Annotated in this window: 50 protein-coding genes and 1 tRNA gene (2 of these 51 only partly in view); 16 read left to right on the top strand and 35 right to left on the bottom strand. The window is 38.5% G+C overall.

Translation table 11 applies throughout. The features are described 5' to 3' along the window. From DHD80_RS03835 to uvrC, 7 genes are all read right to left on the bottom strand, one after another. On the bottom strand, positions 1-851 hold the 5' portion of the coding sequence (locus DHD80_RS03835; RefSeq protein ID WP_251739749.1) for a peptidoglycan DD-metalloendopeptidase family protein. 382 nt of this gene lie to the left of the window's left edge; the window shows 851 of its 1,233 coding nt (coding positions 1-851); the start codon lies at positions 849-851; its stop codon lies off the left edge, out of view. Continuing rightward, a complete protein-coding gene (locus DHD80_RS03830; RefSeq protein WP_251739747.1) occupies positions 848-1,819 on the bottom strand; it encodes a tryptophan 2,3-dioxygenase family protein in 972 nt (323 codons plus the stop codon). Before DHD80_RS03830 ends, DHD80_RS03835 begins: the two co-directional genes overlap by 4 nt. A 1-nt stretch (position 1,820) precedes the next feature. Next, positions 1,821-2,600, bottom strand: a complete 780-nt coding sequence (locus tag DHD80_RS03825; protein WP_251739746.1) for a DUF3108 domain-containing protein — start codon at positions 2,598-2,600, stop codon at positions 1,821-1,823. Positions 2,601-2,896: 296 nt separating this feature from the next. Beyond that, positions 2,897-4,039, bottom strand: coding sequence for a 4-hydroxyphenylpyruvate dioxygenase (hppD, locus tag DHD80_RS03820; RefSeq protein WP_251739744.1), 1,143 nt, complete (start codon positions 4,037-4,039; stop codon positions 2,897-2,899). Positions 4,040-4,138: 99 nt separating this feature from the next. Continuing rightward, positions 4,139-5,305 (bottom strand): homogentisate 1,2-dioxygenase, encoded by a 1,167-nt coding sequence (locus DHD80_RS03815; RefSeq protein WP_251739742.1) that lies wholly within the window; start codon positions 5,303-5,305, stop codon positions 4,139-4,141. Between the two features lie 145 nt (positions 5,306-5,450). After that, complete coding sequence (locus DHD80_RS03810) at positions 5,451-7,685, bottom strand: patatin-like phospholipase family protein (RefSeq protein WP_251739740.1); 2,235 nt, start codon at positions 7,683-7,685, stop codon at positions 5,451-5,453. Further along, positions 7,682-9,478 (bottom strand): excinuclease ABC subunit UvrC, encoded by a 1,797-nt coding sequence (gene uvrC / locus DHD80_RS03805; protein WP_251739738.1) that lies wholly within the window; start codon positions 9,476-9,478, stop codon positions 7,682-7,684. Before uvrC ends, DHD80_RS03810 begins: the two co-directional genes overlap by 4 nt. A gap of 156 nt (positions 9,479-9,634) precedes the next feature. Here uvrC and DHD80_RS03800 point away from each other — a divergent pair, with 156 nt between their 5' ends. From DHD80_RS03800 to DHD80_RS03775, 6 genes are read left to right on the top strand one after another with little or no spacing between them, the layout of a single operon-like run. Next, entirely contained in the window at positions 9,635-10,087 is a 453-nt protein-coding gene (locus tag DHD80_RS03800) for a RimK/LysX family protein (protein ID WP_251739736.1), read from the top strand. Next, the gene (gene rimK, locus DHD80_RS03795) at positions 10,056-10,928 is read left to right on the top strand and encodes a 30S ribosomal protein S6--L-glutamate ligase (RefSeq protein ID WP_251739735.1); all 873 of its coding nucleotides are present in this window, start codon (positions 10,056-10,058) and stop codon (positions 10,926-10,928) included. Before DHD80_RS03800 ends, rimK begins: the two co-directional genes overlap by 32 nt. Before the next feature lie 3 nt (positions 10,929-10,931). Continuing rightward, the gene (locus tag DHD80_RS03790) at positions 10,932-11,945 is read left to right on the top strand and encodes a succinylglutamate desuccinylase/aspartoacylase family protein (RefSeq protein WP_251739727.1); all 1,014 of its coding nucleotides are present in this window, start codon (positions 10,932-10,934) and stop codon (positions 11,943-11,945) included. Then, positions 11,914-12,486 (top strand): 5-formyltetrahydrofolate cyclo-ligase, encoded by a 573-nt coding sequence (locus tag DHD80_RS03785; protein ID WP_251739725.1) that lies wholly within the window; start codon positions 11,914-11,916, stop codon positions 12,484-12,486. The genes DHD80_RS03790 and DHD80_RS03785 overlap by 32 nt, the downstream gene beginning before the upstream one ends. A 53-nt stretch (positions 12,487-12,539) precedes the next feature. Next, the gene (locus DHD80_RS03780; RefSeq protein ID WP_251739723.1) at positions 12,540-13,994 is read left to right on the top strand and encodes a PAS domain-containing sensor histidine kinase; all 1,455 of its coding nucleotides are present in this window, start codon (positions 12,540-12,542) and stop codon (positions 13,992-13,994) included. Between the two features lie 10 nt (positions 13,995-14,004). Beyond that, a complete protein-coding gene (locus DHD80_RS03775; RefSeq protein ID WP_251739721.1) occupies positions 14,005-14,421 on the top strand; it encodes a response regulator in 417 nt (138 codons plus the stop codon). On the opposite strand, the gene DHD80_RS03770 is transcribed toward DHD80_RS03775, so the two are convergent. The 7 genes from DHD80_RS03770 to gdhA form a co-directional block, all read right to left on the bottom strand. Next, positions 14,418-15,026 (bottom strand): lipoprotein signal peptidase, encoded by a 609-nt coding sequence (locus DHD80_RS03770; RefSeq protein WP_251739719.1) that lies wholly within the window; start codon positions 15,024-15,026, stop codon positions 14,418-14,420. The two genes, DHD80_RS03775 and DHD80_RS03770, sit on opposite strands and share 4 nt — an antisense overlap. A gap of 39 nt (positions 15,027-15,065) precedes the next feature. Beyond that, complete coding sequence (locus tag DHD80_RS03765) at positions 15,066-15,623, bottom strand: hypothetical protein (RefSeq protein WP_251739718.1); 558 nt, start codon at positions 15,621-15,623, stop codon at positions 15,066-15,068. A 128-nt stretch (positions 15,624-15,751) separates the two neighbouring features. Beyond that, complete coding sequence (locus DHD80_RS03760) at positions 15,752-16,135, bottom strand: TraR/DksA C4-type zinc finger protein (RefSeq protein WP_251739716.1); 384 nt, start codon at positions 16,133-16,135, stop codon at positions 15,752-15,754. A gap of 4 nt (positions 16,136-16,139) precedes the next feature. Beyond that, entirely contained in the window at positions 16,140-19,565 is a 3,426-nt protein-coding gene (gene ileS / locus DHD80_RS03755; RefSeq protein WP_251739714.1) for an isoleucine--tRNA ligase, read from the bottom strand. Between the two features lie 614 nt (positions 19,566-20,179). Beyond that, complete coding sequence (locus DHD80_RS03750) at positions 20,180-22,579, bottom strand: TonB-dependent receptor (protein ID WP_251739713.1); 2,400 nt, start codon at positions 22,577-22,579, stop codon at positions 20,180-20,182. Continuing rightward, positions 22,580-23,299, bottom strand: coding sequence for a DNA repair protein RecO (gene recO / locus DHD80_RS03745; protein ID WP_251739711.1), 720 nt, complete (start codon positions 23,297-23,299; stop codon positions 22,580-22,582). A gap of 75 nt (positions 23,300-23,374) precedes the next feature. Further along, entirely contained in the window at positions 23,375-24,718 is a 1,344-nt protein-coding gene (gdhA, locus tag DHD80_RS03740; protein ID WP_251739709.1) for an NADP-specific glutamate dehydrogenase, read from the bottom strand. A 202-nt stretch (positions 24,719-24,920) separates the two neighbouring features. Between gdhA and DHD80_RS03735 the strand changes: the two genes are divergently transcribed. Then, positions 24,921-25,697, top strand: coding sequence for a DUF6089 family protein (locus DHD80_RS03735; RefSeq protein ID WP_251739707.1), 777 nt, complete (start codon positions 24,921-24,923; stop codon positions 25,695-25,697). On the opposite strand, the gene pncA is transcribed toward DHD80_RS03735, so the two are convergent. The 7 genes from pncA to rseP form a co-directional block, all read right to left on the bottom strand. Next, a complete protein-coding gene (pncA, locus tag DHD80_RS03730; RefSeq protein ID WP_251739705.1) occupies positions 25,694-26,305 on the bottom strand; it encodes a bifunctional nicotinamidase/pyrazinamidase in 612 nt (203 codons plus the stop codon). The genes DHD80_RS03735 and pncA overlap by 4 nt on opposite strands. Continuing rightward, a complete protein-coding gene (locus DHD80_RS03725; RefSeq protein WP_251739703.1) occupies positions 26,302-27,714 on the bottom strand; it encodes a nicotinate phosphoribosyltransferase in 1,413 nt (470 codons plus the stop codon). The genes pncA and DHD80_RS03725 overlap by 4 nt, the downstream gene beginning before the upstream one ends. 300 nt (positions 27,715-28,014) lie before the next feature. Beyond that, entirely contained in the window at positions 28,015-30,258 is a 2,244-nt protein-coding gene (locus DHD80_RS03720; RefSeq protein WP_251739701.1) for an inorganic phosphate transporter, read from the bottom strand. A 57-nt stretch (positions 30,259-30,315) separates the two neighbouring features. Continuing rightward, positions 30,316-31,521 (bottom strand): porin, encoded by a 1,206-nt coding sequence (locus DHD80_RS03715; protein ID WP_251739699.1) that lies wholly within the window; start codon positions 31,519-31,521, stop codon positions 30,316-30,318. Between the two features lie 228 nt (positions 31,522-31,749). Beyond that, positions 31,750-31,956: a GIY-YIG nuclease family protein gene (locus tag DHD80_RS03710; RefSeq protein ID WP_251739697.1), complete on the bottom strand. Its 207-nt coding sequence runs from the start codon at positions 31,954-31,956 to the stop codon at positions 31,750-31,752. A gap of 55 nt (positions 31,957-32,011) precedes the next feature. Continuing rightward, positions 32,012-32,085 (bottom strand) — tRNA-Asn (locus DHD80_RS03705). A 95-nt stretch (positions 32,086-32,180) separates the two neighbouring features. Continuing rightward, positions 32,181-33,497: an RIP metalloprotease RseP gene (gene rseP, locus DHD80_RS03700; protein ID WP_251739696.1), complete on the bottom strand. Its 1,317-nt coding sequence runs from the start codon at positions 33,495-33,497 to the stop codon at positions 32,181-32,183. Positions 33,498-33,643: 146 nt separating this feature from the next. On the opposite strand from rseP, the gene DHD80_RS03695 reads away from it, so the two are divergent. The 4 genes from DHD80_RS03695 to DHD80_RS03680 all read left to right on the top strand — a co-directional run bounded on the left by DHD80_RS03695 (position 33,644) and on the right by DHD80_RS03680 (position 36,908). Continuing rightward, a complete protein-coding gene (locus DHD80_RS03695; protein WP_251739694.1) occupies positions 33,644-34,315 on the top strand; it encodes an SCO family protein in 672 nt (223 codons plus the stop codon). A gap of 78 nt (positions 34,316-34,393) precedes the next feature. Next, entirely contained in the window at positions 34,394-34,624 is a 231-nt protein-coding gene (locus DHD80_RS03690; RefSeq protein ID WP_251739692.1) for a FeoA family protein, read from the top strand. 1 nt (position 34,625) lies between these two features. Beyond that, entirely contained in the window at positions 34,626-36,728 is a 2,103-nt protein-coding gene (gene feoB / locus DHD80_RS03685; protein WP_251739690.1) for a ferrous iron transport protein B, read from the top strand. A 33-nt stretch (positions 36,729-36,761) separates the two neighbouring features. Then, positions 36,762-36,908 (top strand): hypothetical protein, encoded by a 147-nt coding sequence (locus DHD80_RS03680; RefSeq protein WP_251739688.1) that lies wholly within the window; start codon positions 36,762-36,764, stop codon positions 36,906-36,908. On the opposite strand, the gene DHD80_RS03675 is transcribed toward DHD80_RS03680, so the two are convergent. The 3 genes from DHD80_RS03675 to DHD80_RS03665 all read right to left on the bottom strand — a co-directional run bounded on the left by DHD80_RS03675 (position 36,905) and on the right by DHD80_RS03665 (position 39,003). Beyond that, positions 36,905-37,336 carry a hypothetical protein gene (locus DHD80_RS03675; protein ID WP_251739686.1) on the bottom strand — a complete coding sequence of 144 codons (432 nt, stop codon included), beginning with the start codon at positions 37,334-37,336 and terminating at the stop codon, positions 36,905-36,907. The genes DHD80_RS03680 and DHD80_RS03675 overlap by 4 nt on opposite strands. Before the next feature lie 186 nt (positions 37,337-37,522). Continuing rightward, positions 37,523-38,344 carry a ZIP family metal transporter gene (locus DHD80_RS03670; protein ID WP_251739685.1) on the bottom strand — a complete coding sequence of 274 codons (822 nt, stop codon included), beginning with the start codon at positions 38,342-38,344 and terminating at the stop codon, positions 37,523-37,525. Between the two features lie 2 nt (positions 38,345-38,346). Next, complete coding sequence (locus tag DHD80_RS03665) at positions 38,347-39,003, bottom strand: metal-dependent transcriptional regulator (protein WP_251739683.1); 657 nt, start codon at positions 39,001-39,003, stop codon at positions 38,347-38,349. A 100-nt stretch (positions 39,004-39,103) separates the two neighbouring features. On the opposite strand from DHD80_RS03665, the gene DHD80_RS03660 reads away from it, so the two are divergent. Continuing rightward, positions 39,104-41,461, top strand: a complete 2,358-nt coding sequence (locus DHD80_RS03660) for a TonB-dependent receptor (protein WP_251739681.1) — start codon at positions 39,104-39,106, stop codon at positions 41,459-41,461. Between the two features lie 10 nt (positions 41,462-41,471). Further along, the gene (locus tag DHD80_RS03655; protein ID WP_251739679.1) at positions 41,472-41,939 is read left to right on the top strand and encodes a thioredoxin fold domain-containing protein; all 468 of its coding nucleotides are present in this window, start codon (positions 41,472-41,474) and stop codon (positions 41,937-41,939) included. A gap of 80 nt (positions 41,940-42,019) precedes the next feature. On the opposite strand, the gene DHD80_RS03650 is transcribed toward DHD80_RS03655, so the two are convergent. After that, the gene (locus tag DHD80_RS03650) at positions 42,020-42,754 is read right to left on the bottom strand and encodes a TerB family tellurite resistance protein (protein ID WP_251739677.1); all 735 of its coding nucleotides are present in this window, start codon (positions 42,752-42,754) and stop codon (positions 42,020-42,022) included. 179 nt (positions 42,755-42,933) lie between these two features. Between DHD80_RS03650 and DHD80_RS03645 the strand changes: the two genes are divergently transcribed. From DHD80_RS03645 to DHD80_RS03635, 3 genes are all read left to right on the top strand, one after another. Next, positions 42,934-43,344 (top strand): BrxA/BrxB family bacilliredoxin, encoded by a 411-nt coding sequence (locus tag DHD80_RS03645; RefSeq protein ID WP_251739675.1) that lies wholly within the window; start codon positions 42,934-42,936, stop codon positions 43,342-43,344. Between the two features lie 88 nt (positions 43,345-43,432). After that, complete coding sequence (locus tag DHD80_RS03640; RefSeq protein ID WP_251739673.1) at positions 43,433-44,164, top strand: lysophospholipid acyltransferase family protein; 732 nt, start codon at positions 43,433-43,435, stop codon at positions 44,162-44,164. After that, positions 44,165-44,824, top strand: a complete 660-nt coding sequence (locus DHD80_RS03635) for an HD domain-containing protein (RefSeq protein ID WP_251739671.1) — start codon at positions 44,165-44,167, stop codon at positions 44,822-44,824. An 835-nt stretch (positions 44,825-45,659) separates the two neighbouring features. Here the strand turns inward: DHD80_RS03635 and DHD80_RS03630 are convergent. The 10 genes from DHD80_RS03630 to DHD80_RS03585 form a co-directional block, all read right to left on the bottom strand. Then, a complete protein-coding gene (locus DHD80_RS03630; RefSeq protein ID WP_251739669.1) occupies positions 45,660-46,442 on the bottom strand; it encodes a DNA-formamidopyrimidine glycosylase family protein in 783 nt (260 codons plus the stop codon). An 18-nt stretch (positions 46,443-46,460) separates the two neighbouring features. Then, positions 46,461-47,534, bottom strand: a complete 1,074-nt coding sequence (locus tag DHD80_RS03625) for a PA0069 family radical SAM protein (RefSeq protein WP_251739667.1) — start codon at positions 47,532-47,534, stop codon at positions 46,461-46,463. A gap of 472 nt (positions 47,535-48,006) precedes the next feature. After that, a complete protein-coding gene (locus DHD80_RS03620) occupies positions 48,007-48,789 on the bottom strand; it encodes an enoyl-CoA hydratase-related protein (protein WP_251739665.1) in 783 nt (260 codons plus the stop codon). 3 nt (positions 48,790-48,792) lie between these two features. Then, the gene (locus DHD80_RS03615; protein ID WP_251739663.1) at positions 48,793-50,250 is read right to left on the bottom strand and encodes an ATP-binding protein; all 1,458 of its coding nucleotides are present in this window, start codon (positions 50,248-50,250) and stop codon (positions 48,793-48,795) included. A gap of 41 nt (positions 50,251-50,291) precedes the next feature. Then, positions 50,292-50,840, bottom strand: coding sequence for a CopD family protein (locus DHD80_RS03610; RefSeq protein ID WP_251739933.1), 549 nt, complete (start codon positions 50,838-50,840; stop codon positions 50,292-50,294). After that, positions 50,840-53,950: a glycosyl hydrolase gene (locus DHD80_RS03605; RefSeq protein ID WP_251739661.1), complete on the bottom strand. Its 3,111-nt coding sequence runs from the start codon at positions 53,948-53,950 to the stop codon at positions 50,840-50,842. The genes DHD80_RS03610 and DHD80_RS03605 overlap by 1 nt, the downstream gene beginning before the upstream one ends. Before the next feature lie 57 nt (positions 53,951-54,007). Next, positions 54,008-55,345, bottom strand: coding sequence for an MATE family efflux transporter (locus DHD80_RS03600; RefSeq protein WP_251739660.1), 1,338 nt, complete (start codon positions 55,343-55,345; stop codon positions 54,008-54,010). Continuing rightward, positions 55,345-56,376 carry a ferrochelatase gene (gene hemH, locus DHD80_RS03595; RefSeq protein WP_251739658.1) on the bottom strand — a complete coding sequence of 344 codons (1,032 nt, stop codon included), beginning with the start codon at positions 56,374-56,376 and terminating at the stop codon, positions 55,345-55,347. The genes DHD80_RS03600 and hemH overlap by 1 nt, the downstream gene beginning before the upstream one ends. Before the next feature lie 77 nt (positions 56,377-56,453). After that, positions 56,454-57,167: a ThuA domain-containing protein gene (locus tag DHD80_RS03590; protein WP_251739656.1), complete on the bottom strand. Its 714-nt coding sequence runs from the start codon at positions 57,165-57,167 to the stop codon at positions 56,454-56,456. A 1-nt stretch (position 57,168) separates the two neighbouring features. Continuing rightward, positions 57,169-57,671, bottom strand: the 3' portion of a protein-coding gene (locus tag DHD80_RS03585) for an AraC family transcriptional regulator (protein ID WP_251739654.1). The gene runs 388 nt beyond the window's last position; only the last 503 of its 891 coding nucleotides appear in the window; its start codon lies off the right edge, out of view; its stop codon occupies positions 57,169-57,171.

The raw sequence follows: 57,671 nt of genomic DNA, 5'->3' as shown, positions 1-57,671 counted from the left end.
TAATCGGTTCCTAAATGCGCTTTCCAGCGTTTTTGCACGGGATGAAACCTGCGTTGGGTAAACCGGGAGGAAATCCTGGAATAATTTAATGGGGCTTTTAGAAAGAAACTTTGTAATGCCTTGGCCTCTTCGTCATAAAAACTTGGCTTTCCTGAAATTGAATCGCTCAAATAATTAAAGGCGTAAAAAGGTTTTTCTGAATGGTTAAAAACCGCGGCTTCAATTTCTTCAACACCAACAAAAACAGTATCATCTATATATTTTTCCCGATAAACCATTTTAAACTGGTCTCCCTTCTGAAGTTTAAAGAAATCTATACTCCACTGGTAAATATTAGAAAGTTCATATACCAGCAAATGACTCACCCCTTGTGCTTCCATAGCTTCTGAAAGGGATGAGGTGATTACCCCCGAAAGTTCTTTCTGTTTTATAGTGACCGGCCTGCTTCGATTGGTTGCATAAACACTGTCTTTTAAGGAAACAACTGTATAATGAATCCTATCATTTTCGTAAATAAAATATTCCGGAGTTGAAGCGGTATCCTTTGATTTTAAAATAAGGTATTTATTTCCCGCTCTAATCTTAGCAGGGTTAAAAGTATCTTTCACCTTTTCTGAAATCTGGTAAACCGTTCCCGGATCTACGCCGTATTTATCCATAATACCTCCAAAAAAGTCCCCAGATTTTACGGTATCACGAACAACATCAAAGTCATTGAGGACCATCCCATATTCTCTAATAACCGGAGGTGCTTCTACTTTTCCAGTAGATTTAAATGCCTTCTCATCTTTATCTTCATTGCAGGCTACGAAAGCGAGCAGCATCATTAAGATTAAGCTTATTTTCTTCAATTTTTAATGCTGTTTTCTGAATTATACATATGATTGACCCATTGTTTTCCCCAATCGTTCAATTCTTCTGATGTCCACAAATTCGGAAAAAATGATATTTTTTGAAACTGTGGCGGTAAAAATTCTTTCCAGTTAGTCCCCCCGGTAGCTTTTATGGTTTTATTCTCCTTGTTAAGATAACGAAACGCGGCACCTATATGCATTAATAGCCAATTAATATTGATGTTTACATCAAAATCCTTTAAAGCATTTATCAAATTTTTGTCATTTTGCTCGTCCTCACTTAACGATAAATATCGATGATAAATTGTATTTTCCTTCACCTCGTTTGCAATTCTTAAGAACCTTGGCGTATAACGGTTTTCAAAATCTCTTAAGGTTAAAGTTTTTTCACCTGTCTTAAGGTCTATCCCTCCTTTTTTCCAGTAGATATTTTCATAAAGATCTTCGAGACTAGGTTCTCCTGAAAATTGCTCTCGATACTTTGCGCCTACAAGAAATTTCATGGGAGTGGAATAGAATTCGATCATTCTGAACTGGGCAGATTGAAATCCGCTGGCGGGCAATAACGACATCCGGAATTTTAAAAATTGCTCCCTTTCCATTCCTTTGATCATCACATTAAAAGAATCGATGAGAATATTCATATATCGATTGATCCTCTTTATCTTTTCCACAAAAAAAGGAACGCTTAGTGAGGACGATTCAATAATTTGTTTTTGCTCGTGGATGATAAGTTTAAAATAAAGTTCCGTGATCTGGTGATAGGTAATGAATATTTTTTCGTCTGGAAAATGGGTATGGGTTTTTTGCAGGCTCAAAAGAGTATCCAGGCTAATATAATCCCAATAAGACAAATACCTGTCGTAAAGAAGGCCATCAAGGTAAGAACCCATATCCTGACCTGAATTTCTAAATTTTTCTTCTAATTTTAGAATTCGCTCAGCGATTTCGGGTTTAATCTTCATACTATTCAATTCGTATACTACTAAACGGATGTTTTAAACCTTTATAAGCTTCCAGATCGGCTTCTAATGAGCCAACAGCCAGTTGGGCTTCTATTTTTAAAGGAATTTTATTCTTGTCATCACTTACCCAGAAAGTTAAGCTTTCCTTTTCTTTAAAAACACGCCCCGCTAAAACATAAGGTCGAAATTTTAAAGCTTTCACCTTTCCAAATTTTGTTTTGATCGTTTCACGCCCAAGGAAAACCAATTTAAAATCCAGATTTTCGTCATCCAAAAATATATTCAATCTGGTTTCCTGTCCGGGTGTTATATTATCAATTTCAATTTGGTTGCGAATATAATAAAATGCCGACAACATATCATGAACATCTGCAGGTGTTGTAAAGCTATTCCTGGTATTTTTCTCTTTATTCCAAACCATTGCTTTATTGGCACTGCGATCAAAATCTATCTCCAGGTCTTTGGTATAGCCCCCTTCATCAATTTTGCGGATAAATTTTACGGGTTCTCCTGTTTTCTTATCGAAGTAGCTTTGATAATCATCATCAACTTTGAAAAATACGCTTAAAAGCCCCGTTGATTTACCGCGTCCTTTAATATGTAATACGGGTTTATTATTAATAGTGGCGTTATCAACTTCTAAGGTAGCATAGCTGGCATTGAACCAACCATAATGTATTCTAAATTTTAACCACTCTCCTTCTTCAAATGCATTTTGAGCTAATAAATTTGAAGAGAAGGCAAAGAGGCAAATAATAGTAAGCGTAAGTAATCTTTTCATTTCGGGCATTTTGATAAGTACTGGATTTCCTAGGTTTGAAGATATTTACAATTACTATTCCAAATGTATTAAAACAAAAAACCCCACCAAATTAATGGTGGGGAATTTTGTTTTAATAACCAACTAAAACTTAAATTATGAAAAAACTAAATCACTTTTGGTAACCACTCCAAAAATGCGGTGCAAAAGTCTTCTATTTCTACCCTTTACACAACAGGATCAAAAACTTTAACCTTTTAATTGTTTAGTATTCAATGATTTAATTCCATTACTTAAATTATAGCAGGTTTTTTAAATTAATTTAAGGTACCCCGTAAATCCTGTTCTCTTTCGATAGCTTCGAAAAGTGCCTTAAAGTTTCCTTTTCCGAAAGATTGAGCGCCTTTTCTCTGAATTATTTCAAAGAACATAGTTGGCCTGTCCAATACAGGTTTGGTGAAAATCTGCAATAAATAACCTTCATCATCCCTATCTACTAATATTCCAAGTTCCTGTAATGGCGCAAGATCTTCATCTATTTCTCCCACGCGATCCAGAACAGTTTCATAATAAGTTTCAGGAACATATAAAAATTCTACTCCGCGATCCCTCAAAGCGGTCACGGTTTCAACAATATTATTGGTCGCCAAAGCGATATGTTGTACTCCGGCACCATTGTAAAAATCGATATATTCTTCAATTTGAGATTTTTTCTTGCCTTCCGCAGGTTCATTGATTGGAAATTTAATTCGGCCATTCCCATTACTCATTACCTTGCTCATCAATGCGGTATAATCTGTAGAAATATCCTTATCATCAAAAGAAACCAGTTGTGCGAATCCCATTACTTTCGCATAGAAATCCACCCACTTATTCATTTCATTCCAGCCTACGTTCCCTACCATATGATCGATATACCTCAACCCAACATCCTTGGTTTCAACATTGGCATTCCAAACACGATAACCCGGTAAAAACGGCCCTTCATATTCATTTCTTTCCACAAAAAGATGAATCGTTTCCCCATAGGTATGAATGCCTGAGATCACGGCTTTACCATTTTCATCTTCCATTATATAGGGTTCAACATAGGATTTTGCCCCACGCTTTGTGGTTTCCTCATAACTCTTTCTGGCATCATCTACCCAAAGGGCTATAAACTTTACTCCATCCCCATGTTTATCGATATGCGCATTAATATCTCCTTCCGGCTGTAAGGGGGAAGTTAATACCAGCCTGATTTTCCCCTGTTGCAAAACATAAGAAACGCTCTCTTTTCTTCCGGTTTCCAGCCCGCTATAGGCCACGGGTTGAAAACCCCAGGCATGCTGGTAATAATAAGCGGCCTGCTTGGCATTTCCAACATAAAGCTCGACAAAATCAGTGCCCAGCAAAGGCAGAAAATCTTCTGCTTCTTTGAACTTCTTTTCTAATTTAAGTGATGTGTTATCTGTGTTCATGTTGTATGTTGTTAGTAGTCTGTAGTCTGTAGTCTGTAGTAAATTTATTGTTCCATAATTTCATTTTCAAATCAAGACATTCTCAAATTTTCAAATAAATCAATGATTTTCCTCCAGCCATGATTTATGGTAGGTTTCATCAGCAATTTCCATAGCATCTTCGGTAAGCTTTAAAGGTTTAAAGGTATCTACCATTACCGCAAGTTCCTCAGTCTCTACCTGGCCAATGCTCCTTTCCACAGCTCCTGGATGTGGCCCGTGAGGAATCCCGGCGGGATGCAGGGAAATATGCCCTGCTTCAATATCATTCCGGCTCATAAAATCCCCATCTACGTAATACAAAACCTCATCGCTGTCTATATTGCTGTGACTGTAAGGTGCGGGAATACTTTCCGGGTGGTAATCATATTTACGCGGACAAAAACTGCACACCACAAATGCATCGGTCTCAAAAGTCTGGTGCACCGGTGGCGGCTGGTGAATCCTCCCCGTAATGGGCTCGAAATCGTGGATGGAAAAAGCATATGGATAATTATAACCATCATAACCTACCACATCAAAAGGATGCGTGGCATAGACCATATCAAAAATTCTTCCCTGTTTTTTTATTTTGATCAGGAAATCCCCTTTTTCATCATTGGTTTCCAGTTCGTAAGGTTGCCTGAGGTCACGCTCGCAAAATGGAGAGTGTTCCAGCAATTGTCCAAACCAGTTTCGGTACTTTTTCGGTGTGTAAATAGGTCGCCTGGATTCTACAATAAAAAGCCTGTTGTTCTCATCATCAAAATCCATTTTATAAATTGTCCCCCGGGGAATTAACAAGTAATCGCCATATTTAAAATCCAGATTTCCTAAGTGCGTTCTCAATTTTCCTGAACCTTTATGCACAAAGATCAATTCATCTGCATCTGAATTTTTATAAAAATAATCGTTCGTAGATCCTTGCGGAGAAGCCAGAATAATATCGCAATCGCTATTGGTTAGAATAGGCTTTCTGCTTTTTAAATAATCTGGGTTGGGAGTAATTTGAAATCCTTTAAATCTATAAGATTTTAGGTTATTCTCAATAGCAATCTTAGGAGTGACATCATAATCGCCCTTAATTTCCTTCACCTGAGTAGGGCGATGTTCATGATACAAATTAGATGACATTCCCTCGAAACCAATGGTTCCAAAAAGCTGCTCATAATAAAGCCCACCATCCGGTTTTCTAAAAATCGTGTGTCTTTTATGGGGGATCTTACCTAATTTATGATAAAATGGCATGCTATTATAGATTTTAGTACTTCAGAAATTGAAGAATTCTGAATATTTCGATACATATTTCTGATTAATACAAATATCAAGATTTTTTGTGGAAAGATTCTTAAAACAAGGCTAAAACAACGCCATTTTAAAGAAAAATCAGCAATTAAAACCAGAAACCAAGACTAAAATACCAGGTGCTTTCCTTTATTTCGGGAGAATAGGAATACTTCACTTCTAAAGGTCCCATAAAAGTATCCAGTCCATAACCCAGGGCATAGCCGGTATAATCTGGCAAACTTATCCAGTTTCCTGAAGAATATAACCTATTGGAAACATTGGCAATATTGGCACTTCCAATAATATGATTCTTAGGATAAATCTCATAATCCAACTCCAGCAATGCCTTTATATAACTATCTCCGGAAAGGCTTACAAAATCATATCCGTAAAACGGAATAAAGTTATTGATGAAATTATTTCCGTAGCCACCCAAGAAGAAATCCAGGGTGTTAATGTTGTCATTCCCAATTTTAAATCCTGCTTCAGTTGAAATCCTGCTTACCAGATTTCCGAATAAAGGCGTGGCATACCCCAACTGACCTTTGGCAATGGAAAATTCAGAAAAATCAGCATTATTATCTGAAGATAAAAAGTATAAATGAAAATCACCATTAAAGTAAACTCCGCGTTTAGGGAAATAGCTGTTATCGTAAGAATCGAAAGTTAAATACCCAAAAGTACTTAGATAATAATTATCCTCGAAAACATTGGTGGTGGGATCTTCAGGATTGGATATGGTTGAAGAGGAAACCTTTAAATATTTATGTTCTGCACCTACACCAAACAGGAAAACCTGTCGGAAAAGTGTTTGCAAATAGAATTGATTTGTAAAATCTTTATAATCGATATCGATACGATTAACCCCGTCAACATTCGTTTCCAGATCACCGGTTTCTGAAGCAAAATCGAAACGTACATCCTTCTCAAAATTATTATAGCGGGATTTTAAGCCAATGCTCCAGTAATATCCTTTGTCTATATAATAATCAAAATTATAGCGAAACTTATCCCCAACTACAAGGTCCATGGAAAGTACGTCGTTGGTCAACAAAAAACTTTTTTGTGTAAGGTTCACTAAAGCTGCACTTTGATACAATTCATCATAATGAAGTCCCAGCCGTAGATAGGTTTTGTTCTGGCTTTCTTCAATTTGCATCGCCAGGGTATAATTATCGTCATTTTCATTTGGAATGAACTGATAATTGATCCGGTCAAAATTTCCTGTTGCGGAAAGGTTGTTAATACCAATATTAAGATCCTTAAAAGTATACGGCTTGTCGTATTTTAATTTCAGTTTTCCAAGAACATAGGCTCTGGGATAGGTATTATTTCCTTCAAGTTCAAGGCTACTTATATTAAAATCTTCAATTTTTCGGGCATGATATTCCTGCTCATTTTTTAACTGCCGGCTTGCGATTGCCTGCATAGCCTCCAGTTTTAAAACTGCCGCTTCCTCTCCAGATTTGATTATATTTTCTCCATCATTAAAAGAAAGCACCGTAAAATCTTTTATATCGGGCTTTATATAAATATCTGTTAAAGGCCGTTTGGCCTTCATGTCTGATATGGTATTGAAGTTATTGATTTGCGTTAGGATATCCAGTACACTTTTTAAATTGTCCCGCATGATCAAACTATCCTGAACATCCACTCCAATAATAATATCGGCACCTCTCCTTAGCAATTCCTCCACAGGATAATTATTGGCCACACCTCCATCAGTAAGTAAGCGGTCTCCAATTTTCACCGGACTAAAAATGGTAGGAATTGCACCACTGGCGCTCACTGCTTTAGCCAGGGAACCTTTATCCAGGATCACTTCTTCACCGGTTTCAACATCGGCTGCGGTACAAAAAAATGGAATGGGAAGTTTGCTAAAATCATCCACCTTGCTCACATGCATGGTAAGCCGGGACATCAAATTATAAATATTCTGTCCTTTGGAAAGTCCGTAAGGCAGGCTTACCTTAAAATTATCAAAAGGTAAGGTGAGCGCATATTTTTCAGTATCCTCTTTTTCGTAAAAAGTTTTTGCGCTGCGCGGAAGGTTATCCTGAATAAGGATATTAAAATTGGTTATATGAAAAATTGAATCCAGTTCTTTTGCAGAATAACCTGCTGCATATAAACCTCCTACAATGGCTCCCATGCTACTGCCACCAATATAATCTATGCGCACTCCAGATTCTTCAATGATTTTTAAAGCTCCTATATGTGCCAGACCTTTAGCCCCACCACCACTCAGCACCAATCCTACCTTTGGATTCCACTGCTCTTTTTCCTGGGAAAACCCGGAAAAGCATAAAATCAAGGCTAAAATGATACTGAAGTTTTTCATTCTTTTTTATGGTAAAATTGAAATACAATCCCTGCCCTGCTCGATCCTATAATTTCTGCCAGCTCCTTTTCAGAAGCTTCTTTTATTCTTTTTAGAGAACGGAAATGTTTCAGAAGATCGATCACGGTTTTTTCTCCAATTCCCGGAATGCTTTCAAGTTCAGTATTTAAAGCGGTTTTACTCCTTTTATTTCGATGAAATGTGATTCCAAAACGGTGCGCTTCATTCCGTAATTGCTGAATGATCCTTAAAGTTTCAGATTTTTTATCAAGGTAAAGAGGGATTGAATCCCCGGGATAAAAGATTTCTTCCAGTCTCTTAGCAATCCCGATAATGGCAATTTTTCCCCTCAATCCCAAAATCTCAAGTGCCTTCACACCGCTGGATAATTGACCTTTCCCGCCATCGACAATAATCAATTGAGGAAGTTCTTCTCCTTCATTCAGCAATCTTTTATACCTGCGAAAAACCACCTCTTCCATAGAGGCAAAATCATTGGCTCCTTCCACGGTCTTGATGTTGAATTTACGATAATCCTTTTTACTGGGTTTCCCGTTTTTAAAAACCACACATGCAGCCACGGGATTGCTCCCCTGAATATTGGAATTGTCAAAACATTCAATGTGCCTGGGTTCTTTACTAAGCCTAAGATCTTCTTTCATTTGTGCCATTACCCGGTTCACGTGGCGATCTGGATCTACGATTTTCATTTGCTTGAATCGTTCCTGGCGAAAATATTTTGCATTGCGTTGGGAAAGCTCCACGATCTTCTTTTTATCCCCCAACTGCGGAACAGTGATTTTCACCTCATCTCCTAAATCCACCTTAAAAGGCACATAAATTTCAGGAGAGTTACCACTAAAACGTTGCCTGATTTCTACAATTCCCAGCTCCAGTAATTCCCGGTCGCTTTCATCCAGTTTTTTCTTCATTTCGATGGTATGCGAGCGAATAATCGCACCATGGGAAAGCTGAAGGAAGTTCACATATCCATAACCTTCATCTGAAACTATAGAAAACACATCTACATTGTTGATCTTTGGATTTACCACTGTGGATTTAGACTGGTAATTTTCCAACACCTCTATCTTATTTTTAATCCTCTGCGCATCCTCAAATTCCATTTTTTCGGCATGGGCTTTCATTTGATCCCGAAACCTGTGCAGCGAATCCTTAAAATTTCCTTTAACGATTTGTCGTATCGCTTCTATATTTCGATTGTACTCTTCTTCTGCCTGCAATGCTTCGCAGGGGCCTTTGCAATTACCAAGATGATATTCCAGGCAAACCTTGAACTTTCCCTCTTTAATTTTTTGGGGATCCAGGTCATAATTGCAGGTTCGCAATTGATATAAGCCTTTAATAAGGTCCAACAATGTATTTACCGTTTTAAAACTGGTAAAAGGCCCGTAATATTCGCTTCCGTCTTTAATGAGTCTTCGGGTGGGAAATACCCGGGGAAAACGCTCGTTTTTAATACAGATCCAAGGATAGGTTTTATCATCCTTCAGCATCACATTAAAGCGTGGCTGGTGTTTTTTGATAAGATTGTTCTCCAGCAGCAGCGCATCTGTTTCAGAAGCTACAACGATAGGCCTAATCTCATGGATCTTTTTCACCATCACGCCAATGCGATGGCTGTCGTGGCGTTTGGTGAAATAAGAAGTGACCCTTTTTTTAATATTCTTCGCCTTCCCTACATATAAGATCTTCCCGTTTTTATCAAAATATTGATATACTCCGGGGTTACTAGGCAGCGTTTGCAGTTGTACTTCCAGCGTAGGTCTTTCCATTACTTCAAATTTAAAACATATCTGCCAGCCTGGTTAATTTTTCGCAGATAGAATTTCCAAAATACCTTTTAAAAATCACAATCATAAAACTTTCAAAACTAGCTGTTCAGAACGCTTAAAAACCTTTAATTTACGGGCATTTTAGTATATTGCAACATGGAAAAAATCATTATTGGCAGGTTTGATAAGGCAGATTTTCCTGCCCTAAACCTTTCTGATATTGCCATTAAAATTGATACCGGTGCTTATACTTCTTCTATACATTGTGAAAACATTGAGGAGAAGGAAGATGGGCTCCACTGTACTTTTGTAGATGAAGAACACCCCCTGTACGATCATAAGGAATTTATTTTTGAAGATTATGACATTGTATTTGTACGAAGTAGTAACGGAATAATTCAAAAACGATTTCAGGTACAATCAAAAATCACCCTTTTTAATAAACATTTTAAAATATCCCTTTCACTTTCAGACAGGCAGGAGATGCGCTTTCCGGTCTTAATAGGTAGAAAGTTCTTAACCAAAAAATTTATCGTAGATACTGAATTAATCGATGTATCTTTTAATAAAAAACTAAATGAACATACGAATTCTATCAAGAAATCCTAGACTATATTCTACCAGTAGATTAGTGGAAGCAGCCAAGAAAAGGAACCATGAAGTAGAAGTGATCGATCCCACAAAGTGCGATCTAATTATCGAAAAAAAGAAACCAACCATATATTATAAAAGCCATTTTCTTGAAAATACCGATGCGGTGATTCCCAGGATTGGTGCATCTGTGACTTTTTATGGAACAGCAGTGGTAAGACAATTTGAAATGATGGGGGTTTTTACCACAACTGAATCTCAGGCACTGGTAAGAAGCAGGGATAAACTTCGAAGCTTACAAATATTATCCCGTGCACGATTGGGTTTACCTAAGACGGTTTTCACCAATTATTCCAAGGATGTTTCTGAAATTCTGGACCATGTAGGGGGAGCTCCCGTTATCATCAAATTACTGGAAGGGACCCAGGGGCTTGGAGTTGTATTAGCTGATACTCAAAATGCTGCAGAATCTGTTATTGAAGCTTTTAATGGGCTTCAGGCCAGAGTTATTGTTCAGGAATTTATTAAAGAAGCTGGCGGGGCAGATATTCGTGCTTTTGTGGTAGACGGTCAGGTTGTGGGCGCGATGAAAAGACAGGGAAAAGAGGGTGAATTCCGATCAAATTTACATAGAGGCGGTTCAGCATCTGTAATTCAGCTTAGCGATGAAGAGGAAAATGCCGCTATCAAAGCCGCCAAAGCAATGGCACTGGGAGTAGCCGGTGTGGATATGCTACAAAGTAGCCGTGGACCTTTAATTTTAGAAGTTAACAGTTCCCCGGGACTTGAGGGAATTGAAGCTGCCACGGGAAAGGATATTGCCAAAACAATTATTAGATATATTGAACGAAACGTTTAAAATATGCCAAAAATAGACAAGGACAATGTTCTTGAAATTTTAGGGAAGAAGGTTTTGCCGGGTAAAGGTGCTACCATCAACTTTAATATGGCTAAACTATATACCACTACCTCTGTAGAGGTGCCGGTAATTATTGAAAGGGCCAAAAAACCTGGTCCGGTTGTATTAATTACCGCGGGTATTCATGGGGATGAGATTAATGGCGTGGAGATCGTAAGGCAGATCATTTCCAAGGGGGTCAACAAACCGCGAATAGGCACCATTATTTGTATTCCCATTGTAAACATCTTTGGATTTCTAAACATGGCCAGGGAATTTCCTGATGGTCGTGACCTTAACCGTGTATTTCCGGGAACTAAAAATGGTTCTTTAGCCAGTAGGTTCGCCTACCAGTTCGTAAAAAAAATCCTGCCCATTGCCGATTTCTGCCTTGATTTTCACACAGGTGGGGCAGCCCGTTTTAACGCTCCCCAAATAAGGGTGAAAAAAGGGGATATTCAAAGTATTAAGTATTCCCAAATCTTTAATGCCCCCTTTACCATCTATTCGCGAACAATAACAAAATCTTTTCGTGAAACTTGTGCAAAATTGGGTATTCCGGTTTTATTGTTTGAAGGTGGGAAATCTCAAGACAGCAATAAGGATGTCGCCAAGACGGGAGTTGAAGGGGCCATGAGAATTCTAAGCCATTTGGAAATGCTAGGTGCCCATTTTGATTATCCAGAATCTGCAAAAGAAACCGTAATTATAGAAAATTCAACCTGGTTGCGGGCAAAATACAGCGGACTCCTTCACGTAAAAATTCCGTGTGGAAAGCATGTGGAAAAAGGAGAATATATCGCCACCATCACAGATCCCTACGGGACTTTTCGGCATAAAATAAAAACCCCCAACGAAGGATTTATTATTAATGTGAATGAATCACCTATCGTTTACCAGGGTGATGCGATCTTTCATATTTCCCTAAACAAAAAAATAGTAAGTGATGTTAAAGAGCGAGATCCGGAAGAGATATAAAGAACTGCGTAGAGCTCTTTCCCCGGAGGAGATCGAGAAGAAAAGTATGATGATTGCCAATCTATGCCTACAAATTCCCATCTGGGAGCGAAGTTTCTACCATATATTTTTAAGTATTTCGGAACAAAAAGAAATCGACACCAGTTTTATACTGAACATTCTTCAGGGTAAGGATAAAGAAGTGATTATTCCAAGAATGAATTCCCAGGACAATTCACTGATCAATATTTTGCTTACCGATAATACCCTGATTAAAAAAAACAGATGGAATATTCCTGAACCAGTAGATGGAATTGAAATAACTTCAGAAAAGATTGAGGTGGTATTTATCCCCCTTCTTGCATTTGATAAAACAGGTCATCGAGTAGGTTATGGCAAAGGATTCTATGACAAATTCCTAATAGAATGCAGTTCAACGGTAATTAAAGTAGGCTTGTCGTTTTTTGAGCCAATTGATAAAATAAATAATATTTTTGCTGAAGATGTTCCTTTGGATTATTGCGTGACTCCTCAAAAGGTATATGATTTTAATAAAAAATAAGATTTGTATTACATCTTAAAATCTATTAATTTAACCCTGCTCTAAATACCTCCATGCTAAGCGACATACAGTTAAATAATATCCTCGAGGATTTTGATATCGCTTATTGGAAAATCAACCTGTTTTCCAAAGAGATCATATGGTCCGAGCATTTTAACTCACTGGTTGGAAAACCCGATATCAGAGAAGATATCTTCGAATTTTTTATCAATCATATCCTTCACGAAGATTACCGTTACGATTTTAGAATACATTTTGAAGAACTCATTAAAAAAAATGAGCCATTCAGCTTTGAAATAAAATTAAAACTCGGCAATGGAAAATATCGCTGGTTTGAATGTAAAAATTTAAAAAGTACAGGTGCTAAAGGACGGGAAACTGCCGTCCTACTTTTTGTAAATATCCACCAGAGCAAGCGTGACAAGTATACTATAGAAGAAAACTTCTTCTATTATAGGGAAACTGCGGAAATGACCTCCACAGGAGGTTGGTATGTAGACACCTTAAACAATAATATTTACTGGGATGACGTATCGAAGAAGATCGTAGACTGTCCAAAAGATTTCCAACCCGCTTATGACCAGCGGATGAATTTCTACGCCCCAGAACATCAAAGCCGCATGACCAGCGCTTTCGATAAATGTGAAAAGTATGGGATCCCCTTCAAACTGGAATTAAAGATGGTTTCCTTTCAGGGAAGGGAATTCTGGGTTCGACTTACAGGAAAACCTGTTTATAATGATGACCAGGATGTCATAGGAATTCGCGGAGTACTTCAGAATATTGATGAAAATAAGAATAATGAACTCAATCTTCAAAATTCTTTAGACATCATCGCCACTCAAAATTCAAGGCTTTTTAATTTCGCGCATATTGTCTCCCATCATCTAAGATCCCATAGCAGCAACCTTAGTTTAGTTGTTGAGCTTTTAGGCGAGGCGAGAACAGATCAGGATAAACTGGACCTACTAGCAAATGTAGAAGACATTTCGGGAAATCTGGATGCCGCAATTTCAAAACTGAATGATATTGTAAGTATACAGACTTCCTTACGAAAAGAGCGGGTCTGGATTAAATTTGAAGAAGCGATCGAAGTAGTTCTGGCATCTATCTCCTCGCTAATTAATCGAGAAAATGCAAAAATCGTCGCTGAATTTCAGGATTTGAAAGAAATACGCTATATCCCTGAATATCTTGAAAGTATTTTACTAAATTTAATCACGAATGCTATTCGTTATAGACAGCCTGGAAGAAAACCTGTGATTTTTATCCAGACTTATACTGAAAATGACAAGGAATACCTGGAGGTGAGCGACAATGGTATGGGAATAGACCTTGAAGAGCATGGAGATAAAATGTTTGGTATGTATAAAACCTTTCACGCAGGAACTCCCGAAGCTAAAGGAATTGGGTTATTTATTACCAAAAATCAGGTGGAAGCCTTAGGAGGCTCAATATCTGTAAGCAGTACGCTTGATATAGGCACAACTTTTAAAATTAAATTCTAGATTATCTAAAATGGGGCAAAAAGTAGAACTGGCGTGTATTATCGATGACGATAAAATATACGTTAATCTGGTAAAAAAGATTATTGAGATCAAAAAATTATCTCAGGAACTTCTTATCTACAAAAATGGAAAAGAAGCTTTAGATTATTTTAAAGAAATTATGGAAGACGCTACAGATGAAGATAAACTTCCGGATATCATTTTTCTGGATCTGAATATGCCGGTTATGGATGGGTGGGAATTTTTGAACGAATTTATCAAGATCAAAAATAACCTGAACAAAAAGATAACCCTGTATGTGGTAAGTTCCAGTATCGATCCCCGAGATCTTGAAAGAGCGAAATCATTTAATTTAGTTACAGATTATTTGATCAAACCCATTGAGTTGAAAAAATTCGAGAAGATCTTCGCGAAAACTGCGGCCTAATCTTCTTTTTCCTTCGGAAAAGCTTTCTTATTAAACAACAATAGAAGTACAACGCCAACGCTAATGGCGGAATCGGCTATATTAAATACCGGTTCGAAAAAGGTGAAATATTCTCCTCCCCAAAATGGAATCCAATCTGCCAGGTACCCCTTCCACAGAGGGAAATAAAGCATATCTACCACTTTTCCATGGAAAATTGAGGCGTAGCCCCCACCTTCAGGTAAAAAGCTTGCCACCTGCCCGTAACTATCATTGAAGAACATTCCGTAGAAAACAGAGTCGATTATGTTTCCGAAAGCTCCCGCGAAAATTAAAGCAATTGCCGAGATTAATATTTTAGAACCATTTTTCCTTACCGAATCCCAAAGCCAGTAACCAATGCCGAAAATCGCTACCAACCTAAACAGCGTTAGTGCCAATTTCCCATATTGTCCCGGAATTTTAGTCCCCCAGGCCATGCCTTCATTTTCTACAAAAAGAATCCTGAACCAGTCAAAAACAGGGACCTCTTCACCCAGGGCAAAATGTGTTTTAATGTAAATTTTGGAAACCTGATCGATTAATAAGATCAAAATTATAAGTAAACCGGCTTTTTTAAGAGACATCCTGGGTTTTGAAAGTGAAACGGGGCAAAAATACTAATATTATTTAGTTTTACTAACCTTAATGTCGCCGTCTATACTGGTTAGATTTATTGGATTTCGACCCATTGGAAATTCCGGGACTATAATTTTTCCATGCCTGGTGTTTGCCTCTACTAAACCCGAATCTGTTTCTACCCAAATATCCCCTTCAAAAGTATTTACGATTGCATTTCCTGAAAAATTCAAGAGGTGGCAATAGCCCTGTTTTAATTCCGCAAAAAGTAATTTATAAGAACCTGTAGAAATTACCGAAGCAATATTTGAAGTAATATGGACTTCCAGATTTTCAGGGATATTTATTACCAGTGAAATGGCGAAAACTTTATGGGCACTCAGTTTATCGTATCCGCCGGTAAGAATTTCAGGATATTTGCTTTCAATTTTCAGCTCTCCATTTATTATTTCTGAAGTAACAAAAATACTATTGAAATATTCACCTTCAGAATGGCTTTCTATACTGATGGTAGCCTGCCTGGAAGTATTTATTTCAATAAGAAAAATCTCATTCGTTTGAATATTGATGGATCTAATCCCTTTTGCATCCATTTCCGTTCTCATATTTCTTTGAGGGAAAGCTGAAATGCAGGTGAAAAAGAATACTATGTGAAAGATTTGCTTCATCTATACTAAAAAACGCCCATGCAAAAGCCGGGCGTTTTTAAAATTATGCACTTAAAACTAATTTCTTATCGTTGCATGTTTTTAGCTTCAATGCTCAACGTAGCATGAGGCACCAGCAAAAGTCGTTCTTTAGCAATTAATTTCCCGGTAACTCGGCAAATACCATAAGTTTTATTCTCAATACGATTTAATGCATTCTTAAGGTCCCGGATAAATTTTTCCTGGCGAATGGCCAGCTGAGAGTTTGCCTCTTTGCTCATGGTTTCACTACCTTCTTCAAATGCCTTAAATGTGGGAGAGGTATCATCTGTACCATTATTTCCGTCATTTTTATACGCATTTTGATAAAGTTCAAGCTGCTCCTGAGCTTTTTCGATTTTCTTTTTGATTAGGGCTTTAAATTCCGCTAAATCGGCATCGCTGTAACGTTCTTTTAGATCTGTTGCCATGGGATTAGTGTTTTTTAATGAACAGTTTAGTGATGATATCATCAAATTCAATATCTGAACCTTCTTTCACCACTTCTGCAAATTCGAGCTTTGCAGTTAATGTTTCACTTTTAATATAATTTATATTCTCAGAAACGGCATCCTCGATCATACCATTCTTTTGTAGGGTCACATCTATATGATCTGTCACTTCATATCCCGAATCTTTCCTAAGATTCTGTATTCTATTAACCAATTCGCGTGCCACCCCTTCTTTCTTCAATTCCGGGCTTATGCTAACGTCTAAGGCTACGGTTAAATTGCCACTGCTGGCAACAAGCCATCCTTCAATGTCCTGTGAACTGATTTCAACTTCGTGGGCAGACAATGTAACTAATTTTCCATTAATATCAACTTCTATGGAACCATTGCGTTCGATATTAGAAATTTCAGTTGGTCCAAATTTGTTTATCTGGCTGGAAATCAATTTCATATCCTTTCCAAAGCGAGGCCCTAAAACCTTAAAATTCGGCTTAATTTGCTTGACCAGAAGACCTGAAGCATCATCAATTAACTCCAGTTCTTTTACATTCACTTCAGATTTTATCAAATCGGCAACCGCTAAAATCTCCTCTTTTTCTGCTGCGCCAAGTACCGGAATCATTACCCTTTGCAAGGGTTGGCGCACTTTGATCATCTCTTTTTTCCGAAGGGAAAGTACTAAAGAAGATATGGTTTGTGCCTTTTGCATTTTATGTTCCAGCGATTTATCAACAAATTCAGGTTTATAAACCGGAAAATCGGCAATATGCACAGAAGCTGCGTTATCCTTACCAGTCGCAGCATTTAAATCTTTGAAAAGCCTGTCCATAAAGAACGGGGCCACCGGCGCACCAAGTTTAGCCACAGTTTCCAAACAATTATATAAGGTTTGGTAGGCTGAAATTTTATCCTGTTCGTAATCACCTTTCCAAAAACGTCTACGGCTAAGCCTTACAAACCAGTTACTTAAATTTTCCTGAACAAATTCTGAAATGGCCCTGGTCGCTTTTGTAGGTTCATAATCGGCATAAAATGTATCTACTTTTTTAATCAACGTATGCAATTCTGATAGGATCCAGCGATCTATTTCAGGCCGTTCCGTTAATGGTACATCGGCCTCTTCATAATTGAATTCATCGAGATTGGCATAAAGCGTAAAGAACGAATAAGTATTATAAAGTGTCCCGAAGAATTTTCGCTGCACTTCTCCAATGCCTTCAATATCAAATTTCAGGTTATCCCAGGGATTCGCATTGGAAATCATATACCAACGTGTGGCGTCTGGCCCATAAATTCCCAGCGTTTCAAAGGGATCTACGGCATTTCCCAAACGTTTGGACATTTTTTGTCCATTCTTGTCCAGGACAAGCCCATTGGAAACCACATTTTTATAAGCGACGTCATCAAAAATCATAGTGGCAATCGCATGCAGGGTATAAAACCAGCCTCTGGTCTGGTCTACCCCTTCCGCAATAAAATCGGCTTTTCGCCAGGTGTTGTCAACCTTGGATTTATTTTCAAACGGATAATGCCATTGTGCATAAGGCATCGAACCGGAATCAAACCAAACATCAATAAGATCGGCTTCGCGTTTCATGGCTTTTCCAGAGTCTGAAACCAGAATAATGGTATCGACTACATTTTTATGTAAGTCAACTTTATCGTAATTCTCTTCGCTGAAATCTTCAGGTGTAAAATCATCAAAAATATCCTGTTGCATCAGGCCGGCCTCAACCGATTTTTTCATTTCTCCTTTTAATTCAGCAATAGAACCAATCACTTTCACTTCTTTGCCATCTTCGGTTCTCCAGATAGGCAGCGGAATTCCCCAATATCGACTTCGGGATAAATTCCAGTCGTTCGCATTGGCCAGCCAGTTTCCAAATCTTCCTTCCCCGGTTGATTTTGGTTTCCAGTTGATTTCCTTATTCAGCTCGTGCATACGATCCTTAAACTCGGTCACTTTAATGAACCATGAATCTAAGGGATAATATAAAATAGGCTTATCGGTTCTCCAGCAATTTGGATAACTGTGCACATATTTTTCTACTTTAAAAGCCCTGTTTTCTTCTTTTAATTTAATGGCAATTTCAACATCTACCGATTTTTCCGGAGCCTGCCCTTCATCATAATATTCATTTTTTACATACTTACCGGCAAATTCTCCCATTTCGGGCCTGAATTTTCCCTGCAAATCTACCAGCGGCACCAGATTCCCATTTTCATCCTTTACCAGTAATGGCGGCACTTCAGGCACGGCCTGTTTGGCAACCATGGCATCATCGGCACCAAATGTTGGCGACGTATGCACAATTCCCGTACCATCTTCAGTAGTCACAAAATCCCCGGCAATTACTCTAAAAGCATTTTCAGGATGATCATGGGGCAAGGCATAAGGCAGTAATTGCTCATATTTAATCCCTACCAGGTCTTTTCCCAAAAAGCTTTCTTCGGAAATTAGATAAGGAATTTTTCCTACCCTGTCGGCAGGCAGGTTATCTCCTTCGGAATAGTTTTTTAATTCTTCTTCCGAAGTAACCCTAGTGAATTTTTTATCGAACTGTTTTTCAGCCAGCTCTTTGGCAACAATGATAGAAATGGGCTGAAAAGTATACTGATTATAGGTCCTAACTTTTACGTATTCAATTTTTGATCCAACTGTAAGGGCAGTATTTGAAGGTAGTGTCCATGGTGTGGTGGTCCAGGCGATGAAAAAAGTCTCCTCCAAACCTTCACCAAATGGAGAAGCTGAAGAATTGGTGATTTTGAACATTGCGGTCACCGTGGTATCGGTCACATCCTGGTAAGTCCCCGGCTGATTGAGCTCGTGGGAACTTAAACCGGTTCCCGCTTTTGGGGAATAAGGCTGAATGGTATAGCCTTTATAAATAAGGTTTTTCTTATAAATTTCGGAAAGCAGCCACCACACCGTTTCCATATATTTGGATTTATAGGTGATATAAGGATCGCTCATATCTACCCAATATCCCATTTTTCGGGTAAGGTCATTCCAAATACCGGTATAACGCATCACCGCATTCTTGCAGGCCTCATTATACTTTTCGATACTTATTTTGGTGCCGATATCTTCTTTGGTAATTCCCAGTTCTTTTTCAACGCCAAGTTCTATAGGCAAACCATGTGTATCCCAACCGGCTTTTCTTTTAACCTGAAAGCCTTTCTGGGTTTTATAACGGCAAAAAATATCTTTGATACTTCTGGCCATAACGTGGTGGATACCAGGTAAACCATTCGCAGACGGTGGCCCTTCGAAGAAAATATAAGGTTCTTTGCCTTCACGGCTACTTACACTTTTCTCAAAAATCTCATTTTCTTCCCAGTAACCTAAAATTTCCTCGGCTACTTTTGGCAAGTCAAGTCCTTTATATTCAGGAAACTTCCTACTCATTCGCTGCTTTTTTCAATAGAGGTGCGAAATTAATGAATTTTGAGAAAAGCTATCCGTTAAAAGTTGAAAGTTTCAATGTAAAAGCTTGGAAAGTTAAATTAAAACTTTAAATGAATACAAAAAATCATCATTGGAAAGATCTTTTAAAAAGTAGCTCCCTCGCTGGCTCGGGATGACCTTTAAAGCTATATTTAGGTGAGTTGTCATGAGTGTGAGCGCAGTTGAAGCCTATTTTCATTCTTTTCTTTTTCCATTGCTGAAAAAGAAACAAAAAAGCTAGTCTGCAGTTTCTCGTTCACCCGTAACGGTTTAAATCCTAAAAGAATTGAACTCGCTTCGCTCAAACAGCAATTCTTTTTTAACGGATTTTGCACCTACGGGTCCCGAATCCGAAACTGAGGACGTTTCCCTGGTTGTCATTGCAAATGCAGTGAAGCAATCTATTATGGGGATGCTACATTAACGTTTTTTTTGGTTACGTATTAGAGATTTACGGTGACGATGCTGGTTTTAGAATGCTTTCATTTAACTTATTTCAGCATCTTATTAGAGATACTAATAAATACGTCAATTTCCTACGTTGGATAAAATTTTTTCAGGGGTCTCGCAGTGCCTTAAAAATTATAACTCAAGGCAATAATCAAATTTCGCCCGGCAGCGGTAATTCCTGAAGAATAGGTGCGATAACGCTGATCGGTGATGTTTTCTAAAGATACTGTAGCCAGCCAGTTTTGATCTACTTTATACTGTCCGGTTATATTAAGTGTGTACCATGACGGGGAATAAGGATTTCCGTTTGCATCGGTGGCATATAAATAGGCCTTGTCCTGCTCACCCGGCGCCAGATCTTCAAAATCAAACTGCCCGTTATATTCTGAAAAGAGGTCTATTTTCAGCTTTCTTTTATGGTACATCAAATGCGTATTTCCAAACATGGGCGCGGCATGGCGTAAGGGCACATAATCACCACCTTCATTTTCTTCTCCTTTGGTATAGCTGAATTGTGAATTAAGCCTCAGGGATACGGAAAAATCTATTTCCAGTCCGGCTTCAATCCCATAAACATAAGCGTTGGCTGCATTCTGGATCGCTTGCACGGTACTGGGCTCTCCCTGGTAGTCGATTTCGCTCTCACCATTTAAGGAAAAATCACGTCTTACCATGGCATCATTCAAATAGGTATAAAATCCGGTAAGATCCATACGGATATTATCGCTTAGATTAAATCTGGCTCCAAGTTCAGCATTATAGGCATATTCGGGGCCAAGATCCGGATTGGGAACTACCACCGAGCCGGGTTCTGAATCGAAAATTTTTCCGATATCATCTATATTTGGCGCTCTAAAGGCTGTGGAAAGTCCCAGCCTCCAATTCACAAAACGATTTTGTTTCCAATTTAAGCCTAAACTACCGGTGAGGGCTCCGGTGGAAATATCGGCATCTTCAAAAGGGAAGTCATAAAAATCATCAGTAAACTTTGCATCTACCAAAACCTGATTATAACGCAAGCCCGATTGGAAAGAAAGGTCTTCATCAATTTTCCACTGGTAGCTTGAATAAACCGCCATCGACTGCCATTTGGAATCATCAGGATAACGACTTGCGGTTAAGCCGGTTTCTTCGGTTTCAATATTTCTGAAACTTCCTTCGGAATTCACATGATTCAGCACATATTCAAAGCCGTAAAAAAACTGACTTTCAGAAAAATCCTTGACAAAATCAAGATTTGCAGAATAAGCATCCACATTTTCTTCCGTAGAAAATAAAGTAGGTTTTCCAAAATCACGGTCATTCCTGCTTTCCGCAAAATATTGATAGGCGCCGGTAAACTGGACTTTATCGTAGAGGTTCGAATTGCTTTTATGGTTAATATTAATATTTCCCAGAAACCAGGTTTGTGGCCCATAATACCATTCCGCCGCTCTCAGGGCACCGTCCCTTTTTCGATAAAGCCTGTCATATCGAGGATAATCTGATGTGGTGGAATAAATTAAACCCAGATCAAAATCCCAGTCATTTGCGGGCATATATTTTACTTTTTGCAACAGGTTGATCTGATTGTAACCCGTGGGTACCTGCACCAAAGGATCTGGATTCTCTACCTGAACATCCACACCATTTTCCCGAATTGCATAATCGGGCCTTAAATAATCATCCGGACCATGTTCCCCCATTTTTAGATCCCCAAAATCTGAATAGGTAATCCCGGTGGTAAATGCCCAATTTTGCCTGCCCACATTAAGATCGGCATGCACCGTATTTTCATTATTGGCGGTGCTAAAACGAGTATATATATTTCCGGAAATTTCGGTTGCATCGGTAAAGCTTAAGGTAGGTTTGAGCGTATAAAAATTCATCACACCACCTATCGCGTCACTTCCGTAAATCACCGATCCCGGACCTAAAATCACTTCAGCTTTTTCCACAAAAAGCGGATCCACGGAAATAATATTCTGCAAATTTCCACTTCTAAAAATCGCGGAATTCATACGCACACCGTCAACCGTTAGCAGAAGCCTATTGGTAGAAAAACCGCGAATCATAGGGCTTCCACCACCTAGCTGGCTTTTTTGAACAAAAACCTGGCCCGTACTTTCCAAAAGATCTGCGGAAGTTTGAGGGCTCGCCAGTTCAATATCGCCGGGAGAAATACTTACAATCTTCTGCGGAATTTCATCCCTCTCCAATTTGAATTTTGCCACGGAAAGTACAATTTGGTCTAATTGATTTTCCAGTGACTGCATCTCCAATATCCCACCATTGATTAAAATTTCCCTTTTCCGGCTAAATGTCTCCACATAGGCGATAGATTTGAAGATGATCACTTCAGTATCTGAGAATTTGGAAAGATTTGCTTTCCCATTAATATTGGAAATCGCCGATTTTGATTTATCCTGACTATAGATCGCTACATTTTCCAGTGGTTCTTTGGTAGAACTGTCTAAAATTTGAATTTCCTGAGCGGTAATATTGGTAAAAAATAGAAGCAGAAAAGCAATGAAAGTACATCTCATTTAGCTGAAAATTTCATTTAAAACACTTAAAGATTTAGGTTTTCTAAAACCTTCAATGTGAAGTTCGTAATACAACAAAAGCATATTTAAAAAATTATTCCTTGCTGCCTGGTTTAATTTTATTTCATTTAAGGCATCAAAATCAGTGCCCAACAACCTCTTTAATAAATTTACCTGTTCCCCTTCCAGACAATAATCATTGGTTGAAAAACTTTGAAAAACACCATCCAGTAGGTTGAAAAACTCATCTTCAGGCTTTTCACTTTGTGGTCGAAAACCCAGATACTTGGTGAGGTGCAGCAAAAATAATAAATGGAAATTTGCAATTGAAGAAGTATGATCTAAATATTGAAATGTATTTTCCAGATATTTATATAAATGAGGATTTGGTTCTTCTTCCTGGATCGTATTTCTCAACATTTCCGCTAAAAACATCACCATAGTGGTTTTAATAGGATGGGTGTGTAATGTTTGATAGGTTTCCAGAATTTTTGCTTCCTTTAAATACTCCAGTTTTCCCTGATTGCGATGGTTTGCCACGATATCCAGCTGCGTTAGAACCTGGAACATCGAAGCCTTAAATTTTCCCTTTTTAGATTTTAAGATCCCCTTGAGCATATAGCTCTTCACACCGTCTGAAAGCGTATAAGCCTTTACGATCAAATCTGCCTCCCCATATTTTAAAGCGCTAATAATGATCGCTTTGGTATGAACAATCATGAGAAAAAATTTTTGCGTGAATGTATTAAAAAAGCCGCTGAAACAGCGGCTTTAAAATTTATTTCGAGCTGAAAATTAGACGACTCCCTGAGCTAACATCGCATCGGCAACTTTTACGAAACCGGCAATATTCGCACCTTTTACATAATCTACATATCCATCATCACTCTTTCCATATTCAACACATTTCTCATGGATATCGTTCATGATCTCGTGAAGTTTTTTATCCACTTCCTGGGCCGTCCAGTTGTAACGCATGGAGTTTTGAGACATTTCCAATCCTGAAGTGGCCACACCACCGGCATTAGAAGCTTTTCCAGGAGAGAAAAGAATTTTTTCCTTCTGAAAAACTGCAATCGCTTCCGGAGTACAGGGCATATTCGCGCCTTCACCCACGCACATACAGCCATTTTCTACTAATGTTTTTGCGTCCTTCTCTTCTAATTCATTTTGAGTGGCACAGGGTAACGCGATATCACACTTAATTCCCCAAGGAGTTTCTCCATCATGATATTTTGCTGAAGAATATTCATCTACATACTCACTAATTCGTCCTCTTTTCTCATTTTTAAGGGTCATGATAAATTGAAGTTTTTCTTCAGAAATACCTTCCTCATCATAAATAAATCCTCCAGAGTCGGACATAGTGACCACTTTAGCACCTAATTGCAGAGCTTTTTCAGCAGCAAACTGCGCCACATTTCCGGAACCGGAAATTACCACGGTCTTCCCTTCTATAGATTCATTTCTCGTCTTCAGCATATTTTGCGTAAAGTATACGTTACCGTAACCTGTAGCTTCAGGTCGAATTAACGAACCGCCGTAAGCCAGTCCTTTTCCGGTTAAAATTCCGGTAAATTCATTGCGAATTCTTTTATACTGCCCGAATAAATAACCAATCTCACGACCACCAACTCCTATATCACCAGCAGGCACATCGGTATTTGCTCCAATATGCTTACTAAGTTCAGTCATAAAGCTTTGGCAGAATTTCATTACTTCATTATCAGATTTTCCTTTAGGATTAAAGTCAGATCCGCCTTTTCCACCACCCATTGGTAAGGTAGTAAGGCTATTTTTGAACACCTGTTCAAAAGCTAAAAACTTGAGGATACTTAAATTCACTGATGGATGAAAACGCAAACCACCTTTATAAGGCCCAATTGCCGAATTCATCTGGATTCTAAAACCCCGGTTTACCTGGATATTCCCCTCGTCATCTAACCAGGGTACTCTAAACATCATTACACGCTCTGGTTCTGCCATTCGCTCCAAAAGCATTGCGTTTTGATATTTTTTATTTTCTTCGATAAAAGGTATTACAGTTTCTGCAACTTCATGAACAGCTTGTAAAAATTCAGGTTCATTTTGGTTTCTAGACTTTACAGTATCCAGAAATTTTTTGACATTTTTATCCATATAGACTGGCTCAATTAATAAATTGTAAAAATTATATCTAATTTATAGCACAAATATAAATATTCTATACTCAAAACGCGTTTCATTATATAATTTGATATAATATTAACGATAGTAGCATGTAGCTATATTCCTACCAATGGATTAAAGTATATGTTAAGTCAGTTTCGCTATATTTGTTAACTCTTCAAGCCGGTTTTTAATGAATTTAAGTAGGGTATTACTTTTAATATTTCTTGTGCTTCTTCTAAGCCCTACAAAATCGCGTGCACAATTTAATATTTCTCATGAAGTGGGGGTATTAGCTGGACCTGCAGGGTTTTTTACCGATTATGGTGAACGTTGGAATGTAGAAAATAATCTTCGAAATGAAGGTTATGGAATTGGTCTCGTACATTACATGAATTTTGCCTACAAAGCTAAATGTAGCTGCAAAGCAACCGATTGGTGGTTTAGCAAACATTTCAGAATACGAAATGAGATAGATTATTTCTCATCAAAATTAGAACACTTTGGGCCTGTTGCGGGTAAAAATAGTTCTGGTGGAGCACAATTACGAGCTATGCACGGGAAAACCAACCTTGTGCAGTTTGGAACTTCCCTCGAATATCACTTTTTTGGCATAAAAGAATTTAGGGATTTTGCCGTACTTTTTGCACCATACATCAGCTTGGGTGCTCATTATGTAATTTATGACCCATCAGCTTATTCGGAGCTTGGGCCCTTAGACAATGAAAAGGTTTTATTTCCAACCTTTGTAGGAGGAATTGATATGGAAAGTAATAATACTTTTGCCATCGTGGGTAGTGCAGGTTTACGCTACCGGTTGGGGAGAAATAATGACTTAATGATTGAAGGTCGCTGGCAGTATTATGATTCAGATTTTATTGATGGACTGGATGTACAGGGCCCCCAAAATAAATTTAACGATTTTGTTTTCTGGTTCAACCTAGGCTATATTTATTACCTAAATTTTTAAAAAATCGGGGCATCTTTAGATTGAATGATCTTTCCTCCTCTTCTTAAAATATCAATTTTCACTTTTTCGAAATTTTTTTCGTCTATGGGCCTGGTAGCATCTTCAATTAGAAAAACCTCAAATCCTTCCGCTAAAGCATCTTTTACCGAGTAGTAAACACAGTAATCCCCGGCCAAACCCGTAAAATACAATTGTGAAGCTCCTTTATCTTTTAAATACCCGCTTAAACCGGTTGATTTTAGATGGGCGTTATCATAAAATCCGCTGTAACTGTCAATTTTAGGACTAGTTCCTTTTCTGAAAATACTTTCAATTCTGTCCGTTTTAAGCTCGGGATGAAATTGTGCTCCTTCAGAATCCTGAATACAATGCTCTGGCCAGAGAATTTGATCAAGACCATTAATTTTAATCGTTTCAAATTCTGAAGCACCGTGGGAAGTTGCAAAACTAGCATGTCCTTTTGGATGCCAATCCTGCGTTGAAACTACCAGTTCAAATTTAGGTTGTAGACCATTTATTACAGGCAGTACCTCATCGCCCGCAGGCACCGGTAACTTACCGCCTGGCATAAAATCATTTTGTACGTCTATGATGATTAATGTATTCATTTTAATCGTTTTTTTATATCAGTAATCAAATGATCCCGCCCGTTCTGAAGCGTTTGGCTTATACCAATTTTATAAATATGTGGATTATTAAATCGTTTATATTCGATAGGAAGCTGTGCCAAACGTTCCATGCTGTAATTAGCAATTTCTGCCAAACTTCGTAAAGGGATGGTAATTTTACCATTCATCATTACAGGCTTTAAAAGAGGTTCTTGCTCAAAGGTATTTAAGCGCATAGATTTATAGGGCTCAAAGGGATGGAACATTTCCTCTATTCTATTTTCATGATACAAACCAATTGCATCTGCCCCCACACATTTCCCGTCTTTTGTTTTGATCCTAAAAACCTGTTTTTTATGCGGAAGTGTTACCTTAACAATGCTTTCTGAAATTTTTATTCTTGGTTTGCCTGCACTAAAAGATAGTTTGTATACGCCATCAAGAGCAGCATCGGGATTGCCCGTAACCAGATTGGTTCCCACTCCAAAAATATCTATGGGAGCCTGTTGCTCTAGTAAACTTTTTATAACAAATTCATCAAGTTGATTGGATGCAGCAATTTTTACATAATGTAAGCCGGCTTCATCAAGCATTTTTCTGCTCTCTTTAGCCAGGTAGGACAAATCTCCACTGTCCAGCCTTATCGCCAGTAATTTTTTGCCCTTAGATTCCATCTCCCTGGCTATAAGAATAGCATTGGGAATTCCACTTTTCAGGGTGTTGTAAGTATCCACGAGCAATACACAATTCTCTGCACTTGCCTGGGCAAAACTTCGGAAAGCATCAATTTCATTATCAAAACTCTGAACAAAGGAATGCGCCATAGTTCCAGATACAGGTATTCCAAAATCCTTACCCGCTATAACATTACTTGTTCCATTAAAACCCCCAATCATTGCAGCACGGGATGCATAATAACCTCCCAAAGCCTGCGCCCTTCTTAAACCGAAATCCAATAAGGTAGCATCTCCTGCAACCAGTCTTATCCTACTTGCTTTCGTAGCAATTAAGGTTTGAAAATTAAGCAGGTTCAATAAGATAGTTTCTATAATCTGGGCCTCAATAAGTGTTGCTTCCACCTGAAGAATTGGCCTGTTGGGAAACACAAGATCACCTTCCATACAGGAATTGATATTACCGGTAAACCTGAAATCTTTTAAAAATTCTAAAAAATCTTTTTCAAAGCCCTGTTCCTGGAGATATTCCAGATCTGATGGTGAAAATTTTAATTCTGAGATAATTTTTAAAAAATCCTCAAGACCGGCAAAAACTGCATACCCACCCTGAAAAGGAAGATCCCGAAAATAATAGTCGAATATCGCCCTATGGTTTTTTTGATTGCTTTTAAAATAAACCTGGGCCATTGCCAGTTGGTACTGATCTGTATACATGGCGGAAATTTTCAGCATTTCGGAGGTATAAAGTTTGGGCTAAAAAATAAAATTACAATTTTTTAGCATTGAATTTAAAGTCTTAATCGATACTTATTTTAATAAATGAAAAAACCTCCTAATTGTAGGAGGCCTTTAAGGTATATCTATTCTTTATACAATTTTAATAGGAAAAATTTACTCATTCTTATCATCGGTAATGGATATCTGATAAAGACCATTTTCAGTCGGAAGCAATTTTTCGCTGGTAAGCTCGATGGAATTATCACCTTTAATCCAGGGAATTTCTTCAGAATTATTGGTTAGCGCATTAGACTTCTATTTCCTTTTGAAGCTGGCATTGTATTCCCCAATTAAATTCATGATCGCATTAATCAGATCCTTAATTTCGAGTAATAAGTTGAAATAAAGCGTTGTATTCTTAGGACTTGATTCTTCAGTTCTGGTTCTGGCCACCTGCTTTTCAATTTTTCTGGAAAGAATTTCCAGGGATCTCTCTTTGGTCGCCACTACCGAATCAATTTTGTGAAAACTTTTATCTTTAAAGATATTTTCTACATTGTTCAGCATCACATGAAGTTCTTTTTCAATTTCACGTAAATCGTTGATTTGGTTAAATCTTAAGGGCTTATGATTATTGTTCACGTGCTTATAACTCTTCTTTGAAATATATTCCAAAGACTGGGCGACATCTGTCAAATAACCAAGAATGGTGATATAAAAACTGCTTCCCCGCACACTTTTCTCGTCCAACTTTTTAATGAAAAAGAAAATGCTATCGCGTAAATCTTCAATCTCTGCATCCAGTTTGGCGATACCTTTTTTGCTCTTTTTGAGTTTATTTTTATCCTGGGCGGCCAAACCATTAAAAACATCGGTTAAGATTTTATTCGATCTTGAAACAACGTTGGAAACATTATCTGCACTTTCCCCAATAATTCCCTGAACTGTTTTGCTTTCCGACTTTTTGAGCCCGGTAGGCTTCAGTTTTTCCGAATTTTTCTTTTTATGAGAAATATAGTTTCTTACAAGAAGGCCTATTGCTACAATCAATAATATAGCGATCGCGGCTCCTCTTCCGAGGAAAATAAGGTAGGTAAGCGTTCCTGCCGCAACAAAAGCAATAAATGCCGTGAAGAACCATCCGCCAATTACATTTAAAACACCCGCAACGCGATACACCGCACTTTCCCTACCCCAGGCCCTATCAGCTAAAGAAGTTCCCATCGCCACCATAAAAGTCACATAGGTAGTGGATAACGGAAGTTTATAAGAGGTCGCTATAGAAATTAGGACTCCGGCAACAGTAAGGTTAATTGCCGCCCTGATCATATCAAAAGCAGGCTTATCTTCTTCTTTCATCTCTGAAAAGTCTTCTTCAGATTTTAAGAATTTTTTCCCTATGCCCGCTCTGGTTGATTTTGGAAGCAAACTTTTTATTCCATCAGCAAGTTTCGTGCTTCCGGCAACAATAGTCCTGGAAAGTAAATTAGGCTGAAATTTTTCCGAGCCATGACCTTGTCTGGAAAGACCAATTTCAGTATCAGCCACACTTCTTGCTTTCTTGGAAAACCATAAGGTTAACACCATAATCCCTCCTGAAATAAATAGAAGAATGGGTTCTGCCGGAACTTTTTCCTCTAAAACTTCCATTGAAAACAGTGAAGGTGCAATTCCCGATGCAGACCATGCTTCATACGAATGGTACGCAGCCATAGGCACCCCAATGAAGTTCACCAGGTCATTTCCTGAGAACGCGAGTGCCAAACCAAAAGTTCCCACCGCGATCACAAAAAGCAGAATGCTTTTCTTAAATATTTTAGTGAATAAGAAGGAAAATAATGTCCAAAAAATAAAGCTGACCCCAAGTACTAAATAAACCTGATTGGAGAGCACATCTTTAAAATTATCGTAATAAGGTGTTCCTTTTAAACCTTTAAAGAAGATGAAATATCCGATGGCCGTTAGACAAACTCCACCGAAAATAGCTCCAAAAGTCTTCATTTTCTTTTCATATTCAAAAGAGAATACAATTCTGGAAAGCGCCTGCACCAGCGCTCCAATCGTAAATGCGATGACTACGGAGAGGAAAATTCCCGTTATAATTTCAATCGCCTTTTCATTATTAATATATCTGGCAATATCTAAAATAGTTTCATTATCAGATTCGGTGACTTTTATAATTGCCATCACCACCGCGGCTCCCAATAATTCAAATACAATAGATACCGTAGTAGAAGTTGGCATCCCCAGCGTATTGAAAAAATCAAGCAGGAGAATATCGGTGATCATGACGGCCATGAAGATGATCATGATTTCATCAAAGAAAAATTCGCCAGGAACAAAAATTCCTTTTCTGGCAACTTCCATCATTCCATTTGAAGAAACCGCGCCAAGGAATATTCCCAAACTGGCTACGATCATGATCGTTTTAAAGGAAATCGCCTTGGAGCCAATAGCAGAATTCAGGAAATTCACTGCATCGTTGCTCACACCTACCACCAAATCGGCAATCGCAAGAACGACAAGGGCCACCAACATTAATAAATAAATATTTTCCATATTTGTCTAATTTAATATCTACGGAATTTTACCAATTTTCTTCCGAAGTTTTTATTTTTAAAAATGCAATTCAAAACCTGAGGTCCAGTAAATATTATTGGCAACCCCATTCTTTGTTGCATAATTGATATCTGATTGAATTTTTAATTTATGCCCAACTATATATTTATTCACCCCAATGGTATACATCTTCTCATCCAGCTTTTCTGAAATTTCCTCATAATCGTTTGATGTAAACCTTCCTGCGATCTCCCAGTTATTTTGAAAAAGATATCCCGCCTGGACATTAAAAGCCTTTCCGGTTAAAACAATATCCCCTGAAGTATTATCAGTCTCGCCCTGAATTAAAGCCACGGGAGCATCGGCATTTCTATCGGCATATTCCGCAAACATAGAGAATCCCTGATATTTAAACATCGCATCCACGAAAACTGTGGTAATATTTGTCATATATAATTCACCGTTGTCCAAAAACATATAGGATCCCAAATTACTTCGGGTCTTTACAGCATCATCATTATAATCATAGGTGACGCCAAGCATTAATTTTGGATCTTCCTGTCTTTCCAGATCAGACTCGACATATTCTGCATCATTCTCAAATGCGCCTAAAGGTAAAAATTCAACCCTACCGGTATATTCAAGTCCGCCAAGATTTCCTTCAGTCACATTTCTTCCTTCCCCCTGGGAAATAGCAATTTTTTCTCTCATGATAAAGGTATCCCCTAATTGATCAAAATGGTGCAATTGCAATCCAACATCCCTGTCCAGGTTGAAACTTGCATTCAAAATTGAACGATCTGTCAATTGTAAATTAGCTGAAGAGATCACTCTTTCGATATTTCCAGGCAATTTTGCCTGACCGGCTAATAAAAGAAAATTCTCATGAAAATTCCAGGTAATAAATGCATCTAAAATTATTCTTGGGGAATTTCTATTAAACTGATTGGCTCCCGCAATATCCCTGTTTGCTATACCTAATTCAATTTTATAATGAAGTTTCGGTGAGTAGGCGAAGCCATCAAACTTTAATCTGGCGCGTCTAATTAAGAAGGATTGATTGATATCTTCGAACTTTTCCCCGTTATAATCCCAATTCGAAATGGACCTAAACTGAATTCTTGGCGCAAATTTCACGCTGAAAGAACTGTCTTTAGTAGTATAATTAAGAATCCCTTTTCCAAATTTTGAATCCCCGAGTTCCTGTGCATAAAAAGTATTGGCGATAAAACACACTAAGAGAGTAACTAATATCCTTCTCATAATTTATCATTAAGCTTTTGTCGGGGACAAAGAAACAAATCAAAGATTAACTTAATGTTTCCTACGGGTTAAGGAAATAATTTTATTTAAGTATTTTTGAAAAAAAATAGGGCCACCAATTGGCAGCCCTTCACACTAAGATCAAGTCGACAAAAACTTAATGATCTATATAGTGCGCGTCGTTAAACATTACAAATTAAACCCAGGTGTTTAAAGTTATCGTGAAGCCTATATTAAATTAAAATTAATAATGGAAGGTAGCTGGTAGGGTAAGGAAGAATAGAAAAGAAGAAAAACAATCCAATCCTTTGCCTTACCAGTAAATTTTCTGGAAGCCGCTTTTTTATGAAAATCCATGCGAACTTCAAAATTCGAAGTAGAACCAATATAAAAGCGAGATAATGTTTCCGAAAATAAAATATACGTGTAGAACATCTTCTATTCCAACTTTAATACAAAAAAACCACTGTTTTCACAGTGGTTTTTTTTGCTCCCCCTCTTGGGCTCGAACCAAGGACCCTTTGATTAACAGTCAAATGCTCTAACCAACTGAGCTAAGGAGGAAGGTTTGCTTTAAAAGCGGTTGCAAATATAAATCAATTTTTAAACGCTGTCAAAAGATTTTTTCAGTTTTTTGAGAAAAATTTTCTTTGCCTTTTCTATTCAAACAACCAGCGGTAAATATCATTCCCATTTGCATAAAGGACCAGGGCGATAAGGATAAAGAAACCAACCATTTGCGCGATCTCCATAAACTTGTCATTCGGTTTTCTACCGGTGACCATTTCGTATAAAAGGAACATCACATGCCCCCCGTCCAACGCAGGAATAGGTAAAATATTCATAAAAGCCAGGATTATGGAAAGCAAGGCTGTGGTTGCCCAGAATCCCTGCCAGTTCCAGGCATCTGGAAATAAGCCTCCAATAGCTCCAAAACCTCCAAGCTGGGAAGCTCCCTTTTTAGTGAACACGTATTTGAACTGATAGACATAATCCCTAAGCGTCCAGTAGCCAAAATCAAAACCTTTTTTAATACTTTGACCTAAAGTATAGGATTTACGCTGGATCTCTATTTCTGATACCGGGTAAATTCCAAGTTTCCCATCTAAATCTGGAGTAACCGCAGTACTTAAGATCTTACCATCCCTTTTATAAACAACTTCAACTTCTTTTTCTTTTGATTCAGTTGCAATGGGTCCCAGTTCATGCCAGTAGCCAATTTCAATGTTATTAATAGAAATAATACTATCTCCTTTTTTCAAACCGGCCTTTTCCGCGGCCATTCCGGCAACAACAGTATCTAAAACCGGGGCATTCAATGGCACAAAAGGCTGCATGATCCCGTCTTCAAACATTTTTACTCCAATTTCATCTGGAATTTTGATAGTTTCTTCACTTCCATCTTGGTGCAAAACCCTAATATTCTGCACATCTCTCATAAAAAGATACTTGTTGATATCCAGACTGTTCTCAAACTCTTTTCCATTCACGGAAAGGATACGATCTCCATCCTGAAAACCATATTCTTTAAAATTATCGGTGATCGCAAAACCATTGGGCATTTCATCCGGGCCAACATAAGCGGTTCCCCAAACGAACATGATCATCATATAAATAAGAAATCCAAGAACAAGATTTACCGTCACCCCACCCAGCATAATAATCAAACGCTGCCATGCCGGCTTGCTGCGAAATTCCCAGGGCTGGGGAGGCAAAGCCATTTGCTCCTTATCCATACTTTCATCGATCATCCCGGCGATCTTCACATAACCTCCAAGCGGAAGCCAACCCAGACCATATTCGGTTTCACCAATTTTTTTCTTAAAAAGGGCAAATTTCACATCGAAGAAAAGGAAGAATTTCTCAACTCTTGTCTTAAAAAGTTTTGCGGGTATATAGTGTCCTAACTCGTGAAGTACGATCAACAAAGAAAGGCTTAATAATAATTGAATGGTTTTTACTAAAAAAGGATCCATCAGCGTAGTTCAAATTTTAAATCGCACAAAAGTAAGTTTTTATATCCTCCTACAAAAGTTATCATCCATACATTAACTTGCAATTTTAACCGCATTTATTCGTCAAATAAATTGCACACGAATACCTTTGTAAAAAATTTCAGGATATGCTTAAGTTTTTCGCACGATATAAAACCTTTGCCGTTATCTTCTTTATTTTATCGGCCATTATTGTATTTGCGATTTATACACTCCTCAAACCTCAAAAACGTCTTCCTGTTTATCAACCCGATATGGTGAATGCTGAATTAGTTGATTCTACAGTTCAATTTGTGCGAAAATATCATAAGATTGGAAATTTTCAGCTAATAAATCAAAACGGAGATACGATTACTCAAAATGATTACAAGGATAAAATCTATGTGGCCGATTTCTTCTTTACGACCTGTCTTACCATTTGCCCGATAATGACAGATCATATGGTTCAAATTCAGGAAAAAATTAAAAACGATCCAGATGTTTTACTTCTTTCACATACCGTTTTTCCAGTAACCGACAGTGTCCCGGTCCTTAAAAAATATGCTGAAGATAAAGGTGTTATCGATAAAAAATGGAATTTAGTCACCGGCGATAAAAAGCAAATTTATGACCTAGCCCGTAAATCCTATCTCGCTACGAAATCTACAGGTGATGGCGGAAAATATGATATGATCCATACCGAAAATTTCATACTTGTGGATAAGAAAAACCAGATACGCGGTTTTTATGATGGAACCAATCCCGAAGCGATCAATCAATTAATGGAAGATATCAGGATTTTAAAAGCTGAAGAGCATTAAAATAGATTTTAGGCCATTCACTTTTCTATTGGTTCAATTTCCCTTACTTTTGCCTTGTTTAAAATCAATCTAAATAAAGTGAAGGTAACAGTTGCTAATCTTAGAAGGGGCCAGCGAGGGATCATCAAAGAATTTTCTGCAGATATGGTGCCCCTAAAATTGCTTGAAATGGGTTGCCTTCCCGGGAACGAAGTAGAGCTTGTGCAAACTGCACCTTTTAAGGATCCAATGTACCTGAATATCAATGGAAGCCATTTGGCTATACGCAAGGAAACTGCGCTTCTTATTGAAATTGAAATAATAAAATAATATGGGTAAGCAAATTAATGTATCATTAATTGGAAACCCCAATACCGGAAAAACTTCTGTTTTTAACCAGCTTACCGGTCTAAATCAAAAAGTTGGGAATTATCCAGGTATCACTGTAGAAAAGAAGGAAGGCATTTGTAAGCTTCCCCGGGGCCTTAAAGCTCATATACTTGATCTTCCCGGAACCTATAGTTTAAATGCCTCTTCCTTTGATGAGAATGTGGTCATTGAGCTGCTTCTCAATAAAAATGACAAAGATTTTCCAGATGTTGCCGTAGTGGTGAGTGATGTGGAAAATCTAAAAAGAAACCTGCTCCTTTTTACACAAATTAAAGACCTTGGAATTCCCACCATTTTGGTTATCAATATGGCTGATAGGATGGTGAGAAAAGGAATAAGTCTTGAAATCCCACTTCTGGAAGAAAGATTAAAAACTAAAATCGCATTGGTTAGCGCCAGAAAGAATCAGGGAATTGAGGAGCTAAAAGAATTGATCATCAATTATAGAAATCTCCCGGTAGATGCCTGTGTAAATGCTTCAGTGATCGATCCCGAATATTTTGACAACCTTCGAAAAACCTTTCCAAACCAGTCTTTATATAAATTATGGCTGGTGATCACCCAGGATGTTAATTTTGGAAATGTTCGCAGGAACGAATTGCACAAAAATTCAGATTTTCATACCAAATCCATTAGTGATCTAAAGCGTTTACAGCAAAAGGAAACTATTTTAAGGTATCAGTTTATCAATGGTACTTTACGTGAAGGGATGAGCGTTGATGAAAATGCCGCAACCGATTTGCGTTCGCGCCTGGATAGGGTTCTTACCCATAAAGTATGGGGCTATATTATTTTCTTCGGAATTTTACTCCTAATATTTCAGGCGATCTATAGCTGGTCATCCTATCCCATGGATCTTATCGACTCTGCCTTTGCTTCCCTTTCTGAATGGACAAAAAATACTCTACCATCCGGCTCTTTTACAAATCTAATTGCTGAAGGTATCATTCCGGGACTTGGTGGAATTGTAATTTTTATTCCGCAGATCGCATTTTTATTCCTGTTTATTTCCATTTTGGAAGAATCGGGATATATGAGTCGAGTAGTTTTTTTAATGGACAGGAGCATGCGCCGCTTTGGTTTAAGCGGTAAAAGTGTGGTGCCTTTGGTATCGGGAACAGCCTGTGCGATCCCGGCAGTAATGGCTTCAAGGAATATTGAAAACTGGAAAGAACGGCTAATCACCATTCTGGTGGTTCCTTTTACCACCTGTTCGGCAAGATTACCGGTTTACCTCATCATTATCGCACTGGTAATCCCGGATGAAAGCTTTCTTTTTTTTAATTATCAGGGTCTTACATTGATGATCCTTTACCTTTTAGGATTTGGAATGGCCATCTTTTCCGCATGGATTTTAAATAAAATTTTAAAGTCTAAGACCAAGAGTTATTTCGTGATTGAAATGCCAAATTATAAACTTCCCATGTTGAAAAATGTTGGAATTAATGTAGTTGAAAAAACCAAAAGTTTTGTTTTTGGGGCAGGGAAAATCATTTTAGCCATTTCAGTAATTCTGTGGGTCTTGGCTAGTTATGGTCCCGGCGAAGAATTTAATAATGCCGAAGCTGTTGTACAGGAACAATATGAGAACAATAGCATAGATTCTTCCGAAGATATTGATGAAGCAATCGCCAGTTATAAGTTGAAGCACAGTTATATTGGGATTATGGGTAAAGCCATTGAACCTGCGGTTGCACCACTGGGATATGACTGGAAAATTGGGATAGCTATTATCTCTTCATTTGCGGCACGGGAGGTTTTTGTTGGAACTTTGGCCACAATTTATAGTGTGGGAAGCGACGAAGAAGAAACCATAAAAAATAGGATGGCGGCAGAAGTCAATCCAATTCTTGGCGGACCATTATTCACCTTCGCCAGTGGCGTAAGTTTACTTTTATTTTATGCGTTTGCCATGCAATGTATGAGTACACTTGCCATTGTTAAACGGGAAACAAATACCTGGAAATGGCCTGTTTTGCAATTGGTGGTGATGAGCGGATTTGCATATATAGTGGCTTTAATAGCATTTCAGATTTTAAAATAGTAAGGAGCTTAGAATTTAAACGACCTAAAAAACATGGAACTTTTACAGGAAATACTGGTTTTTATCACATTCGCAATCGCATTGGGGTACCTCATCACCAAATTCGTCTGGAAACCTGCTTTTCTTAGCGGGAATAAAAAATCCAAGGCTTGTGGCGAAGATGGTTGCGGTTGCCATTAATCTGGATAAAGCTTTTCTGAAATACTCAAATTCACTCTATATTCTTCAGGCTTTATTTTCCTATCTATATGAGGATAGGGCTCCACCAGCATTTTTGAAATTTTCAGATCTCTTAATCCGAAAAGAGCGGCCAGGGAATTATTTCCTTTATTAATAATCATTTCACCACTTGAAATTCCATCCTCGAAAATTTCTACGAGTACTTCAACTTCGCCTGCCCAGATGCAGGTAACACCTTTAGGACATCTTGAATCGGATATTATTTTTTTGAATTTGAAGGATTTATTGCCAAATATCAGTGCTTCACCTAAACAAAGCTCTGCACTATGAATAATATAGGTTGGCACATCCTTTTCAACTTTGGTTGAATCCTGTGCGGTTAATAAAGCAGAACATAGCATTAGCAATAAAACAATAAGTGGTTTCATAATACAAATTTGAAAGACTATCAGCAGAAAATTCCCGATTTCAATTCTAATATGTAGGTCCGCCTGGGTCTGTCGAAGGCTTTTTATATGTGCTTCGACAGGCTCAGCAAAACGATATTTAAGAAATTAGAACGATAACAGATCTTTTATATAAAGACGACAGAAAAATGTGAGCGTTGCAAGAATCTATCCAAGACCAACGTCTAAAGTCATCATAATGATGAATCCGCCAATAAATCCCAGAGTGGAAATATCTGTGAAATTTCCCTGCTGAGATTCAGGAACCACCTCCTCTACCACAACAAAGATCATGGCTCCAGCAGCAAAACATAAGGCATAAGGTAAGATTGGCTGAAAGGTCAATACCGCCCAGGCACCCAGTACCGCTGCAATAGGCTCTACAATAGCCGACATTTGCCCAAAATTAAAACTTTTCCATCTACTCAAACCCTGTCTTCTTAAAGGCATCGCCACAGCAAAACCTTCCGGGAAATTCTGGAGTCCAATTCCAATGGCCAATGCTACCGCACCTCCGATAGATGCACCTTCAAAACCGGCGGCTACACCACCAAATAAAACCCCTACCGCTAATCCTTCAGGTATATTATGTAAAGTGATCGCAAGGGTCAATAATACAGATTTGTGCCAGGGGGTTTTGATTCCTTCCTTATCTTCCATCTTAAAATTCACATGTAAATGCGGTAGAACCTTGTCAAGTGCAAATATAAACAGCGCTCCAAGTGAAAATCCCACAACCGCCGGGATCACTTTTTCAAAACCTTCTCCCGGGCTCATTTCAATTCCCGGGGCAAGTAAGCTCCAAAAACTTGCTGCGACCATAACGCCACCGGTAAAACCAAGCATCCCATCAAAAAGGCCGCGATTCATTCCTTTAAATAAAAATACCAGGGATGCGCCCAGGGCGGTTAGACCCCAGGTAAATAATGTTGCCAGAAAAGCGGCAAAAACCGGATCAAGCCCTTCAAAATAGGAAATAATAGAATCCATTTTTAATTAGTTTTTATATATAAATTAGTTGATATCACGTGTGAAATATTATGGGTAACCTCATCAATTTTAATTTGCATGGACTTATCGAAATCTTCTTTTTCCAATACCTCAATCTGCCGGCCTAAAGAAATCCTGTTTTTATCCAGATATTGGAGAAATTCTACGGAAGAATCTTTTACTCCCACACAAATTCCCTTATCTCCAGGTTTTAATTCTGCTAATAACTGATGATTTGCTACTGAAAAATTTCCATTAGCATCAGGAATGGGATCGCCATGTGGATCACGTTTTGGGTAGTTTAGAAATTTGTCCAGTTCGTTGGTAAGCTTTTCAGATTTTATATGCTCCAATTGTTCGGCAACTTCGTGCACCTCATCCCAGGAAAAATTAAGTTTTTCAACTAAAAAAACTTCCCATAGCCTATGTTTTCTAACAATTTCAACTGCGGCCGATTTCCCTTCTTCACTTAGTTTTACTCCCTGGTATTTCTTATAATTTACCAGCTCCTTTTCCGCAAGTTTCTTCACCATATCTGTTACCGATGATGGCTTGGTTTGCATTTCTTCGGCTAGGGCATTGGTACTTACGCCACTTTTATACGCAGTTTCAAGATGAAAAATAGCTTTCAGGTAGTTTTCTTCAGATAAGCTGAACATAGATTAAATTTTATTTCGTCAAAAATACATTTTTAATTCTATAAATCAATTTTTTAGGTAAGGCTAAATTTATTTTATACCTTTGTAAAAAATAATTTTAATGAAGAATCTAATACGTATCGTATTTAGTTTTGTTCTTACTACGGCAGGAGCGCAAAATATTGAGGTTTCCGGTACGGTTACCGAAGAGGAAAGACCCATTCCTTTTGCCAATATTTATATATCAAATACCAATCAGGGAACCAGCGCAGACATGAGAGGAAATTTTACCATCTCTTTAAAACCTGAAAATTTAGAACTTACCATTCAGGCTATTGGCTTTAAGACACGTAGAATTAGTATAGATCCTAGAGTCTATAAGGAGAAAAATCTGACTATTAAAATGCAGGAAGATGCTTTGGGCCTGGATGAGATTGTAATAAGTGCCACGAGAAACCGGATAAACCTAAAAGATTCTCCGGTTATTGTAAATGTGCTTAGTTCAAAATTATTCAATGCCACTCAGTCTACAACGGTTGCCGAAACTTTAAATTTTCAACCGGGTGTTCGGGTTGAGACGAACTGCCAGAATTGTGGTTTTACCCAGGTAAGGTTAAATGGCCTGGACGGAAGCTATACACAGATCTTGATAAATAGCCGGGCAGTTTTTAGCGCGCTTAATAGCGTATATGGTTTGGAACAAATTCCAACTTCAATTCTGGATCGTGTTGAAGTCGTGCGCAGTGGGGGATCAGCCTTATTTGGTTCAAATGCTATTGCCGGTACGGTAAATATTATCACTAAAGAACCTGTTCTAAATACATGGAATATCGCTTCGAACATTTCTTTGATAGATGGAGAAATCCCTGACAGAACCCTGAATTTTGCCGGTTCTGTAGTAACCGAAGATTTGAATAGCGGTGTTACGATTTATGGGATGAACCGGGATCGTGCAGCCTACGATGCAAATGGTGACGGATTTACTGAAATCACCGAATTGACCAACAATACCCTTGGTGCAAAGGCATTTTTTAAACCTGACGAAACAAGTAAATTAACATTAGACCTTACCGCGCTAAAAGAATACCGAAGGGGCGGTGATCGCCTGGACCTGGCTCCACACTTAACCGATATCACTGAACAATTAGACCACAATACTATTATTGGTGGGCTTACCTATGATTTCTCGAATGCCGATATGAGCAATAATTATTCGGTGTATGTTTCGGGACAACATACCGATAGAAAGAGTTTTTATGGTGGCCTTGGTGGTGGACGTACCGCACAGGATAGCCTGGCAGCCTCCAACGCTTACGGAAATACGAGTGATCTTGCCCTTTTAGGCGGATTTCAGTTTACCCATAATTTCAAAAATAACGATGTACTTACCACCGGATTAGAATATAACCGCAGCCGTACCGAAGATGCCATTGCCGGCTATAAAAGATTTATAGATCAGGAAGTGAATTCTTATGCTGCCTTTGGTCAATATGAATGGAAACCGGTAGAAAATTTTACCGCACTTGTGGGAGCAAGACTGGATCATGTGGATATTCTAGGGGAATATGCTGTTGAAAATGTAGAACGAAAATCTGAAATTAACCAGACAGTTTTAAGTCCCAGGTTAACCATTCTTTATGATATTACTGAAGAATTGCAGTTTAGGGGTGGATACGCAAGGGGATTCCGGGCGCCACAGGCTTTTAATGAAGACCTTCATATTTCATCGGTAGGCGGGGAACCGCAATTTGTGATACTATCAAATGATCTTGAAACCGAGTATTCCAATGCCTATACCGCATCCTTCAATTATTCAAAAAGCATCAATAAGTTGCAAACCGACTTTTTACTGGAAGGTTTCTATACCGAACTGCAAAATCCTTTTTCAACGGTAAGTACAGGGGCAAGCCTGCCCAACGGTTCCATTCTAAAGGAAGTTAGGAATGGTAGTGGGGCCTACGTAACCGGAACCAATTTTGAAATAGGGGTTTCACCATCTTCAGATTTGACATTTCAACTGGGGGGCACCTACCAAAGATCGATTTACAAAGAAGATCAGGTATTATATGAAGCAACAACAGATTCAGAAACTGAAGGGGATGTAATCATCTCAAAATTTGTAAGAAATCCTGATTTCTATGGGTATTTCAATGTAAACACTTCTCCATTTGAAGGCTTCGCTTTAGACTTTACCGGGACTTATACCGGGGAAATGACCATTCCAAGGGTTATAAATACAAATGGTTTCTTAGACCTGAGGGAATCACCTTCATTTTTTGATGCCAATATAAAATTAAGTCAGCATATAGACATTACAGAGAACTTTCATGTTAATCTAAGTACGGGTGTCCAGAATGTGTTCAATGCTTATCAGGATGATTTTGATACCGGCCCTACGCGGGATTCAGATTACATCTATGGACCATCCAGGCCCCGTACTTTTTTCTTCGGAATCAAATTTGGAAACCTCCACGATTAATATTTAGAATATGAAAAAGTTATTTTTAATACTATTGGTTTTCGCCCTTCAGCCCATAAAAGCGCAACACGCTGAAATAAATTGGATAGGTTTTGAAGACTTAGAAGATTCTTTAAAAGTCAAAACCAAGCCTGTAGTGCTTTATTTCTATACAGACTGGTGTGTTTACTGTAAAAAAATGGATAAGAATGCTTTCAGGGACCCGGAAATTGTTTCTAAAGTGAACCAGGATTTTTATGCGGTTAAAATGAATGCTGAAAGCACCGAACCTGTTGAATTTGAAGGACAAACTTTTACCAATGAACAGGCAAAAGTAAAACGAAATGGAGTGCACCAGATTCCACAAATACTCGCCACGCGAGAGGACAGGCCCATCTCATTCCCTGTTGTGATGGTGCTGGATGAAAATTTCAGGGTTAAAAGAAGAAGTTTTGAATATCTCACTTCTGAAAAATTAAAAATATTAATAAAAGACTAGCAAGAGATCTTTTTGATCTACGGTTTTTTCATAGCTAGTCTTGTTTGGAAGGCCTCTCGGTATTTTATCGGGAGGTTTTTTTACATCCCTCTTTCTTTTTGAATGTTTTCATAGGCTTCCTGGACTTTGGTGAATTTCTCCTGAGCACCTTTTCTATAAGCTTCGTCCATATGGCCCAATTTATCGGGGTGATATTTTTTTGCCATTTTACGATAAGCTTTTTTTACATCCTCGTTCGAGGCCGTCTTTTCAATTTCCAGGATGGTATAAGAATAGTCAGCTTTCTTGAAAAACATCGCTTTGATGCTTTCAAAATCACGACCAGTGATTTGAAGGTAACCGGAAATTTCCTGAATGGCCCTGGCTTCAGCTTCACTTACGCGACCATCAGCTTTGGCAATTCCGAAGAGAAAATGAACAATTTGAAGCCTGGTTGGATATTTAGTCCGTGCAGCAAGATATCTTCCAATACGGCTAGCCGAAACCTGCCTGTTCTTAACGACTTCGTTAAAAGTCCTAAAAGTAGCATTCGCGCGTTCTTTCCCGTATGATTGCACAAAATATGCCCGCACATAATCAAGTTCGGTTTGGGATACCTGCCCATCAGCCTTGATCACAAGGGAACAAAGGGATAAAAGATTCAGTTCGAAATCTCCGGGAGAAACACTTGATTTTTGCTGGCCACCTATGGAGTTTAAAAATCCACCGGAAGATCGTATATAATTATCCACTAGGGTTCCGACTATAAATCCTAAAATGGCTCCGGGGAATCTAAAATACATATAACCCAGAAACGTTAACAACCATTTAATCATGGGGCAATTTTCTTTGTTGGCTAAGATAGTATTTTCGGTATTTAATCAGCAAACACTTCATTTCAAATAAATATCCTTTAATAAATTACACCTATGTGTTCATAGTAAATGGAAATATGCAGGCTGAAGTTTATTTGGTATCTTTGTACCTTTAAATTGTTTAATAAAAATATAGATATATGTATCCAGCAGAATTAGTAAAACCAATGAGAGAGGATTTGACCAAGCTTGGTTTTGAAGAATTACACACGGTTGAAGATGTTGATAAGGCTATGGAAACTAAAGGGACTACTTTAGTGGTGGTAAATTCGGTTTGTGGATGTGCTGCTGCCAATGCCCGTCCGGGAGCCAGAATGTCTTTACAAAATGCAAAAAAACCTGATAATTTATATACCGTTTTCGCAGGTGTAGATGGCGAAGCAACAGATAAGGCCAGAAGTTACATGGTTCCTTTCCCTCCTTCTTCCCCTTCTATGGCACTTTATAAAGACGGGGAGTTAGTGCATATGTTAGAGCGTCACCATATTGAAGGTCGCCCTGCAGAAATGATCGCAGAAAATCTTATTGGAGCTTATAACGAATTTTGTTAATAAGCCTTCCAAATATGATAAAAGCCGGCCTCGAGTCGGCTTTTTTATTTGGGTTTTTTAAAATCCCTATTTTTGTATTTTTGGTTTTATGAAAAAAATACTTTCCTACCCGCTATCGGTAGTTTTTATTTTTCTTTTTTTTCTTACACTTGTGATATTTCACCCTATCCAGATACTTTGTCTAAAATTGGGTGGATATAGCGCCCATAAGCGTAGCGTAGATATTCTCAATTTATGCCTGATGCGTTGCCTAAACGTGTTGGGAACAAGCTTTCACCTGGAAAATAATTTTGATCTTCCTAAGGATAAAACCTGCATTTTTGTAGCCAATCATCAGGGGATGTATGACATTCCTCCTTTAGTTTGGTTTTTTAGAAAGCATCATGCGAAATTCGTAAGTAAAAAAGAACTGGGAAAGGGTATCCCCAGTGTTAGCTATAACTTAAGACATAATGGATCGGTTTTAATAGACAGAAAAAATCGTCGGGAATCTCTCGTGAAAATGAGCAATTTTGCTGATTATCTTAAAAAAACCAAACATTCTGCCGTGATCTTTCCTGAAGGAACAAGAAGCCGGAATGGCCAACCTAAAAAATTTCAGGTTAATGGGATGATGGTTCTCTTCAAAAAACTTCCTGATGCAGTAGTGGTTCCTATTACGATAAACAATTCCTGGAAATTATTCAAACATGGAAATTTCCCCATAGAATTGGGTGTTCCTGTAACTTTTAAAATTCATCAGCCTATTCCAGTTTCTTCTAATGATGCTCAAAGTTTAGCTGCTGAAGTGGAAAGAATTATTATTGCTGATATCATTTAGATGACTGAAAAAGATCTTTCTCTGGTAAAAAATACTACCAGTTTCGTTAAAAAAACACTCTCCAATGCTGAAGGTGGACATGACTGGTTTCATATAGAACGGGTTCTGAATAACGCCAAACTTATTGCCAAAAACGAACGTGCAGATATGCTTGTAGTGATTCTTGGTGCTTTGCTTCATGATATTGCCGACTCTAAATTTCACCAGGGAGATGAAAGTGTAGGACCTGAAAAAGCCAGGGAATTTCTGAAAAGTGAACAAGCAGAACCAGAGGTGATTGATCATGTGATTAGGATTATAGAAAACATATCTTTTAAAGGCGGAAATGTGGAGCAGAAATTTAAATCGATCGAACTGAATATCGTTCAGGATGCCGACAGATTAGATGCTATTGGTGCCATTGGGATTGCCCGAACTTTCAATTATGGTGGTTTTAAAGGCCGCCCTCTTTATGATCCCGATATTCAGCCAAATTTACAAATGACTAAAGAGGAATATAAAAAATCGAATGCTCCCACTATCAATCATTTCTATGAAAAATTATTATTGCTGAAGAACCGCATGAACACGGAAAGCGGGCAGAAAATCGCAGCCGATAGACATTTGTTTATGGAAAATTTTCTCAATCAATTCTATGCGGAATGGAATGGTAACCGCTAATTAGTCAATAAAATAATAATGTATCTGCGGAACCTCTGAAAAATTTTCTAGCGTAGGAAATTGACATATTTTTAGAAGATCTAATAAGATGCTGAAACAAGTTCAGCATAACGGTAATTCTAAAAACCAGCATCACCCTGAACTGGTTTCAGGGTCTCTAATACGTACCAAATAAAAACGTCAATGGTAGCGAAGCGAAGCAGTCTCCATAATAGATTGCTTCACTGCGCCTGCCTACCGCAGGCAGGTTCGCAATGACAACCAGTAGGGAAACGTCCTCAGTTTCGGATTCGGGACCCGTAGGTGCAAAATCCGTTCAAAAGAATTGCTGTTTGAGCGAAGCGAGTTCAATTCTTTTAGGATTTAAACCGTTACGGGTGAACGAGAAATTGCAGACTAGATTTTTTGTTTCTTTTTCAGCAATGGAAAAAGAAAAGAATGAAATATGTTTCGACTGCGCTCGCGATGACGAATAAAACTAAAGACTAACTTAAATTGTCATCCCGAACGGAGAGAGGAATCTCATGATCAATTAGCACTAACTAATTTACCGAAATCCTGCTTGCACATTTCGACTCCGCTCAATGTGACTAAGCATTCGTTATTGCGGGACTCCTGAAAAAAGTTTATCCAGCGGAGAAAATTGACTTTTTTAGCATATCAAATGAGATGCTGAAACAAGTTACCATTGACGTATTTATTTGCGTACTGTAGACCCTGAACTGGTCTCTAATACCTAACCAAATTAAAAAGTTATTGCCAGGAAACGAAGTGACCGAAGCAATCCCATGTAAGAACAAACATTGCCACGCCTTGCTCGCGATGACTATCAGCATTATTTGATTTCCTGGCACTCCGGGCAAAAATAGGTGCTTCTTCCCCCAATTTTGATCATCTCAATCTTGCCTTTGCCGTTAGGACAGTCTGCTCCTTCAGATCTATGTGAGCGCAAATACGAGGTTGGAATTTTCTTTCCCTCCATTTTACTTTTGGTGACGGTTTCCAAAACTTCGATCATATTTTTATACATCGCTGAAAGATCATTTTTACCAAGATTTTCAGTTTTTGATTTTGGATGGATTCCACTTTGGAAAAGCATTTCATCCACATACAAATTGCCCAGGCCGGCGATAAAAGACTGATCCATTAAGGCAGATTTTACATTGCCTTTTTTCTTTTCGAATAATTTCTGAAAATCAGCTTTGCTTAAATTTGTAGCATGCGGACCAAGTTTTTGCTTCTTCTTGAAGTTTTCAATAGAATCAGTAAGAAAAAGTTTTCCGAATTTCCGCGGACATATAAATGAAAGTTTACCCCCATTTTCGAAAGTAAGCGTGAGTTGTGCATGTTTGTGGACCTCATCGTGTTTAAAATAATCCATCCGGCCAGTCATACCGAAATGAATAACCAGAAAACCTTTCTTCTTCAATTCAACGAGCAGGTATTTCCCAATTTGGCTAATAGATTCCAGTTGATTCTTCAGCAAAACTTCTTCAAAATATTTTTTTGCGGACTGAAATATTTTCGTTGCACCCGTCTCTACCTGAACAATTTGCTGATGCAAACTGGTGGAATCTATATATACTTTCTGATAGGCAACTTCTGGTAATTCCGGCATTTTTTTGTTTTTAAATTACTAAAAAAGTTTCATCTGTCCGTCCCTTTGTTGCTCAAAAAGGGAACAATTTAAAACCGGTTTTTCCCGATCCTTTAAATAAAGACCTCTGGCGATCTTAAATTGCTGCGCCACCTGATTGGCAAATTCTCCTTCTCCTTTCATTCTTACGCCATACCTGCTATCATTTAAACTTCCTCCATGAACACTTTCAATTTGATGCAAGACTTTGGCCGCGCGATCTGGCATGGCTTTTTGAATCCAATCGGTAAAAATCTGGCCTATCGCCCCATTAAGCCGAACGATGGTGTAACCTACTCCAAAAGCTCCTCTTTCTGCTATTTCCTTTACCAGGGGTAAGATCTCATGGCTGTTGATCGAGGGGATAATAGGGGCCATCATCACCCGCACCGGAATATTATTGTTAGTTAGGGTTTCCAGGGTTTGCAATCTCTTTTTAATGGTTGCGGTTCTTGGCTCCACGATTCTCCGCGTTTCTTCACTTAGACTTGTAATGGAAAGGTTCACCGTGATCAAATTATCTGCGGCTAGTTCTTTTATGATATCAAGATCTCGCAGGATAAGTGAATTTTTTGTGATTATTCCCGTGGGATGTTTAAATTTTAGGAAAGTTTTTAAAAGGTTTTGGGTGATCTGAAATTTTTTTTCAATGGGTTGGTAACAATCGGTATTACCGGAAAGAATAATTGGGATCGCTTCCCAACTTCTACTCCGTAACTTTTTTTCTAGCAATTCTACCGCGTTTTTCTTGACCAGAATTTTCCTTTCAAAATCCTTCCCCGCGCTAAATCCCCAATATTCATGTGAATTTCGAGCGTAACAATAAATGCAGCCATGTTCACAACCCTGATACGGATTTAACGAATATCCCATACCTACATCGGGACTGTCCACCTTATTAACTATTGACTTCGGAAAAGTCTCTATGGTGACCGTCTTATTATCTTCCCAATCATCACCTTCCGCAGCACAATAATTTAAAAAATCGTCCCTTGTTTCATGGCTATGCTCAAAAAACCGATTATGCACATTCATTTGCGCCCCTCTTCCTTTTAAAAATTCATTTTCAGCCATCTTCAAAAATATGGAATATTTCCTTTTTAATGGATTATTTCCAATTTATTTTACTCAAATTTATTAAATTTAACTTCATATTTCCCTGAATTCAGTTACCATGACGATTAGAATATGTTGCGATTATCAATTAGTTCAAAAAAAGTCATGCTGAACTTGTTTCAGCATCTTATTAGATATTCTAAAAAATACGTCAATTTCCTGCGCTAGTTAAAACTTTTTATCACTTGCCTTAGGGTGACGTTAAATAAATAACATGAAAAACCTCCCAGGTTTTGAAAACCTGGGAGGTTTGGATTCTAAATAACGCTATTGAAATTATGCTAGCCCTTGACGTTAGTTTATCCTGAGCGAAGCTGAAAGATTCAGGCTGACAATTTTTAAGGTTAAAAGATCGAAAACAAAATAAGATCCTGCAACTCCCGATACTTCGGGACAGGATGACATAATATAAAATCGCCTCTTTTAACTTTTATTTCCCCGGGAAATCTGCCTTTCTTTTGTTTAGAAAAGCACTGGTTCCTTCCTTGAAATCTTCTGTTCCAAAAGCCCGGCCGAATTCTTCGATTTCAATTTCAAAACCATTTTTACCGGCTTCATAATTTGCGTTGATAGCCTTTATAGCTCCTTTTATGGCACACATAGAGTTTTTCAAAATCTTTGCCGCCATCTCATTACAAAAATCTTCCAACTCAGCTAATTCAACCACATGGTTAACGAGGTTATATTGTAAAGCCTGGTTGGCATCGATCATATTCGCGGTCATGATCATTTCCATCGCCCGGCCTTTTCCCACCAGTTGTGGCAATCGCTGTGTCCCACCATAACCTGGGATCACTCCCAGGGAAACTTCCGGTAAACCCATTTTCGCATTATCACTGGCAATTCTAAAATGAGCCGCCATGGCCAGTTCAAGCCCGCCGCCAAGGGCAAATCCGTTGATCGCCGCAATTACCGGTTTTGGAAAATTGGCTACATAATCGAACAGTTTATTTTGACCGTCTGCGGAAAGTCTTTTTCCTTCTTTCGGGGAATAATCGGCAAATTCACTAATATCGGCACCGGCAACAAAAGCTTTTTCGCCACTTCCGGTTATGATCACCACTTTTACGTCTTTATCTTCCCTGGCATCCTTTAAACACTCATGCAATTCCTGAATGGTGTCACGGTTAAGCGCATTCAGCTTCTTGGGTCTGTCTATGGTGATCGTTAAAATATGATCATCAACTACTGCTAAAATATTTTCGTAATTCATTGATTAATTTTTTGGAAATCGTACATTAAAAATTGTTCCTTTACCTTCTTTCGATTCAAAATTAATGGAGCCGCCATAAGTTTCCACTATATTTTTCACCATGGCAAGTCCAAGTCCCATCCCACTGCTTTTGGTGGTGAATTTTGGCTCAAAAACCTTGTCTTTATTCTCTTCGGAAATTCCCGAACCGTTATCATATACTGAAACACAAACGGTTGTTTCTTCTTCTTCCACATTTACTAAAATATGCGGATTTTCAGCTGCATCCAGTGCCTGCGTGGCATTTTTAACCAAATTGGTTACCACCCGAATGAGTTGGGTCCTATCAAACTTAGCAAGAATTTCCTCTTTTTCGGTTTTAAATTCGATATACTTTTCGTTAAAAATATCCAAAGCCAGTTTAACGATTTTTGGAACATTGAGCACTTCACTTTGCTGCGCCGGCATTTTGGCAAAATTCGAAAATGCTGAAGCAATCGAGCTCATGGTATCTATTTGATTGATCAACGTATTGCTATACTCCTTAACCTTTTCATAAATCTCTGGATCTTCGGGATCAAAATTTCTTTCGAAACTTTGTACGCTTAAACGCATGGGCGTAAGCGGATTCTTAATTTCGTGTGCCACCTGCTTTGCCATTTCGCGCCACGCCTGTTCCCTTTCTCCGGTGGCCAGTTTTACGGCACTTTCTTCCAGTTCATCAATCATACTATTATATGCTGAGACGAGCGCGTAGATCTCTTCAGTAGCATTGGAAAGCTCGATCTTCTGGTTTCTTTTATCCAATCTCGTTTGATTGATCTTTTCAGAAATGATCTTAAGAGATTTGGTAATATATTTTGAGAGGAAAAACGATAGAGTAATGGCAATGAACAACATAAAAAGATAGACTTCTCCCAACCTCATCAAAAAATTCTGAAGGTCCCTATTCAGCAAACTATCATCCTGCAAATAAGGTAAATACAGTATCGCCAGGGGCTTGAATTTTCCATCTGTAATATAGGTATAGGAAGACTGGTATTTTTGCCCGTTCACCTCCGTTTTCTTGAGATAGCGTTTATCTGTTGAAGCTGCCAGCTTATCGACAATCTGTGGTGAAATTTTATTATCCCGGCTATCTTTCAGAAAAGACTCATCAGATTTTATAAGCAGTTTTCCTTCCAGATCATAAATCTTGATCTGCATTTCATGGACCTGCTCCATTTCGAAGATCTTATCCCGGTCTTTAAAGATCATGGGAATATTATCTGTTTCTACCACATAGGTAGTATTTGCCAGGACAAATTTGATATTTTCCCGTATTGCCTGTTCTTTTCTCTCCAGCCGTTCTTCGTGATAATTTTCAGCTTCCTGCTTGTATTGATAAACGGTAACCCCAAAAATTAAAATAGAAGCCCCAAGAACCAGCAGGATCATAGAGATAAAAATTCGGGTTCTTAAGCTAAGTTTAAGCAGTCTCATAAAGAAATTCTCGCTTTAAAGCTTACAATTATCACACCACATCAGGCTTTCGGATTTTTGGAACGAATGCGTTTGTAAAGTTTGATTCCTAACATTAACAGGATCGCCAGCACAAAAATTCCAATGACCCCGTAGATCCAGTTAATAGCATCACGGACGATCACCAAAAATATTACTGAAAATAAAATAATGGTAGAACCTTCATTCCAGATACGCATTTGATGGGAAGTCCATTTTACCACATCATTTTGTAATTCTTTAAAAATGTAATGACATTTTATATGATAGGCGAAGAGCAGTACTACGAAACCGAGCTTCACGTGCATCCAGCTTTGTTGCAGCCATTCCGGAATGAGAATCAGCAAAATTATGGCAAATATAGTGGCTAAAATTGCAGATGGCCAGGTAATGATAAACCAAAGACGTTTAGTCATTATTTTGAATTGCTTCCCTAAAATTGACTTATCTGGTTCCGGTTTTTGGATGGCTTCGATCTGGTAGACAAATAATCTGGGAATATAGAATAAGCCGGCGAACCAGGTGATCACAAAAATTAGGTGAAGTGCTTTGATGTAGTTATAGTATTCCATCATTCTTCTTCAGCTTCAACGAAAAGATAGTTCAGGTTGAGCTCGTTAAATTCTTTATTGAATTCTTTGATCTCCTCATTCAGAATTTTTTCAAATTTATCCAATTCTGAATTGATTGCCTGCGTTAGTTCGTTTTTAACCTCAACATCCTGTTGCGTTGGCGGGAAATCATCCATACCCACCAAACTATTTAGATGCGCCAGTTTATTGGTTAGTTTTATGGGGAAATTTAAAGGGTCCTGATTGCTTCTATTCTTGGTTTGATAGAGCTCATTTTCAATTTCTGAAAGTTGTGTGCTCAATGTATCGGCTTTTTCAACCAGAATTTTCGTGTCTTCATTATCTTTATATTGCTCCTTAAATGCTTTTAGCTTCACATCCAGATCACGCATTTTTTTAATAGATTTATGCGCCCTGTCTACCGTATTATTTACATCTGTAATAAAATCAAACTGCTTTTGCATCCCTTCAACCGTAGCTTCGGCATTCTTATCCGCTAAAACTTTAAAATTTTCAGAATAGGTCTTATCAGCTACTTCCAAAACCACCTTGTAATCTCCCGGAACGGCAGAAGCAGCTTCAGTATTGGCCCACCAAAGGATCATTCCGTCAAGCTTCTCCGCTCCTTCACCTTTTAAATCCCAGTTATGCGTATTACCGCCCTGCGAAACTTCCAGCTTATTTTTTTCATCTTTCGTACTGAAACTCTGGATAGTATCGTTTGTTGAATTTAAATAACTGATTTTAACCATTTCATCCTCTGGATCATTTTCCAGATAAAAATAAGTGTTTACCCCTCCGGCTAAATTCGTCCCGGCCGTAAGCGATTCACGAGATTTACCGCCCATACGGTAAGCATCCTGTGGTGTGTAGAGGACGTTCCCGTTTTTAGGATTATTCTCATATAACTGGTGAATAGGCCCAAGGTCGTCAAGTATCCAAAGACTTCGGCCCTGAGTCGCCACAATGAGATCGTTCTCTTTTAACGCCAGATCTGTAATTGGAACAACTGGAAGATTAAGCTGAAAAGACTTCCAGTTTTCACCATCATCAAAAGAGATATACATTCCGGTCTCCGTGCCTGCATATAATAATCCTTTTTTATTGGGATCTTCCCGAAGCACCCTGGTAAAATGCTCATTTTCGATCCCCCTGGTGATCTTTTTCCAGCTTTTCCCATAATCTGAAGTTTTATAAAGATAAGGCTGAAAATCTCCTAATTTATATCGCGTTCCTGCAACATAACAAGTACCAGCATCAAATGTAGAAGGCTCTACGCTATTGATCATCATCCATTCCGGCATTCCTTTTGGCGTAACATTTTTCCAATTCTTCCCCCCATCTTCGGAAACATGCACCAACCCATCATCACTTCCAGCCCAGAGGACTCCTGCTTTTACCGGAGATTCTGCAGCAGCAAAAATAGTCGCGTAATATTCAACTGAAGTATTATCCTGGGTTATTGGACCACCGGAAGATTTTTGTTTTGATTTATCATTTCTAGTAAGATCGGGGCTTATGGTCTCCCAACTTTCCCCTTCGTTGGTGGTTACATGTAAATGGTTTGAAGCAGTGTATAATTTCTTAGGATCGTTCGGAGAAAAGAAAATTGGAAAATTCCACTGAAACCTGTATTTAAGATCTTCGGCTCCGTGACCCATGGGATTATCTGGCCAAACGCTTACGCTTCTCACTGTTCCTGTTTCATGATTATAACGGGTTAGAAATCCGTCATAACTCCCCCCATACACAATTTCGCTATTTTCAGGATCTACCGCGATATGGGCACTTTCACCCCCGGCTGTAGATTCCCAATCGCTTTCGCTAATTGAACCACCTTCAGATCGATGTTTTATCCTAACCGTACTATTATCCTGCTGTGCCCCGTAAATCCGGTAAGGGAAGGCATTGTCTGTGGTAACCCTGTAAAATTGCGCAGTGGGCTGATTGTGATATGTGCTCCAGGTTTCCCCGCCGTCATAGGTAATTTGCGCTCCGCCATCATCCCCCATAATCATTCTGGAAGGATCTTCCGGGGCGATCCAAAGATCGTGATGATCTCCATGGGGCGCGTTAGAACTGGTATAGGTTTTCCCTCCATCGGTACTTTTATGGTAACTCACGTTTAAAACATACACCACATCTTCATCTTCGGAATCGGCGTAGATCCGGGTATAATACCAGGCCCTCTGGCGCAAACTTCTATCATCATTAATCTGTTTCCAGGTTTCCCCACCATCTTCACTACGATAGACTCCGCCTTTTTCTTTATTTTCGACAATTGCCCAGACCCTTTCACTATTTTGAGGAGAAACGGTCACGCCAATAATTCCCAGCGTATCGGTAGGAAAGCCTTTATTTTTTGAAATCTCATTCCAGGTTTCACCACTATCTGTACTTTTCCATAGAGCCGATCCTTCACCACCACTGCTTAAACTGTAGGGGGTTCTCTGAATATTCCAGGTTGAAGCATATAAAATTCGGGGATTATTTGGATCCATGGTGAGATCTACGGCACCAGCATTTTCATTGGCAAACAGCACTTTTTTCCAGTTTTTACCTCCGTCTATAGATTTATAAACACCTCTTTCATCCGTAGGTTTATAAATATTCCCCAGTACCGCGGCATAAACAGTATTGTAATCTTTTGGATGCACGACAATTCTGGGAACATGCCTGCTTTTCTCCAATCCTGCCCACTTCCATGTTTTCCCGGCATCTTCGGTTTTCCAAAGGCCATATCCTGAAGAAACATTCCCACGAACGGTACTTTCTCCCCCGCCAACATAAATTACATTATGATCACTTTTCGCAACTTCAATAGCCCCAATAGACCCTCCGAAATAACCATCAGAAATATTTTCCCAGGTTCTTCCCCCATCTTTTGTTTGCCATACGCCGCCACCGGCAGCTCCAAAATAGAATAGGTTTGGTTTTCCGGGAACGCCGGTCACGGCAGCACTCCTTCCGCCACGAAACGGACCAACCAGCCTATATTGCAAAGCGTCATAATATTTTTCATCGAACTGTTGCGCCTTAGCTTCTTCCGAAGAAAAGAGAATGAAAATTGAGAGGAACAGGAAAAGATAGGAATCGTAATTCTTGGTCATGTTTGTGGGTTTTGCAAAAATTTAAATATAAGGATTTAAGATAATTCCCTGAAAGTCTTATTTCAACGTTTTTACAATCTCCCGGTTCAGAAAATAACCAGTGATCATAGTAGATAAAACATCGGCGACAGGAAAGGAAATCCAAACGCCAATCTCTCCATAATACATAGGGAGAAGGAGTATAAGTGGAATAAATATAAAACCCTGACGCGAAAGCGTTAAAAGAAAGGCTGGAGTGGCTTTCCCGATTGCCTGGAAATAAGCAGCACCAATAAGCTGAAGGGCAATAATGGGAGTAGCAGCAAAAACCCAACGCATTGCAGATGGGGTTTGCTCCACAATACTTTCATTTTGAGTAAAAACCCGCACGATATCTTCAGCAAAGAACATAATGCCCGTAAAAATGAAAAGGCCTAACACGCAGGAATACAAAATAGCCGTATTGATACTTTTTCTTACCCTGGAAAAATTTTCAGCTCCATAATTATAGCCTGCAATGGGTAAAAATCCCTGGGTTACCCCAAGCACAGGGAATAAGGCAAACATGAGCATTCTGCCTATAATTGCATATACGGTAACCGATTCTTCCCCGCCCAGATCGAATAAAATATTATTCATTAGGAGATAGGTTACACTTACCACTGCCTGCCTGGCCAGAGTAACCGCGCCAAGAGAACTTATCTCTTTAAGAATAGGAAAATCAAGCCGAAAATGGAAATGGTTTAGTTTTAATTCTGAATTTTTAGAAAGAAAAAACCAGAGAATATACCCGAAGCAAAACAGGTAGGAAACTGATGTAGCCCAGGCTGCACCTTCCATTCCCATATCAAGTTGATTAATCAAAATATAATCAAGAATAAGATTGGCAATTGAAGGGATGATCATTGCAGTCATGGCGAATTTTGGTTTCCCTTCTGCCCTAATGACATTATTACCCATCATACAAAGCGCCAGAAAGGGCACTCCGTAAAGAACTATGATATAATAAATCTTGGCAGGATCAAAAATATTCCCCTTCCCTCCAAAAGCCGGAATAATAGAATCCACAAATATCAAACCCGGAATGACAAAAGCCATGGCTAAAACCAGGGTTAAAGTAATCTGGTTCCCGAAAGTTTTCAAAGCTTTAGAATCATCTCCAGCGCCTAAGGCCCTGGAAATAATGGAAGAACCTCCAATTCCAATGGCCATTCCCAAAGCCGCAATAAAAAAAGAAACCGGTAAAACCACATTTATGGCGGCAATAGCAATGGGTCCTATCCAGTTCCCCACGAAAATCGTATCGACAAGAATATTGAGGGACATTACCAAAATCCCAACCGAGGCAGGTAAAGCTTGTTGTATTAAAAGCTTGCTGATAGGTTTTTCTCCCAGCTCCCTGGAATTAATAGGCATTAGGCCTCAACGGTTTGAAAAGCCCACTCATCTATCCATCGGGATAAGACTTTTACCCATTCTTCGCGGTCATTCAAACAGGGAACTACATGAAACTGGTCGCCTCCTACTTCATGGAAGATTTCCTGGCCTTCCATGGCAATTTCTTCCAAAGTTTCCAGGCAATCTGAAACAAAAGCCGGGGTAACAATAGCCAGATTTTTCATACCCTGTTTTCCAAAACGTTCAATAGTTCGGTCAGTATATGGTTTTAACCACGGGTCGAAGCCTAATCTGGATTGAAAGGAAACACTATAGGTATTTGGTTTTAATCCCAGTGTTTCTGCCACTAACCTGGTGGTTTCAAAACACTGATGGCGATAACAGAATTGATGCGCGGTTGAAGGGGTTTTACAACAGGAACCGTCAATTTTACAATGGGAATTGGTGATATCGCTTTTCCTGATATGCCTTTCCGGCACTCCGTGATAACTGAACAAAAGATGTTCGAATTTTTTACCTTCTAAATATTCTGAAATACTATTTGCCAGCGTTCGAACATAATCGGGATGATTATAAAATGAAGGCACATTGGTAAAACTCATTTCAGGAAAGTACTTTTTCCGAAGTTCTTCAGCTAAAACCAAAATTGTTTCGGTAGTTGCCATCGCAAATTGAGGATAAAGCGGAAATAGTAAAACTTCATCCACTCCCTGATCGTGTAATCCTTTTAAACCATCATGAATATTTGGGGTTCCATAGCGCATGGCCAGGGAAATCGGGATAGAAGTATTTTCATTGATTTTAGACTGCAACCTTTCAGAAAGTACGATCAAAGGGGAACCTTCATCCCACCAGATCTTTTGATAGGCAGCGGCAGATTGTTTTGGTCTTGTATTCAGTACAATACCTTTAACCAGTAGCGTTCTGGCCCAATATGGAACATCGATCACCCGCTCGTCCATAAGGAATTCGCCAAGATATCTTTTTACGTCTTTAGGATCTGTAGAATCAGGCGAACCCAGGTTTACCAGTAAAACTCCTTTGCTCATGTAGTTTTTATTTCAATGCAAAATTATCTCGAAATACCTTAAAAACGAATGAACATCTATTAAGGTTTTCTATATGCTTATTGATTTAAGGCGAAATTAATACAGCGGGTTAAATGTTCCAGGAATTGCGGTTCTGTATATGCTTCTTCCGTATGCCCAGCACCGGTGTAGATCGATTTTCCTCCCCCAACATAATTCTGATACCAGGCAATGGGATGATTTTTGCCATTTTTCCCTCCTTCATAGGTGCTTTCATCCAGATTGAGCAGAACTTTAAGGTCTGGCCTTATTTCTTTATAATTGTACCATTCATCGGTTCTTTCCCATTTTTCCGGAATATGGCTCACCATATAATTATCTGGAAATAAATTATAAACGGTCGCCTTCTGGATCTTTGGATGACTTTCAAAATAGGCACCTACCAGTTTTCCGTACCATGACCAGTCATATTCGGTATCTGCGGCGGCATGGATTCCGAAGAAATTCCCTCCGTTATCCATATAATTCTGGAATTTCATCTCTTCTTCCATGTTGAAAATATCTCCGGTCGTGCTCAGGAAAATAATCAGGTCGAATTTACTTAGATCATTTTCGGTAAAAAACCTGCTGTCCTGGCTAACCTCGACTTTAAAGTTATTTTCCTCTCCAATTTGTTTAATGGTCTGAGTCCCGGTTTCTATGGATTTATGCCTGAAACCCTGCGTTTCATGAAAAACCAGCACATTTTTATGCTGACTAAAAACGCTGAACATCATAAAAAACAGGAACGTTGAAATACTTATATTTTTCATCTTAGGTTGTTGAGAGTATATATTTTTTAGGGGTGGTGCCAAATTTTTTTCTGAAACCGGCAATAAAATGACTGGAAGTACTATAACCAACTTTCAGTCCAACTTCGTTCACATTGTAATCCCCGCTTTCTAAAAGCCGGCGTGCATATTCCATTTTATAATCAAAAAGAAAGCTGTAAACCGAATCCCCATAAATTTGTTTAAAACCTTCCTTTAATTTTTTCAGGCTTAAACCAATTTCATCTGAAAGTTCCTGTAAAGATGGAGGCTCAGCCATTCTTGAGATCACAATATCTTTCGCCCTTCTTATCTTTTTAATATTTTCCTCATCACTTAAAAATGGGCATTGGTCAATATCAGGGTTTTCAGATTTGTTGAAATATAAACTCAAAATTTCAAATGCCTTAGCCTTGAAATAAAGATTTTTGATACTTGCCGTTAAATTGAAATTCATCAATTGGTTAAGCGCCACCGCCATGGAAGGAGAGATTTGTGCGTCTTTAT

The organism is Gramella sp. AN32 (assembly GCF_023718305.1).
Taxonomy (GTDB): domain Bacteria; phylum Bacteroidota; class Bacteroidia; order Flavobacteriales; family Flavobacteriaceae; genus Christiangramia; species Christiangramia antarctica.
Note: the sequence above shows the minus strand (reverse complement) of the source record. Positions and strands in the feature narration are given on the sequence as shown.

What these genes read in the sequence shown, in the direction of transcription:
- DHD80_RS03830 (WP_251739747.1), bottom strand. Translation starts at nt 1,819, where the DNA reads ATGAAGATTAAACCCGAAATCGCTGAGCGAATTCTAAAATTAGAAGAA.
- DHD80_RS03825 (WP_251739746.1), bottom strand. Translation starts at nt 2,600, where the DNA reads ATGAAAAGATTACTTACGCTTACTATTATTTGCCTCTTTGCCTTCTCT.
- hppD (WP_251739744.1), bottom strand. Translation starts at nt 4,039, where the DNA reads ATGAACACAGATAACACATCACTTAAATTAGAAAAGAAGTTCAAAGAA.
- DHD80_RS03815 (WP_251739742.1), bottom strand. Translation starts at nt 5,305, where the DNA reads ATGCCATTTTATCATAAATTAGGTAAGATCCCCCATAAAAGACACACG.
- DHD80_RS03810 (WP_251739740.1), bottom strand. Translation starts at nt 7,685, where the DNA reads ATGAAAAACTTCAGTATCATTTTAGCCTTGATTTTATGCTTTTCCGGG.
- uvrC (WP_251739738.1), bottom strand. Translation starts at nt 9,478, where the DNA reads ATGGAAAGACCTACGCTGGAAGTACAACTGCAAACGCTGCCTAGTAAC.
- DHD80_RS03800 (WP_251739736.1), top strand. Translation starts at nt 9,635, where the DNA reads ATGGAAAAAATCATTATTGGCAGGTTTGATAAGGCAGATTTTCCTGCC.
- rimK (WP_251739735.1), top strand. Translation starts at nt 10,056, where the DNA reads ATGAACATACGAATTCTATCAAGAAATCCTAGACTATATTCTACCAGT.
- DHD80_RS03790 (WP_251739727.1), top strand. Translation starts at nt 10,932, where the DNA reads ATGCCAAAAATAGACAAGGACAATGTTCTTGAAATTTTAGGGAAGAAG.
- DHD80_RS03785 (WP_251739725.1), top strand. Translation starts at nt 11,914, where the DNA reads ATGTTAAAGAGCGAGATCCGGAAGAGATATAAAGAACTGCGTAGAGCT.
- DHD80_RS03780 (WP_251739723.1), top strand. Translation starts at nt 12,540, where the DNA reads ATGCTAAGCGACATACAGTTAAATAATATCCTCGAGGATTTTGATATC.
- DHD80_RS03775 (WP_251739721.1), top strand. Translation starts at nt 14,005, where the DNA reads ATGGGGCAAAAAGTAGAACTGGCGTGTATTATCGATGACGATAAAATA.
- DHD80_RS03770 (WP_251739719.1), bottom strand. Translation starts at nt 15,026, where the DNA reads ATGTCTCTTAAAAAAGCCGGTTTACTTATAATTTTGATCTTATTAATC.
- DHD80_RS03765 (WP_251739718.1), bottom strand. Translation starts at nt 15,623, where the DNA reads ATGAGAACGGAAATGGATGCAAAAGGGATTAGATCCATCAATATTCAA.
- DHD80_RS03760 (WP_251739716.1), bottom strand. Translation starts at nt 16,135, where the DNA reads ATGGCAACAGATCTAAAAGAACGTTACAGCGATGCCGATTTAGCGGAA.
- ileS (WP_251739714.1), bottom strand. Translation starts at nt 19,565, where the DNA reads ATGAGTAGGAAGTTTCCTGAATATAAAGGACTTGACTTGCCAAAAGTA.
- DHD80_RS03750 (WP_251739713.1), bottom strand. Translation starts at nt 22,579, where the DNA reads ATGAGATGTACTTTCATTGCTTTTCTGCTTCTATTTTTTACCAATATT.
- recO (WP_251739711.1), bottom strand. Translation starts at nt 23,299, where the DNA reads ATGATTGTTCATACCAAAGCGATCATTATTAGCGCTTTAAAATATGGG.
- gdhA (WP_251739709.1), bottom strand. Translation starts at nt 24,718, where the DNA reads ATGGATAAAAATGTCAAAAAATTTCTGGATACTGTAAAGTCTAGAAAC.
- DHD80_RS03735 (WP_251739707.1), top strand. Translation starts at nt 24,921, where the DNA reads ATGAATTTAAGTAGGGTATTACTTTTAATATTTCTTGTGCTTCTTCTA.
- pncA (WP_251739705.1), bottom strand. Translation starts at nt 26,305, where the DNA reads ATGAATACATTAATCATCATAGACGTACAAAATGATTTTATGCCAGGC.
- DHD80_RS03725 (WP_251739703.1), bottom strand. Translation starts at nt 27,714, where the DNA reads ATGCTGAAAATTTCCGCCATGTATACAGATCAGTACCAACTGGCAATG.
- DHD80_RS03720 (WP_251739701.1), bottom strand. Translation starts at nt 30,258, where the DNA reads ATGGAAAATATTTATTTATTAATGTTGGTGGCCCTTGTCGTTCTTGCG.
- DHD80_RS03715 (WP_251739699.1), bottom strand. Translation starts at nt 31,521, where the DNA reads ATGAGAAGGATATTAGTTACTCTCTTAGTGTGTTTTATCGCCAATACT.
- DHD80_RS03710 (WP_251739697.1), bottom strand. Translation starts at nt 31,956, where the DNA reads ATGTTCTACACGTATATTTTATTTTCGGAAACATTATCTCGCTTTTAT.
- rseP (WP_251739696.1), bottom strand. Translation starts at nt 33,497, where the DNA reads ATGGATCCTTTTTTAGTAAAAACCATTCAATTATTATTAAGCCTTTCT.
- DHD80_RS03695 (WP_251739694.1), top strand. Translation starts at nt 33,644, where the DNA reads ATGCTTAAGTTTTTCGCACGATATAAAACCTTTGCCGTTATCTTCTTT.
- feoB (WP_251739690.1), top strand. Translation starts at nt 34,626, where the DNA reads ATGGGTAAGCAAATTAATGTATCATTAATTGGAAACCCCAATACCGGA.
- DHD80_RS03680 (WP_251739688.1), top strand. Translation starts at nt 36,762, where the DNA reads ATGGAACTTTTACAGGAAATACTGGTTTTTATCACATTCGCAATCGCA.
- DHD80_RS03675 (WP_251739686.1), bottom strand. Translation starts at nt 37,336, where the DNA reads ATGAAACCACTTATTGTTTTATTGCTAATGCTATGTTCTGCTTTATTA.
- DHD80_RS03670 (WP_251739685.1), bottom strand. Translation starts at nt 38,344, where the DNA reads ATGGATTCTATTATTTCCTATTTTGAAGGGCTTGATCCGGTTTTTGCC.
- DHD80_RS03665 (WP_251739683.1), bottom strand. Translation starts at nt 39,003, where the DNA reads ATGTTCAGCTTATCTGAAGAAAACTACCTGAAAGCTATTTTTCATCTT.
- DHD80_RS03660 (WP_251739681.1), top strand. Translation starts at nt 39,104, where the DNA reads ATGAAGAATCTAATACGTATCGTATTTAGTTTTGTTCTTACTACGGCA.
- DHD80_RS03655 (WP_251739679.1), top strand. Translation starts at nt 41,472, where the DNA reads ATGAAAAAGTTATTTTTAATACTATTGGTTTTCGCCCTTCAGCCCATA.
- DHD80_RS03650 (WP_251739677.1), bottom strand. Translation starts at nt 42,754, where the DNA reads ATGATTAAATGGTTGTTAACGTTTCTGGGTTATATGTATTTTAGATTC.
- DHD80_RS03645 (WP_251739675.1), top strand. Translation starts at nt 42,934, where the DNA reads ATGTATCCAGCAGAATTAGTAAAACCAATGAGAGAGGATTTGACCAAG.
- DHD80_RS03640 (WP_251739673.1), top strand. Translation starts at nt 43,433, where the DNA reads ATGAAAAAAATACTTTCCTACCCGCTATCGGTAGTTTTTATTTTTCTT.
- DHD80_RS03635 (WP_251739671.1), top strand. Translation starts at nt 44,165, where the DNA reads ATGACTGAAAAAGATCTTTCTCTGGTAAAAAATACTACCAGTTTCGTT.
- DHD80_RS03630 (WP_251739669.1), bottom strand. Translation starts at nt 46,442, where the DNA reads ATGCCGGAATTACCAGAAGTTGCCTATCAGAAAGTATATATAGATTCC.
- DHD80_RS03625 (WP_251739667.1), bottom strand. Translation starts at nt 47,534, where the DNA reads ATGGCTGAAAATGAATTTTTAAAAGGAAGAGGGGCGCAAATGAATGTG.
- DHD80_RS03620 (WP_251739665.1), bottom strand. Translation starts at nt 48,789, where the DNA reads ATGAATTACGAAAATATTTTAGCAGTAGTTGATGATCATATTTTAACG.
- DHD80_RS03615 (WP_251739663.1), bottom strand. Translation starts at nt 50,250, where the DNA reads ATGAGACTGCTTAAACTTAGCTTAAGAACCCGAATTTTTATCTCTATG.
- DHD80_RS03610 (WP_251739933.1), bottom strand. Translation starts at nt 50,840, where the DNA reads ATGGAATACTATAACTACATCAAAGCACTTCACCTAATTTTTGTGATC.
- DHD80_RS03605 (WP_251739661.1), bottom strand. Translation starts at nt 53,950, where the DNA reads ATGACCAAGAATTACGATTCCTATCTTTTCCTGTTCCTCTCAATTTTC.
- DHD80_RS03600 (WP_251739660.1), bottom strand. Translation starts at nt 55,345, where the DNA reads ATGCCTATTAATTCCAGGGAGCTGGGAGAAAAACCTATCAGCAAGCTT.
- hemH (WP_251739658.1), bottom strand. Translation starts at nt 56,376, where the DNA reads ATGAGCAAAGGAGTTTTACTGGTAAACCTGGGTTCGCCTGATTCTACA.
- DHD80_RS03590 (WP_251739656.1), bottom strand. Translation starts at nt 57,167, where the DNA reads ATGAAAAATATAAGTATTTCAACGTTCCTGTTTTTTATGATGTTCAGC.